The sequence below is a fragment of the Pseudonocardia sp. GCM10023141 genome, assembly GCF_042653605.1.
In genome coordinates this window covers 1-57,671 of record NZ_JBHSIR010000035.1, presented here as the reverse complement: position 1 = coordinate 57,671, position 57,671 = coordinate 1, and the positions used below count along the sequence as shown (strand labels likewise).

General features: G+C 67.7%; 52 protein-coding genes and 4 pseudogenes (1 of these 56 running past the window's edge). 34 read left to right on the top strand and 22 right to left on the bottom strand.

Annotated elements, in window-relative coordinates; all coding sequences use genetic code 11:
• The 4 genes in view from ACFPFQ_RS20500 to ACFPFQ_RS20485 are tightly spaced (at most 14 nt apart) and all read right to left on the bottom strand, a layout consistent with a single transcriptional unit that may run on beyond the window.
• Positions 1–336, bottom strand: the start of a protein-coding gene (locus ACFPFQ_RS20500) for an AMP-binding protein (RefSeq protein WP_379621163.1). The gene continues 1,416 nt to the left of window position 1, outside the view; 336 of the gene's 1,752 nt are visible here — the first part of the coding sequence; the start codon lies at positions 334–336; the stop codon falls past the left edge of the window.
• A 3-nt stretch (positions 337–339) separates the two neighbouring features.
• Positions 340–1,458 (bottom strand): acyl-CoA dehydrogenase family protein, encoded by a 1,119-nt coding sequence (locus ACFPFQ_RS20495; protein WP_379621161.1) that lies wholly within the window; start codon positions 1,456–1,458, stop codon positions 340–342.
• The gene (locus tag ACFPFQ_RS20490; RefSeq protein WP_379621159.1) at positions 1,451–2,605 is read right to left on the bottom strand and encodes an acyl-CoA dehydrogenase family protein; all 1,155 of its coding nucleotides are present in this window, start codon (positions 2,603–2,605) and stop codon (positions 1,451–1,453) included. The genes ACFPFQ_RS20495 and ACFPFQ_RS20490 overlap by 8 nt, the downstream gene beginning before the upstream one ends.
• Before the next feature lie 14 nt (positions 2,606–2,619).
• The gene (locus tag ACFPFQ_RS20485; protein WP_379621157.1) at positions 2,620–3,453 is read right to left on the bottom strand and encodes an enoyl-CoA hydratase-related protein; all 834 of its coding nucleotides are present in this window, start codon (positions 3,451–3,453) and stop codon (positions 2,620–2,622) included.
• Positions 3,454–4,729: 1,276 nt separating this feature from the next.
• Here ACFPFQ_RS20485 and ACFPFQ_RS20480 point away from each other — a divergent pair.
• From ACFPFQ_RS20480 to ACFPFQ_RS20465, 4 genes are all read left to right on the top strand, one after another.
• Positions 4,730–5,659 carry an alpha/beta hydrolase gene (locus ACFPFQ_RS20480; RefSeq protein WP_379621155.1) on the top strand — a complete coding sequence of 310 codons (930 nt, stop codon included), beginning with the start codon at positions 4,730–4,732 and terminating at the stop codon, positions 5,657–5,659.
• A gap of 439 nt (positions 5,660–6,098) precedes the next feature.
• On the top strand, positions 6,099–6,425 hold the full coding sequence (locus ACFPFQ_RS20475) for a hypothetical protein (RefSeq protein WP_379621153.1): 327 nt from the start codon (positions 6,099–6,101) through the stop codon (positions 6,423–6,425).
• A 63-nt stretch (positions 6,426–6,488) separates the two neighbouring features.
• Positions 6,489–8,132 carry a flavin-containing monooxygenase gene (locus tag ACFPFQ_RS20470; protein ID WP_379621151.1) on the top strand — a complete coding sequence of 548 codons (1,644 nt, stop codon included), beginning with the start codon at positions 6,489–6,491 and terminating at the stop codon, positions 8,130–8,132.
• Between the two features lie 204 nt (positions 8,133–8,336).
• Positions 8,337–8,738 carry a transposase gene (locus tag ACFPFQ_RS20465; RefSeq protein ID WP_379621149.1) on the top strand — a complete coding sequence of 134 codons (402 nt, stop codon included), beginning with the start codon at positions 8,337–8,339 and terminating at the stop codon, positions 8,736–8,738.
• A gap of 269 nt (positions 8,739–9,007) precedes the next feature.
• Here ACFPFQ_RS20465 and ACFPFQ_RS20460 read toward each other — a convergent pair whose 3' ends face one another.
• A complete protein-coding gene (locus ACFPFQ_RS20460) occupies positions 9,008–9,625 on the bottom strand; it encodes a TetR/AcrR family transcriptional regulator (RefSeq protein WP_379621147.1) in 618 nt (205 codons plus the stop codon).
• Positions 9,626–9,711: 86 nt separating this feature from the next.
• Here ACFPFQ_RS20460 and ACFPFQ_RS20455 point away from each other — a divergent pair, with 86 nt between their 5' ends.
• The 6 genes and pseudogenes from ACFPFQ_RS20455 (at position 9,712) to ACFPFQ_RS20430 (ending at position 16,224) form a co-directional block, all read left to right on the top strand.
• Entirely contained in the window at positions 9,712–10,578 is an 867-nt protein-coding gene (locus ACFPFQ_RS20455) for an NmrA family NAD(P)-binding protein (protein WP_379621145.1), read from the top strand.
• A gap of 345 nt (positions 10,579–10,923) precedes the next feature.
• The gene (locus ACFPFQ_RS20450; RefSeq protein ID WP_379621143.1) at positions 10,924–11,073 is read left to right on the top strand and encodes a hypothetical protein; all 150 of its coding nucleotides are present in this window, start codon (positions 10,924–10,926) and stop codon (positions 11,071–11,073) included.
• Between the two features lie 2 nt (positions 11,074–11,075).
• Positions 11,076–11,384, top strand: a pseudogene (locus ACFPFQ_RS20445) (alcohol dehydrogenase catalytic domain-containing protein); the annotation flags it as partial.
• Positions 11,348–12,811: a dihydroxy-acid dehydratase gene (locus ACFPFQ_RS20440; protein WP_379621141.1), complete on the top strand. Its 1,464-nt coding sequence runs from the start codon at positions 11,348–11,350 to the stop codon at positions 12,809–12,811. The pseudogene ACFPFQ_RS20445 and the gene ACFPFQ_RS20440, both read left to right, overlap by 37 nt.
• Before the next feature lie 1,383 nt (positions 12,812–14,194).
• On the top strand, positions 14,195–15,232 hold the full coding sequence (locus ACFPFQ_RS20435; RefSeq protein WP_379621139.1) for a tyrosine-type recombinase/integrase: 1,038 nt from the start codon (positions 14,195–14,197) through the stop codon (positions 15,230–15,232).
• Between the two features lie 182 nt (positions 15,233–15,414).
• Entirely contained in the window at positions 15,415–16,224 is an 810-nt protein-coding gene (locus ACFPFQ_RS20430; RefSeq protein WP_379621137.1) for a hypothetical protein, read from the top strand.
• On the opposite strand, the gene ACFPFQ_RS20425 is transcribed toward ACFPFQ_RS20430, so the two are convergent.
• From ACFPFQ_RS20425 to ACFPFQ_RS20405, 5 genes are all read right to left on the bottom strand, one after another.
• On the bottom strand, positions 16,184–17,263 hold the full coding sequence (locus ACFPFQ_RS20425; RefSeq protein ID WP_379621135.1) for a tyrosine-type recombinase/integrase: 1,080 nt from the start codon (positions 17,261–17,263) through the stop codon (positions 16,184–16,186). The two genes, ACFPFQ_RS20430 and ACFPFQ_RS20425, sit on opposite strands and share 41 nt — an antisense overlap.
• A gap of 463 nt (positions 17,264–17,726) precedes the next feature.
• Positions 17,727–18,557, bottom strand: a complete 831-nt coding sequence (locus ACFPFQ_RS20420; protein ID WP_379621133.1) for a DUF2786 domain-containing protein — start codon at positions 18,555–18,557, stop codon at positions 17,727–17,729.
• On the bottom strand, positions 18,496–19,113 hold the full coding sequence (locus ACFPFQ_RS20415; RefSeq protein WP_379621131.1) for a hypothetical protein: 618 nt from the start codon (positions 19,111–19,113) through the stop codon (positions 18,496–18,498). The genes ACFPFQ_RS20420 and ACFPFQ_RS20415 overlap by 62 nt, the downstream gene beginning before the upstream one ends.
• Before the next feature lie 89 nt (positions 19,114–19,202).
• The gene (locus ACFPFQ_RS20410) at positions 19,203–19,754 is read right to left on the bottom strand and encodes a hypothetical protein (RefSeq protein WP_379621129.1); all 552 of its coding nucleotides are present in this window, start codon (positions 19,752–19,754) and stop codon (positions 19,203–19,205) included.
• 6 nt (positions 19,755–19,760) lie between these two features.
• Positions 19,761–20,375, bottom strand: a complete 615-nt coding sequence (locus ACFPFQ_RS20405; protein WP_379621127.1) for a hypothetical protein — start codon at positions 20,373–20,375, stop codon at positions 19,761–19,763.
• A gap of 138 nt (positions 20,376–20,513) precedes the next feature.
• On the opposite strand from ACFPFQ_RS20405, the gene ACFPFQ_RS20400 reads away from it, so the two are divergent.
• Together ACFPFQ_RS20400 and ACFPFQ_RS20395 are read left to right on the top strand one after the other, a co-directional pair.
• Positions 20,514–21,263, top strand: a complete 750-nt coding sequence (locus ACFPFQ_RS20400) for a site-specific integrase (protein ID WP_379621125.1) — start codon at positions 20,514–20,516, stop codon at positions 21,261–21,263.
• Positions 21,264–21,314: 51 nt separating this feature from the next.
• Positions 21,315–22,556: a hypothetical protein gene (locus tag ACFPFQ_RS20395; protein WP_379621123.1), complete on the top strand. Its 1,242-nt coding sequence runs from the start codon at positions 21,315–21,317 to the stop codon at positions 22,554–22,556.
• Between the two features lie 250 nt (positions 22,557–22,806).
• Here ACFPFQ_RS20395 and ACFPFQ_RS20390 read toward each other — a convergent pair whose 3' ends face one another.
• Entirely contained in the window at positions 22,807–23,835 is a 1,029-nt protein-coding gene (locus ACFPFQ_RS20390; RefSeq protein ID WP_379621121.1) for an ArdC-like ssDNA-binding domain-containing protein, read from the bottom strand.
• Between the two features lie 234 nt (positions 23,836–24,069).
• Here ACFPFQ_RS20390 and ACFPFQ_RS20385 point away from each other — a divergent pair, with 234 nt between their 5' ends.
• The 8 genes from ACFPFQ_RS20385 (at position 24,070) to ACFPFQ_RS20350 (ending at position 31,994) form a co-directional block, all read left to right on the top strand.
• Positions 24,070–24,639: a hypothetical protein gene (locus tag ACFPFQ_RS20385; RefSeq protein ID WP_379621119.1), complete on the top strand. Its 570-nt coding sequence runs from the start codon at positions 24,070–24,072 to the stop codon at positions 24,637–24,639.
• Positions 24,627–24,905, top strand: coding sequence for a hypothetical protein (locus ACFPFQ_RS20380; RefSeq protein WP_379621117.1), 279 nt, complete (start codon positions 24,627–24,629; stop codon positions 24,903–24,905). Before ACFPFQ_RS20385 ends, ACFPFQ_RS20380 begins: the two co-directional genes overlap by 13 nt.
• 137 nt (positions 24,906–25,042) lie before the next feature.
• On the top strand, positions 25,043–25,534 hold the full coding sequence (locus tag ACFPFQ_RS20375; RefSeq protein ID WP_379621115.1) for a hypothetical protein: 492 nt from the start codon (positions 25,043–25,045) through the stop codon (positions 25,532–25,534).
• A 62-nt stretch (positions 25,535–25,596) separates the two neighbouring features.
• Positions 25,597–26,736: a hypothetical protein gene (locus ACFPFQ_RS20370; protein ID WP_379621113.1), complete on the top strand. Its 1,140-nt coding sequence runs from the start codon at positions 25,597–25,599 to the stop codon at positions 26,734–26,736.
• On the top strand, positions 26,733–28,211 hold the full coding sequence (locus ACFPFQ_RS20365) for an SCO6880 family protein (RefSeq protein ID WP_379621111.1): 1,479 nt from the start codon (positions 26,733–26,735) through the stop codon (positions 28,209–28,211). The genes ACFPFQ_RS20370 and ACFPFQ_RS20365 overlap by 4 nt, the downstream gene beginning before the upstream one ends.
• Before the next feature lie 15 nt (positions 28,212–28,226).
• On the top strand, positions 28,227–29,660 hold the full coding sequence (locus tag ACFPFQ_RS20360; RefSeq protein WP_379621109.1) for a hypothetical protein: 1,434 nt from the start codon (positions 28,227–28,229) through the stop codon (positions 29,658–29,660).
• Between the two features lie 38 nt (positions 29,661–29,698).
• The gene (locus ACFPFQ_RS20355) at positions 29,699–31,492 is read left to right on the top strand and encodes a TraM recognition domain-containing protein (protein WP_379621107.1); all 1,794 of its coding nucleotides are present in this window, start codon (positions 29,699–29,701) and stop codon (positions 31,490–31,492) included.
• Positions 31,482–31,994, top strand: a complete 513-nt coding sequence (locus tag ACFPFQ_RS20350; protein ID WP_379621105.1) for a DUF4913 domain-containing protein — start codon at positions 31,482–31,484, stop codon at positions 31,992–31,994. Before ACFPFQ_RS20355 ends, ACFPFQ_RS20350 begins: the two co-directional genes overlap by 11 nt.
• Positions 31,995–32,159: 165 nt before the next feature.
• On the opposite strand, the gene ACFPFQ_RS20345 is transcribed toward ACFPFQ_RS20350, so the two are convergent.
• Together ACFPFQ_RS20345 and ACFPFQ_RS20340 are read right to left on the bottom strand one after the other, a co-directional pair.
• Entirely contained in the window at positions 32,160–32,693 is a 534-nt protein-coding gene (locus tag ACFPFQ_RS20345; RefSeq protein ID WP_379621103.1) for a hypothetical protein, read from the bottom strand.
• Positions 32,694–32,811: 118 nt separating this feature from the next.
• Positions 32,812–33,747, bottom strand: a complete 936-nt coding sequence (locus tag ACFPFQ_RS20340) for a bifunctional DNA primase/polymerase (RefSeq protein ID WP_379621101.1) — start codon at positions 33,745–33,747, stop codon at positions 32,812–32,814.
• Positions 33,748–33,916: 169 nt separating this feature from the next.
• On the opposite strand from ACFPFQ_RS20340, the gene ACFPFQ_RS20335 reads away from it, so the two are divergent.
• From ACFPFQ_RS20335 to ACFPFQ_RS20280, 12 genes are all read left to right on the top strand, one after another.
• A complete protein-coding gene (locus tag ACFPFQ_RS20335) occupies positions 33,917–34,561 on the top strand; it encodes a hypothetical protein (RefSeq protein ID WP_379621099.1) in 645 nt (214 codons plus the stop codon).
• 865 nt (positions 34,562–35,426) lie between these two features.
• Positions 35,427–36,053, top strand: a complete 627-nt coding sequence (locus ACFPFQ_RS20330) for an SAF domain-containing protein (protein WP_379621097.1) — start codon at positions 35,427–35,429, stop codon at positions 36,051–36,053.
• 174 nt (positions 36,054–36,227) lie between these two features.
• The gene (locus tag ACFPFQ_RS20325; RefSeq protein WP_379621095.1) at positions 36,228–36,815 is read left to right on the top strand and encodes a hypothetical protein; all 588 of its coding nucleotides are present in this window, start codon (positions 36,228–36,230) and stop codon (positions 36,813–36,815) included.
• Positions 36,812–38,179: a CpaF family protein gene (locus tag ACFPFQ_RS20320; RefSeq protein WP_379621093.1), complete on the top strand. Its 1,368-nt coding sequence runs from the start codon at positions 36,812–36,814 to the stop codon at positions 38,177–38,179. Before ACFPFQ_RS20325 ends, ACFPFQ_RS20320 begins: the two co-directional genes overlap by 4 nt.
• Complete coding sequence (locus tag ACFPFQ_RS20315; protein WP_379621091.1) at positions 38,179–39,087, top strand: type II secretion system F family protein; 909 nt, start codon at positions 38,179–38,181, stop codon at positions 39,085–39,087. The genes ACFPFQ_RS20320 and ACFPFQ_RS20315 overlap by 1 nt, the downstream gene beginning before the upstream one ends.
• Positions 39,084–39,980: a hypothetical protein gene (locus ACFPFQ_RS20310; RefSeq protein WP_379621089.1), complete on the top strand. Its 897-nt coding sequence runs from the start codon at positions 39,084–39,086 to the stop codon at positions 39,978–39,980. Before ACFPFQ_RS20315 ends, ACFPFQ_RS20310 begins: the two co-directional genes overlap by 4 nt.
• A gap of 19 nt (positions 39,981–39,999) precedes the next feature.
• A complete protein-coding gene (locus tag ACFPFQ_RS20305) occupies positions 40,000–40,212 on the top strand; it encodes a hypothetical protein (RefSeq protein WP_379621087.1) in 213 nt (70 codons plus the stop codon).
• A gap of 5 nt (positions 40,213–40,217) precedes the next feature.
• A complete protein-coding gene (locus tag ACFPFQ_RS20300) occupies positions 40,218–40,604 on the top strand; it encodes a TadE/TadG family type IV pilus assembly protein (RefSeq protein ID WP_379621085.1) in 387 nt (128 codons plus the stop codon).
• Between the two features lie 38 nt (positions 40,605–40,642).
• On the top strand, positions 40,643–41,035 hold the full coding sequence (locus ACFPFQ_RS20295) for a hypothetical protein (protein ID WP_379621083.1): 393 nt from the start codon (positions 40,643–40,645) through the stop codon (positions 41,033–41,035).
• Positions 41,032–41,454, top strand: a complete 423-nt coding sequence (locus ACFPFQ_RS20290; protein WP_379621081.1) for a pilus assembly protein TadG-related protein — start codon at positions 41,032–41,034, stop codon at positions 41,452–41,454. The genes ACFPFQ_RS20295 and ACFPFQ_RS20290 overlap by 4 nt, the downstream gene beginning before the upstream one ends.
• Positions 41,451–44,717 carry a LysM peptidoglycan-binding domain-containing protein gene (locus tag ACFPFQ_RS20285; protein WP_379621079.1) on the top strand — a complete coding sequence of 1,089 codons (3,267 nt, stop codon included), beginning with the start codon at positions 41,451–41,453 and terminating at the stop codon, positions 44,715–44,717. The genes ACFPFQ_RS20290 and ACFPFQ_RS20285 overlap by 4 nt, the downstream gene beginning before the upstream one ends.
• Entirely contained in the window at positions 44,714–45,373 is a 660-nt protein-coding gene (locus ACFPFQ_RS20280; RefSeq protein ID WP_379621077.1) for a prepilin peptidase, read from the top strand. The genes ACFPFQ_RS20285 and ACFPFQ_RS20280 overlap by 4 nt, the downstream gene beginning before the upstream one ends.
• 853 nt (positions 45,374–46,226) lie before the next feature.
• Here ACFPFQ_RS20280 and ACFPFQ_RS20275 read toward each other — a convergent pair.
• The 3 genes from ACFPFQ_RS20275 to ACFPFQ_RS20265 form a co-directional block, all read right to left on the bottom strand.
• Positions 46,227–46,823, bottom strand: a complete 597-nt coding sequence (locus ACFPFQ_RS20275; RefSeq protein ID WP_379621075.1) for a hypothetical protein — start codon at positions 46,821–46,823, stop codon at positions 46,227–46,229.
• Between the two features lie 76 nt (positions 46,824–46,899).
• The gene (locus ACFPFQ_RS20270) at positions 46,900–48,312 is read right to left on the bottom strand and encodes a relaxase/mobilization nuclease domain-containing protein (protein WP_379621073.1); all 1,413 of its coding nucleotides are present in this window, start codon (positions 48,310–48,312) and stop codon (positions 46,900–46,902) included.
• The gene (locus ACFPFQ_RS20265) at positions 48,309–48,839 is read right to left on the bottom strand and encodes a hypothetical protein (protein WP_379621071.1); all 531 of its coding nucleotides are present in this window, start codon (positions 48,837–48,839) and stop codon (positions 48,309–48,311) included. The genes ACFPFQ_RS20270 and ACFPFQ_RS20265 overlap by 4 nt, the downstream gene beginning before the upstream one ends.
• Before the next feature lie 189 nt (positions 48,840–49,028).
• On the opposite strand from ACFPFQ_RS20265, the gene ACFPFQ_RS20260 reads away from it, so the two are divergent.
• Both ACFPFQ_RS20260 and ACFPFQ_RS20255 read left to right on the top strand, forming a co-directional pair.
• Complete coding sequence (locus ACFPFQ_RS20260; protein WP_379621069.1) at positions 49,029–50,336, top strand: hypothetical protein; 1,308 nt, start codon at positions 49,029–49,031, stop codon at positions 50,334–50,336.
• Between the two features lie 426 nt (positions 50,337–50,762).
• A complete protein-coding gene (locus ACFPFQ_RS20255; protein WP_379621067.1) occupies positions 50,763–50,948 on the top strand; it encodes a MerR family DNA-binding transcriptional regulator in 186 nt (61 codons plus the stop codon).
• Between the two features lie 261 nt (positions 50,949–51,209).
• Here the strand turns inward: ACFPFQ_RS20255 and ACFPFQ_RS20250 are convergent, their stop codons facing one another.
• The 6 genes and pseudogenes from ACFPFQ_RS20250 to ACFPFQ_RS20225 all read right to left on the bottom strand — a co-directional run.
• Positions 51,210–52,880 carry a GMC family oxidoreductase gene (locus ACFPFQ_RS20250; protein ID WP_379621065.1) on the bottom strand — a complete coding sequence of 557 codons (1,671 nt, stop codon included), beginning with the start codon at positions 52,878–52,880 and terminating at the stop codon, positions 51,210–51,212.
• A gap of 292 nt (positions 52,881–53,172) precedes the next feature.
• Positions 53,173–53,820 carry a hypothetical protein gene (locus ACFPFQ_RS20245; protein WP_379621063.1) on the bottom strand — a complete coding sequence of 216 codons (648 nt, stop codon included), beginning with the start codon at positions 53,818–53,820 and terminating at the stop codon, positions 53,173–53,175.
• 303 nt (positions 53,821–54,123) lie between these two features.
• Positions 54,124–54,636, bottom strand: a pseudogene (locus ACFPFQ_RS20240) (response regulator transcription factor); the annotation flags it as partial.
• A gap of 154 nt (positions 54,637–54,790) precedes the next feature.
• Positions 54,791–55,051 (bottom strand): annotated as a pseudogene (locus ACFPFQ_RS20235) (transposase); the annotation flags it as partial.
• A pseudogene (locus ACFPFQ_RS20230) lies at positions 55,005–55,844 on the bottom strand (FAD-binding protein); the annotation flags it as partial. The pseudogenes ACFPFQ_RS20230 and ACFPFQ_RS20235, both read right to left, overlap by 47 nt.
• Before the next feature lie 95 nt (positions 55,845–55,939).
• A partial coding sequence (locus ACFPFQ_RS20225; protein ID WP_379621061.1) for a phosphoenolpyruvate carboxykinase (GTP) occupies positions 55,940–57,671 on the bottom strand: 1,732 nt, incomplete at its 5' end.

The following is a 57,671-nucleotide window of genomic DNA, read 5'->3' as shown; positions in this document are numbered from 1 at the left end:
CGTCTCCGAGTGACGGTAGATCGGCATGATCGGATTGCTGATCGCGCCGATCCGGATCGCGGCAAGATGGATTGCACACGCCTCGGCCCAGTTCGGTAGCTGCCACGAGACGACGTCGCCATGTCCGACACCGTGGCGCTGTAGCGCAGCACCCAGGGCGTCGACGATGGCGTCGAACTCCGCGTAGGTCCAGGTTCGTCCACGGTCGACGACAGCGGGGCGGTCAGGGACGGCTTGAGCGGCGTCCGACAGATAGCCGTCGATAAAGTTGTCCTGCCAGGCCCCCGATGCGGTGGACTCGGCGACGAGGTCCGCGTTCAGAAGAGTGGTGCCCATTGTTCAGACCCTTTTGACCGTCCGTGCCGGAGGCTGGTCCAACACCAGGGCTCCGACCTGTTCTTCGAGTTCAGTGGCATCGCCGTACCAGGCCCGCAGCGCTAGGGCCCGCTTGTAGTACCAGTGGACGTCAGCCTCGGCCGTGAAGCCGATTCCGCCATGCACCTGGATCGCGCTCTCACACACCGAGACGGCAACCTGCGCGGCGTAGGCCTTCAACGCCATGGCGCTGCTCTCGGCCTCGATGCCGGGAAGCTCGTCCAACTCCCCGGCCACGGCCTCGCAGAAGTTGTGCAGCGAGACCGCATCAGTATGCATGTCGGCAAGAATGTGCTTGATCGCCTGGAAAGAGCCGATGACTCGTCCGAATTGCTCACGCTGCTTCGCGTACTCGACGGCCAACTCCGCGCAGCGGGTGGCGATGCCGCTCAACTCGCAGGCGACAAGGACGCGGCTCCACCGCCTGATCTGCGCCACGAGCCCCGGTGCTGTCGCCGCATCGCCCACCGGAATGCCTTCAACCCCGTCGAGCGTGACCCGGCTGAAGTTCAGCGCCGGGTCGGCGCTGCCGACGGGCTCGATCGTCACACCGGGCGTCGTCGGTTCGATCAGCTGCAGCTCAGGGCTGCCCTCCCGATCGGCGACAACCAGCAGGACCGTCGCTTCAGCCCCGAACCGCACGGCGTCGAACCTGCCCTGAAGCCTGCCGTCCGCACAGCTGACCGAGCCGAGCTGCCCCGCCCAGTGGCGAGTCACGCCCGGATCGAGGAAGGCCAGAACCGAGCCGTTCTCGACCACATCGTCCAGGAGTTTGCAGCCTTCATCGCTGATGTGCTCGTACACCACTCCGGGCAGGAGCGAGCTCTCCAACAACGGCCCGGCCAGAAGGTGGCGCCCGTATCGAACAAAGATCGGAGCAAGAGCCGCGCGCGGGAGGCCGAGGCCACCGTGTTCCTCCTCCAGGGCCACGGCGAACGTGCCCAGCTGGGCCAAGGACGGAACCAGGCTCGAACGCTCGTCGGCCGACGAGAGGATTCGCCGACGAGTGTCGGCGTCGTAGGCGGACCGCAGGAAGTCATCGACGGTGGCCGCGAGCGAGGCGATGGTGTCGTTATCAGTCACGGGGAAGTCCTAGAAGTCGCTCAGCGATGATGTTGCGCTGGACCTGCGAGGTGCCGCCGTAGATCGAGGTCGCCCGTGAGTAGAGGTGGTCGTGCACCCAGCGGTCGGCTTCAAGTCCGAGAGGACTCGATCCCGACAGCGCCCGCGACGGGCCGAGCAGTTCGGCGATCGAGGCAAACACGGTCTGCTCGATGCCGTTGAGCAGTAGCTTGTCCACCGAGTCGTGCGGCGTGGGAACCTCGCCGGCGTCCAAACGCTTGACGGTCTGCCGGGTCTGGGCGCTGAGTACCTTCAGCGCGATCTGTGCTCGGCCAAGTGCCACGCGCGCACGTCGGCCAAGAGCCGTCTCCGGGCCGGGGAGGTCCGCATCCCGCAACGCGGCGGCTGCGTCCTCGAAGGCGACCTCGTAGTCGACGCGGCGACGCACGGTGTAAGCAGCACGTTCGATGCTGAGGGTGTGGGTGGCCACCCGCCAGCCCTCGTTCAACTCGCCGACCAGGTTCCGGCGCGGCACCCGCACCTCGTCGAAAAACACCTCGCAGAACTCACGGTCTCCGGTCATCTGCTCCAGCGGGCGCGGGGTGATCCCCGGCGTGCTCATGTCCACGAGCACGTAGCTGATTCCGGCGTTCTTGTGGACGTTGGGATCGGTGCGGACCAGCAACGCGCACCACTGCGACTTGTGCGCCCAGCTCGTCCACACCTTTTGGCCCGAGATCACAAAATCGTCACCGTCGATGACTGCCCGGGTCCGCAGCGAAGCGAGGTCGGACCCCGCGTTCGGCTCGGAGAATCCCTGACACCAGATGTGCTCGCCCGATAGCAACTTCGGCAGCAACTCCGCACGCTGCCACGACTTGCCGTGGTGGTCGATGGAGGGGCCAACCACATCGAGGCCGATCAGCCCGATCGGCATCGGCGCACGGGCTCGTGCCAGCTCCTCGGCGAACACCAGTTGATGCGTTGGCGACAGGCCCTGCCCACTGGCCTCGCGGCTCCAACTGATGCCGATCCACCCGGCATCGAACAACGTGCGCTGCCACGCACGGAGCACTTCAAATCGCTCGTCGAGCTCCAGAGGCACATGTGGAACCTCGGCTGAGGACAGCCACTCACGCGCCTGCACGCGATAGGTATCCAGGTCCATCGTCGACATGATGTTCACCGACCCGTGTACACGGGCGCCCGGCGCTCCAGGAACGCGTTGAGCGCTTCCTTGGAGTCCTCGAAGCCCGACAGTTCACCAGTCAAGGACTGCTCGAACTCGTAGCCGCCCTTCAAGTCCATGTACTCGATAGTGTTCAGGCTCTTCTTGGCAAACCGCAAAGCGGCCGGGCTGTGCCGCGCCAGCGACTCGGCCAAGGACTGCGAAGTCTCATACAACTTCTCATCGGGGACGACATCCACGATCCCGCCATAGGGCAGGAGCTTGGCCGCCGGAACCATGTCTCCACTCAGGTGCATCAGCCGGACCATGCCTTGGGGCACCATCCGCGACAGGTGCTTCGCACCACCCATCACACCGACATTCACCTCCGGCAGCGCGAACCGAGCACTCTCAGCGGCGACCACCAGATCGCAGGAGGCGGCGATGGCCAGCCCGGTGCCGACCGCGGCGCCCTGCACTGCGGCGATGACGGGCTTGGTGCTGTCGTAGATGGAGAAGAAGGCTTCACGAACCTCCCTCATCCGGCCCGTCGAGTTCTCCGGGTCCAGCGTCTGGAACTCCTCCAGGTCATTGCCACCGCAGAAGTGCCTACCCCTACCAGCGAGGACCAAGACCCGCGCCTCAGGCAGGTGCACGTCGACGTTGTCAAAGAACTCCTTGATCTCGACATACATCGCCTGGTTCACCGCGTTCGCCGGAGGACGGTCGAACCACACAGTCGCAGTCGGGCCATTCTCCCGCCATTCGATGAACTCAAACTGCGCCATGTCCTGACCGTCCTGTCTGTGCAGTGCCTGGGCCGTCGAAGATGGGGCTTCAAGGTCCATTGGGACTCATTCATCCATGAGGGGAAGCCGCCGCGATTCTGCTGGAGCGTAGAACACATCCCGAACCTATGTCAATCACCACTAACATCCCCTCCGGGATCGTCAGCAGGTGGACTGACCGTGAGGCAGGCCTGGCCGGCACGGTGATGGTGGGTGGGTGTGCGGCGGCACGCGTGGCTCGAGATCTGACTGACCCCTTGGGCGTCCGTCACGACGTTTGATCACCCGCGACCGGGCTGCCGGTGTACTTCGCCCACCCGCCCTCACCGAGGCCGGCCACTCAACGCTGTAGGTCTGCGGACACGGCGGGGCGGGTCAAACCTCCCGGCCGTCCGTTCGAGGAGCCCGTCGGTCTCCGACGTCCACAACTCCGGCTCTACTCTGTGCCTCGCAGCCACCGCTTGATCTTCGGATGTCGACACAACGGACGATCATCGAGCGGTGGCCGTTCCACGTCCGGGACCGCCACGCCGGGAAGATCACGATCTAGCGCTGGAGCACTACGGCTGGAGTGCTAGGCGCAACACGCCGAGCTGTCCGGGGAGCTGTTCGCGCCCGCGATGGCAGCCGGAAGAGCGCTGCCCGGCCCGGTTGTCGACCGGGACGCGTCCATTGTGGTCTGTCGCAGAAGGTGCAGGTGGCGCCGACGTTGCTGGCTCGCCCTGCTGCTGGTCCGGATCGTCGAGACCACCACCGGCGACACCTGGAACCGCGTCCGCGCCGACCTGCAGGACCTGCACGTCCGCATCTTCGAAGGCCCCGCCGGCACCTTCCGGCAATGCACCGAACGCACCACCGCCCATCGCGACATCCTCACCCAGTTCGGTGTCGACGCACCCAAGAAGATCATCGAACTCGGGCCGGCACTCGCGACGTCCTGGCCGGCACAAACACCACCGCCTGGACACATGCCCGTCCCGGCGGCTTTCGGCGTGGCGTCCCGCAGGTCAAACCCCACATCCATGTCCAGCCTCGACACCAGCTGCGGAACGCGGGTGGATCAGCCGAGGCCCCGCACGGAGAACATCGGGGTTTATGCCGGCCACCTCGGCCCCGTGCACCATCCGACGGTGATCTGGGCGATCGCCGACCGGCTGGCACTAGACACCGTTCCGGCTGCGCGCCACTGCGCCCGACGTAGTTGCCATAGCCGCCGGGCGTTTCAGATCGGAACAACCGTGCGCACGCGCAGATCGCCACAGTCTGAGCCAGAAGTCACAGCGCGAGGCCGCACCGGCGCGGGAGTCGGCTCACGCCAGAGGTCAAGGAGGACCACATGACAGCGGCGCCATCGACCCGGCCGAGGTCCATATCACCCGAGTCCGAGGCACTGCGGGGGCTTTACGCTGACTGGTCGGACATCATCGCCACCACGCCCGACCTCACCATGCGGCTGTTTCGCAGCATCTTCGACGAGTGGCACCAGCCCACCCGCGAGCCCGAGGACGTGACCTACCGCGAGGAGACCGTCGGGGGCGTCCCGGGGATCTGGACCCTGCCGGTCGGCGCGGACGCCTCGAAGGTGCTGCTCTACACCCATGGTGGCGGCTTCGTCGTCGGGTCCGCGTCCAGCCACCGCAAGCTGGCCGCGCACGTGGCCAAGGCGCTGGGCGTCGTCGCGTTCGTCCTGGACTACCGCCGGGCGCCCGAGCACCCGCACCCCGCGCAGGTCGCGGACGGGGTCGCGGTGTTCACCGCGCTGACCGAGCGGGGCATCGCGCCGGGCGACATCACGACCATCGGCGACTCGGCCGGCGGCAACCTGGCCGTCGCCATCCCGCTGGCGCTGCGCGAGCAGGGCAGGCCGCTGCCCGGGCAGGTGATCGCGTTCTCGCCGTGGCTGGACATGGAGAACGCGGGCGCGACGCTGGTGAGCAACGCCGCGACCGACGCACTGGTCACCGTGCCGCTGCTCGAGAGCATGATCGCCGGCGTCCTCGCCGGGGGGATGATCGACCCGACGACGCCGCTGGCGAACCCGCTCTACGCCGACTTCACCGGCTTCCCCCGGCTCTACGTCAACGCGGGCGGGGCGGAGTCCCTGCTGGACAACGCTACCCGGCTCGCCGCCCAGGCCGAGGCCGCGGGCGTCGAGGTCACCCTGCGCGTCGTCGAGGGCATGCAGCATGTCTTTCCCTTTCTCGCCGGGAACGCCCCGGAGGCCGACGACGAGATGGCCGCGATCGCCGACTGGTACCGCAGCTGACACCGCTCGCACCCGCACCCCTCACGAGCAGTCCGCCATCGAGGAGACCTCAACCATGTCGTGGACCGCTACGACCTCCGCCGTGACATCCAACTTGACACCACGTGACGGGTGCGGCGGTCGACGAGGAGCGCAACGTCCGGCAGGCCCGCACGAGCACCGGCGAGGAGTTCACGAGCCGTTACCTGGTGACGGCACTGGGCCTGCTCGCGAAGCTCAACATTCCGGCCATCCCGGGGATCGACAGCTTCGTCGGCACCCACACCAACGCCTGGCCGGCCGAGCTCGAATCAGACAACGTCACGCTGGTTTCGGTCGAGGAGACCCGATCGAGGAGATCACCCCCTGCGGCGTGCGCACCCGCCGCCGGAGTCGAGCACGAGCTCGACGTCCTCGTCCTGGCGACTGGATTCGACGCGTCGACGGCAACTACCGGTCCATGGACCTGCGCGGCCGCGACGGCAAGCACGTCAACGAGCACTGGTCGGGCGGGCCCACCAGCTACCTGGGAGTGTCCACACACGGCTTCCCCAACATGTTCATGATCCTCGGACTGAACGGCCCGTTCATCAACCTGCCGCCGAGCATCGACGAGCACGTGGAATGGATCAGCGACCTCATCGGCAAGCCCGAGCAGCTAGGGGAGTTCGGTCCATGGGGGTCTTTCGCCGCTCGCGATCCGAGCAGGCGTCGCTCAAAGGCGACATCAGTGAGCGCGACACGTGAGCCAGCAGCGCGCCGCCCGCCAGCACCACCGTCGAACTGACACTCATCAACCAAGCGGCCGAACAGCGACAACGGGCTGTGGCACAGCGAAAGGAACACCAACGTGAACACCTTGCTTACCGATTCCCGCCCCGTGACCGAGGAGCTCGATGTCCTCATCGTCGGCGGCGGTTTCGCGGGGATCTACCAGCTCGATCAGCTCCGCTCCCGCGGCTTCGCGGTCAAGCTCTACGAAGCCGGCTCCGCGGCCGGCGGCGTCTGGCATTGGAACCAGTACCCGGGCGCCCGGGTCGACACTCCCTGCACCAGCTACCAGCTCTCCGACGAGCGGATCTGGAACGAGTGGGACTGGTCGGAGGCGTATCCCGGGCAGCCGGAGATCGCCGCGTACTTCCGTTTCGCCGTTGAGAAGCTGGACCTCGCCAAGGACACCCGCTACAGCTCGCGTGTCATCGCCGCGCAGTGGGACGAGGATGCGGACCGGTGGGTGGTCGAGACCCGCAACGAGGAGACCGGCGAGTCCTTCCTCACTCGGACCCGCTTCCTCCTGCCGCTGCTTGGCACCGGATCCAAACCGCTCTACCCCAACTATCCGGGCATTGTCGACTTCAAGGGCGACTGCTTCCACACGTCCCGTTGGCCCAAGGGCTATGACACGGCCGGCAAGCGCGTCGCCGTCATCGGCACCGGCGCCAGCGGCGTGCAGGTCATCCAGACCACCGCGCCCGACGTCGCGTCAATGACCGTCTTCCAGCGGACGCCCCCGACGATCCTGCCAATGAAGTCCCCCAAGCTCGACAAGGCCGCCAACGACGAGCTACGCAAGACCCACCCGGAGATGTTCGAGTACCGGAAGACGACCTTCGCCGGGCTCGACTACGACGTCATCTACACGCCAACGTCCGAGGTCTCCGACGAGGAGTTCTACGCCAAGTGCGACGAGCTCTGGGAGATGGGTGGTCTGCAAATCTGGCTCGGCGGCTACGCCGAAATGTTCTTCAACCGCGAGGTGGGCGATAAGATCTACGCATACTGGCGCAAGAAGACGCTCCCGCGGATCAAGGACCCCAAGCTGGCCGAGAAGTTGGTCCCCGAGACCCCGCCGTACCCCTTCGGCACCAAGCGCTGCCCGCTGGAGTACACGTACTTCGAAACGTTCAACCAGGACAACGTCGATCTGGTCGATGTCAACGAGAACCCCATCGAACGGTTCACCGAGAACGGCATCGTCACCGCCGACGGCACGCTGCACGAGTTCGACGTGATCGTGTTGGCGACCGGCTTCGACTCTTTCACGGGAGGCCTCACCGACATCGATGTCCGCAGCACCAAGGGGGAGTCGTATGCTGACGTGTTCAAGAACGGTGTGCGCACATTCCTCGGTCGCGCCACCGCCGGTTTCCCGAACATCTTCTACGTGTACGGCCCCCAGAGCCCGTCGGCGTTCTGCAACGGCCCGACCTGCGCCGAGGTCGAGGGTGACTGGGTCGTTAACGCGATCTGCTACATGCGCGACATGGGGCTGACGCGGATCGAGACGACGCCCGAGTCCGAGGACAAGTGGCACACTCACCTGGAGGAGCTCGCGAACGCCACCACCTTCGTGCTGGCGAACTCGTGGTACATGAACGCCAACGTGCCGGGCAAGAAGAAGGAACTGCTGGCCTACCCGGGTGGCCTGACTATGTACTTGGACAAGTGCCGCGAGTCGGCGGAGAAAAACTACATGGGCTTCGTCCTCGCGTGAGATGACCGCAGTCTCTCGGCTGCTGGGGGGGTGCCACCGTCCGATGATGGTGACACCCTCGCTCACCCCTCAGTACCTCACAAGGAGAACGCCGATGTTGATCCACTGCGTGACCGTCAGGTTCAAGGAATCCGCGACCTCGGAGCGGGTGGCCGCGTTCGACGTGGCACTCGCTGCCCCAGGGGGTCGGCAAAGTCGCGGTGAGTGGGTGCTGATCTGCGGCGACACGCGGTCGTAGTGCCGGTGCGGGCACAACAGCTGTGCGCGGCGGTGGCGCCGACCGGGCGGCGCCGGGTGTTGGCGGTGGACGGCAAGACCCTGCGGGGTTCCCGCCACACCGACCGCGGCGGGAACGTGGTCGTCGGCCGGCGTCTGCTTGCCGTGATCGACCAGCAGACCCGCGTCGTGCTCGGCCAGCTCGACGTGGCGGGCAAGACCAATGAGATCACCGCGTTCACCCCGCTGCTCGACACCCTGACCGGCATCGATCTGGCCGGGGTGGTCGTGACGGCGGACGCGTTACGCCGACATCGGCATAACGCGTCTTATGAGGATCTGCGGGTTATGCCGATGTGCAGGCCGGAGCTGCGTTTGACGGCGTCCTGACGCCACCGGGCACCTGGTGGACGTCGTCGAGCACGACGCCGCCCAGGTGCGGCAGCAACCGGGCTACAAGATCACATGTCCGGTGATCATCGAGCCTCGATCACTCCATGATCGAGTGACACGCCGAGCGGCGATCACGCAAAGTGCGCCAGAGCCAGATTCAACTGGGCCCTCGACAGGACCCCTTCCGGGCATGTCGACGGGGGTCCTACGGGAAGGCGCGCGCGGTGATCTTCGGTGCATCGGCGGAGCGCGGGTGACCACGGCGATCAGTCGTTGGTCGGGGCGTGGGTGGCCAGGCCGATCAGGGTGTCGAGTGCGGTCTCCAGGGGCCCGGCGTCGCGGTGGACCTGGGCGAGCAGCAGCCCGCCCTGCAGCGTTGCCAGGAGGGTGTCGGCGAGATTGTCGGGGTCGGTCCCGGGGCGGAGATCGCCGGCGCGGTCGAGGTCGTGCAGGGCCGTGCGCAACACCGCGGCCCAGCGGTGGAAGCCCTCGGCGAGTTCGAGCCGCGCGTTCTGGTCGGTCTCGGCGAGCTGTCCGACCAGATGGCCCAGGGGGCAGCCACCGGCACCGCTGACCGAGCGGGCGTGGGCGATCACCCCGTCGCGCCAGGCCCGCAGCCCGGCGAGCGAGCCGAGGTCGGCCTGGTCCTGGGTGGCGAGGATGAGCTCGGTCTGGCGGTGCAGGACGGCCCGGACGAGGGCGTCCTTATCGGTGAAGTAGTGGTAAAGCTGCGAGCTGGACACCCCGGCGTTCTTCTTGACCTCCTCCACGGTGGTGTCGGCCACGCCGTGCTGATGCACCAGAGCCGCGGCCGCGTCCACGATCCGCGCGCGTGTGCGTGCTCCCTTGGCCGTCAGACCCGCTGACCTCTGCACCGCCGTCACGCCTCGCAGCCTACCCGATTCTGGATTTGACAATCCATTCACGAGTCCCGACAGTGGATCGCACAATCCAGTCGAGGAGGAGCGCGATGATCCTGGTGACGGGTGGGACCGGCAAGGTGGGCTCGGCGGCCACACGTGGTTTGGCCGGGCGCGGCGTGCCTGTCCGCACGCTCGTGCGTGATCCCGATAAGGCAGCCGCGCTGGCTGCGGCGGGCGCTGACATCGCGGTCGGCGACTTCGACGTTGACGCGAGTCTCGATACGGCCATGGTGGGGGTCTCGGTGGTGGTGATGGTCAGCCCGGCTGTTCCCGATCAGGAGCTCGCGGTCATCGATGCGGCAGTCCGGGCCGGTGTCGGCCACCTGGTCAAGGCGACCAGCAAGGCCTCGGTCGACTCCCCGGTCGGCCGGCGGCGGGGCCAGGCACAGATCGAGGCCGGGTTGGCCGCCTCGGGCCTGCGGCACACGCTGCTGCGCTCCAACGCCTACATGCAGAACTTCCTCGCCCTCGCCCCGATGATCCGCACCCACAACGGGTTCGCCTCCTCCGCCGGAACCGGCCGGGTCGGCCTGATCGACGCCCGCGACGTCGGCGCGGTCGCCGCGGAGATCGCCCTCGACCCGCAGCGTCTCGGTGGGCGCACCTACTGGTTGACCGGCCCCGAGCTCCTGTCCTACTCGGACGCGGCCACCACGCTGTCCGCTGTCCTCGGTCACCCCATCACGTTCCAGGCTCGGACCGAGGACGAGGACCGGGCGGCGATGCTCGCGGCCGGGGTGCCGGAGCGGGTGGCCACCGACAACGCCCGCGCCTTCAGCTTGATCTCCGAGGGAGATGCCGCCTGGCTGACCGATGACGCCACCCTGGTCCTGGGCCGCTCGCCTCGCACGTTCCACGAGTTCGTGACCGAGCACTCTGCGGTGTTCGACCCACAACCCCGTCCGACCGGGTGATCGAGCGGCGCCGGTCGCGGCCGAGGACCTCGTCACCGATGCTGACGAGTGCCGCCGATACGCCCCGTGAGGTGATGAACCGGTGGAGGTTCGGCTCATGTGGCGGTTGGCGATCCTATGCGGGACGGCGTGATCATCGAGCTTCAGCGCCTCGGGAGCGGTCTCACCTCACCGGCAGAGGACGCGCGTTGGCAGGCCGCCCCGCCCACGTCCACGTGGCGAGGCTGTCCGCAGGCACGGGCGATAGCACTGATCCTCGCCCCTGCATGCCCCAGCGTATTCGCGGCGGCCGGGCATGCACACCACCGACAGCGTGGACTACGGAATCTGCCTGGAGGGTGAGGGGTGCTGGCCCTCGGGGACGGCTCCGAGCGGCGGATCACGCCCGGCACGTGCGTCGTACAACGCGGCACCCGCCACGCGTGGCGCAACCGCAGCGGCAGGCCGGCCACGATGGCCTACATCTACGTCGCCGCCGAGCGGAAGTCCGGCTGATCATGAGGACGCTCGCGGCGGTCGTGGACGAGGGAAGCACCGAGTTCGAACTCCGCACGCTGGAGGTGGACGAACCGGGTGTCGGCGAGGTCCATGTCAGGTTCGTCGCCTCCGGTCTGTGCCACTCGGACTTCCACATGATCGACGGCGTCGGCGAGGGCAGGGCGCCGGTCCTCGGCGGCCGCAAGCCGATTGTCGTCGGGCACGAGGGTGCGGGGATCGTCGAGTCCGTCGGGCCGCACCTGACCCGCGTCCAGCCCGGTGATCATGTCGTGTGCAGCTTCCAGCCGAGTTGCGGCGGGTGCCGATACTGCGCCACCGGGCGGGCCAGCATCTGCGACTGGGGCGCGCACGCTATGAACGGTACGTTCCCGGACGGCCGCTTCCGGTACCAAGGCGACGACGGGCGCGACGTCCCCGGCTTCGTGCACCGCACGGCCATGCGACGTTCCGGGGCCGGCAGATCGGTGTCGGCACCGACCTGTGGACGTACGTGGACGACGTCCGCGCAGGCCGGATGTCGCAGGCCGAGTACGCGGCGCTGGAGGCCGCCGCCGGTCCGTCGGTGGGGCACTGCCCCGAGATGGGGACGGCGTCGACGGTATCGGCGATCGTCGAGGCGCTCGGGATGACGCTGCCGGGAGCGAGCGCGATCCCCGCGACGGATGCCCGGCGGAGCCAGGTCGCCGAGGACTGCGGCCGGGAGGCCGTACGGATCGCCCGCGAGGGCGTCCGGCCGTCGTACGTCCTGACCGCAGACGCGTTCCACAACGCGATCACCGTGCTGGTCGCGCTCGGCGGCTCGACGAACGTGGTCCTGCACCTGCTGGCGCTGGCCGGTCGGGCCGAGGTCCCGTTGCGGCTGCAGGACTTCCACGACATCGCGGCGCGGGTCCCGCTGATCGCGAACGTCCGTCCGGCGGGGAAGCACCTCGTCGAGCAGCTCTTCGAGGTCGGGGGGCTGCCCGTGGTGCTCAAGGAGCTGGCGCCGCTGCTGAGGCGGGACGCGCTCACCGTGAACGGCCGCACGATCGGGGAGAACCTCGCCGAGGCGCCGCCCGTCGACGGCGAGGTGGTCCGCTCGCTCGCCGATCCCGTGCAGGGGCCGGGCGGGCTCGCCGTCGTGCGCGGGAACCTCGCGCCCGGTGGCGCGGTGGTCAAGTGCAGTGCCGCGAGCGAGCACCTCCTGCGGCACCGGGGCCCGGCGGTGGTCTTCGAGGACATGGACGACCTGCGGAAGCGGATCGACGATCCCGATCTCCCGGTCACGCCGGACTCGGTGCTCGTGCTGCGCAACGCCGGCCCCGTCGGCGGCCCCGGCATGCCCGAGTGGGGGGCACTGCCCATCCCCGAGAAGCTGCTGCGCCAGGGCGTCACCGACATGGTCCGCGTGTCCGACGCGCGGATGAGCGGTACCGCGTACGGCACGACCGTCCTGCACGTCAGCCCCGAGGCCGCGGTCGGCGGCCCGCTCGCGCTCGTCGAGGACGGCGACGTCATCCGGCTCGACGCACGCGCGGGAGTGCTCGAGCTGGAGGTGGACGAGGCGACCCTGACCGAACGGCGCAGGGCACCGCGCCGGCACCGGCCGGCGTACCGGCGGGGGTACGGAGCCCTGTACGCCGAACGCGTCACCCAGGCGGACTCCGGCTGCGACTTCGACTTCCTGCAGGGCCGGTCGGCCGATCCGGCCGCCGAGCCGTACGGGATCTTCGACGGCTGGATCGGCGGCTGGTGACCGTCGACGCACCGGTCTCCTCGACGACGTCGACGATGATGAGCACTGATGACTGCAACGCACGACGCCACCGTGTTCGTGCGCACACGCCGCGATCGGTGGAAACGACCTCGGCCTGGAGCTGTGGGCCGGTGAGAAGGCACTCGGCGGCGTCGAGGTGGCGGGCGCCGCCGTGTTGCAGCTCGGCCAGCAGCTCTCCAGTCAGCACCGCTCGCTGCTCCTCCTGACGAGCGGCGTCCCCGTCGGCCCCGACGAGGTGGAGCTGCAGGTATCGGACACGCAGACCGTCGAGGAGTGCGTCTCGGTCCTGCGCAGCCGCAATGTGTGCATCTGCGCGGGAGTGGGGCGGAAGGTCGCGTCGTTGAGCGACGTCGTCAACAGCCGGATGGCATGTCCAGGCAGCCCGCGCCAGTGGCGGCTACTCGACACGAACTCGCGGTTCCACTACCGCGCCGTCGTGGAGCTCTCGGAGCGCCTGACCGCGACCCGGCCAGGATCTGACCGGACTTGCAGCGCCGGGAGCTGCTCCCGGCCCGCAACCAGGTCGGCCCACTGCCGATGGGAGATCGCCTGGCGTCGTCCGCACGCCGCGACGAGCCCCGCGACCCTCGCAGCCGGTCAACGAGCCGTCGATCGGACATCCGTACGACGCTGGCCCAGGCGCCACCGGTCGCGCGCGCCCAGATATACCTACAACTGGGACTCATGCTGGTCCACCTGCACGAAGACGCGCTGGTGCGTGCAGAGACGAAGATCAACCCCAACGGTTGGGGTCTGGGTTTGTGTCCGAGGGGGGACTCGAACACATGTGCGTGGCATATCTGCCACGTCCGACGTACCTGGGTTCAAGCGCACTTGAACCCCCGACTGGTGTCCCGGCGCGAGAACTGTGTCCTCCCGAGTGGGGGTGGCCGAGATGACACCCTTGATCGTCCCGGCGGTCTCCCTGCCGCGCCGGCAATCTGATACTGATCCGCAGCCAGGTAGTTCGACGCCCTCTGCACAGTGCCTTCCGCTTCCGCCGCTTGGGGCCGCTCGTAGATGTGCGGCGTTGTACGGCCTGGCGGTCATGGACTGTCGCGGTCGTATCGGTGACATCGCCCTTGTCCGATCCCTGGGATGGAGTCCAGGACAGTCCCTCGACCTGTACCTCGGGAGTGGTTCGGTGTCGATCACTCCTCACCTCAGGGGGCAGGCGCGGGTCGGGAACGACGGGTACATCCGGCTGCCGGCAAGCGTGCGGCGGTCCTGTCACCTCGCCGCGGGGGATCGGGTGCTCCTGGTCGCAGATCCGACCCAGCAGCTGCTGATGGTTCATCCTCCTGCCGTGCTCGACGTCCTGCTCGCGGCGCACCACGGCGTCGTTCTGGGTGGTGACAGGCGATGACGAGCCCCTCACCGGCGGCGCGGCAAGCACTGCGACAGGCCGAGCTCGAGGCCGCACGCCTCATCCTCGATCGCATGGGTGTGACGGCTGCGGACCTGGTCAACGCTTCCCGACCGAGGACTGCGGTGCCGACGTTCACGGAATACATCCCCACCGTGAGGGCCGCAGTGAGTGCAGGGACGAGTCGCGTTTACGGGTCCTATTGGAATCGCATCAACGACCAGTGGGGGAGCCGCCGACTTGATGAACTGTCCCCGACCGAGATCAAGCAGTTCGTGGAGCACACGAAGCTTCACACCGTGGCCCGGCGCAATGCCCGCGGTGGGCGCAGTGCCGCCGAACATCTCGTCGCCGCGTTGCGGTGCGTGTACCGGCACGCCGAGGACGACGGTCTGATCGATTCCGCGGACAACCCTGCTCGCAAGGTGGCCAAGCCGCGCCGATTGCCGAGTACCCGTCGCGCCGTTCCGGATGCCCGCCTAGCGGAGATACATCTTGCTGCCGCGACCACCGGTAACGATCCTGCGCTCGACACGCTGTTGCTGCGATTGCATGTCGAGACCGCATGTCGCCGGGCCGGCGCACTGGCGCTGCGCCCGCAGGACCTGGATCCTGCTCAGTGTCTGATCTTCTTGCGTGAGAAGGCGGGCACGGTTCGCTGGCAACCAGTCTCACCGACTCTGATGGCTCATCTGCAGCAGCACGCCACGAAGCGGCATGCGCCGTCCCAAGGGCAGCTGCTGCGCTACGAATCAGGGCTCCCCATAACGCGGCGACGTTATGACCATCTCTGGGTCCGCATCGGAGAGCATGTGCCTTGGGTGGCAGCGCAGCAGATCTCGACGCATTGGCTGCGCCACACCACGTTGACCTGGGTTGAGCGCAACTTCGGCTATGGAGTCGCACATGCCTACGCCGGGCACACCGACGGAGGTGGCGATCCTTCAGCTACCTCGACCTACGTCCGCGCGAACGTTCAGGAAGTCGCAGCAGCGCTCGCGAGCCTGACCGGCGAACCGCATCCGCTCGCATGAGCGGCCAACGATCAGACAGCGGATCGCAGCCGTCCGCCGCGACATTGGCCGAACGCGGGTCGGTGGGGTTCGAAGGGAGCGGACGCAGACCGAGGGTCGACAGCCTGGGCGCTGAGTGCAACTCAGGCCGTGTTGCTCGACTGACGGCGGCTGCTCAGGAAGCCGCACAGATCCGTTCGCTGGTGGCGCGTCCCGACGTGATCGCGCTTCACGTTGAACGTGTTCGCCGTCAGGTCGACCTTCTCCTGTGGGCCGGGATCGTGCTGGGCTTGCTGTTCACGATGGTGAACGTCCAGAGGTTCGCGGCCGGGACCGCAGGGTCGTTCTCCTCGGTCTGGTGGGCGGCTTGGCTACTGGACCCGATGGTCTCGGTGGTTCTGCTCGCTGTTCTGCGTGCGGAGCAGGTGACGTCGCGCTATCAGGTTCCACTGACGGCGTGGGCGCGCCGGACGAAGTGGTGTGCCTGCGCGGCTACTTACGCGATGAACACATGGGAGTCCTGGGGCCTTACGGGGGCACCGCTGTCGGCGTCCGGTGTGGTCCTGCATTCAGTCCCGCCGCTGCTGGTCGTCTTGGCCGCAGAGACCGGGCCGGGTCTGCGTGACCGGCTCACCGAGGCAGCCCGCCGCACCTGCAGCAACGCTGCATCCTCACCGGCAGATGCGGCCCCCGGAGTTCACGACGCATCGTCGGGGATCGTTCATGAGGTGTTGGCAGCGCAGGTTCACGAACCCACAGGTCCGAAGCCTCGTGAATCGCGGCCGTTCTCCCGGCGCGAAGGACCATCCCGCGACAAGGTCCATGCGCCGCAGCCCAAGCGACGTCGCCTTCTCGCCGAGTACCTCGACGATGCGCGCGCCGCGCTGCAGGAAGCGGCGGAGGCCGGTCCGCTGCCCGACGTGACGCCGACGTGGTGCCGACGGGTGACGGGGTGTTCGGCTGGGACCTCGGTCAAGGTTGCCGCGTCGTTGAGGGCAGCGACACCGCCGTGAACCCGTTCGTGGGTTGGTCGGGATCGGGTTCGATGAAGGCGAGGGGATGCGGTTCGCCGACCATAGCTGCGAGCGCCGCGGCCACCTCATGAACGTCTGCACGAATGTAGGTGGTCGTGGTGCCCGCATCGCTTCGGCCGTTGTGCCCGGCGTAGGCCCGCGCCACGGCGTACCCGAAGTGGCGCTCGACCCAGGTGAGGGTGGTGTGGCGGAGCCAGTGCGTGCTGATCTGCTGTGTCGCTGCCCAGGGCAGATTTCGCCCGACTCGTTCCCACAGATAGTCGTAGCGTCTTGTCGTGATCGGCTGGCCCCCGCGATATCGCAGGAGTTGCTCGGTGGGTTGAGCGTCGCGATCGGTGCCGTGTAGTACGAGATGGCGCATCAAAGTAGGCGAGACCGGTTGCCATCGCGTGGTCTCGCCCTTCTCCCGCAGACACACCACACACTGCTGGACATCGAGATCGGCCGGGCGTAACGCCAACGCGCCCCCGCGGCGACACGCCGTTTCCGTGTGCAGGCGCAGCATCAGACTGTCCAGCTCCGGATCGTTGCCTGTGGTGGCGACGATATTGTTGATCTCTGCCAGTCGAGCATCCGGCAGCGCCCTTCGAGTACTTGCAAGCCGGCGCGGCTTGGCCACACGTCGCGCTGGATTATCTGCATCCGCGATCAGTCCGTCTGCGGCGGCATATCTGTACACGCATCGAAGGGCTGCAATGAGATGTTCGGCGGCTGACCGTCCACCACGCGCGTTGCGCCGGACGACGACTGTGGTCTTGACGTGCTCGGCGAGCTGCGTGATCTCCAGTGGGGTCGGCTCGTCCAGCCGTCGATCGCCCCACGCTTGCACAATGCGGCGCCAGTAGGTCTCGTAGACACGACGAGTGCCAGGTTGGACAGCATTGCCGACCTGTTCGACATATTCCCGGAACGTCGGCATGGATGGGGTCTCACCAGCGCAGTTTCTGATCAGCTGTTCTGGGGAGATGCCGAGGCGGGCGAGCAGCAGGCGGGCTGCTGCGACCTCCGCGTCCGTCACCCGGAGCCCCCGTCTTCGCAGGCGAACACGCTCGCGAGCGTGACATCGAGCAGTGAGGTGTGACAAACGAACACGGTGTCGTGTTCCGATGACGCCGCTAGGAGGAGGCGGTCACCGGGCCGGACGTGGCAGGCATGCCGAATGTCGGCGGGGAGTCGCAGCCAGCCTTGGGTCGTGATCGACTGACCGCCTCCCGGCGCGGCGCGTGCGATCACACCTCCGTGAACGACGGTCAGTGTGATGGGTTGCCGAGGGCGCCACCCGACGATCCGTATCAGCGATCGATCGGCGATTCGGCCCCGATCGTCGACGGTCGAAACCACGTATGACAGCCGAGCTGGGGCCCACGGGCGTCGAAGGGCCACGAGCGGCAGCAGGCCGGGGCGGTGGGCGTTCGGCAGTGGATCGGTGACACCGAGTGCTGAGGTGACGTGAGGTGAGTTCGGCATACGCTTGTTCCCAGTCACTGGCCGAGCTCGGGTCGCGATCGTTTGAGCGCGGTGTTGCCGATGTCGGCCCGGCGGCCGGCCTCGGCTCCGGCGACGTAGCCGCTGCCAGAAAGACGTCGTGGCGATCCTTTGCTGAGGTTCGTGAAGCGGTCCTCGACGGCGCGGTCAACTCGGGTACGGCGGTCGGCGAGGACCAGCGTGGCGGACGGTCCGCCGGTGGACCCGGCATCGTGGGCTTGGGTAGCGCTGCGAAACGCCGCGGCGAGGCGGGTGCTGACCATGGTGCTGAAGCCGAGGAGCCAGGTGCGCCTGAACGCGGCCACGGATTCGCCCGACCATGCCGGTGGGCGCTGCTGCACCACTGCTTTCGTGGCTTGCAGGAGCAGAGAGGTGTAGAGGAGTTCGACGCGGGGCAGATCGGATTCGAATCCGATCACGGTGACGCCGTAGGTGTGGCCACGGCCGGGACCGACGATGCTGATCGCGCGACAGCCCATCGCTCGGGAGATGCCGTGCATCAGTGAAGCCTTCTCGGCGGTGTAGGGGTCGGTCAGTGGGATGTCGCGACTGCTGATGACGTCGCGGGTCCCGTTGGGCGCGGTGGCGGCAAGCATCACGGCGTCGACGCCGTGTTTGGCCATCAACTCGGCCGCTTTCGCGTTGTAGGCACTCGCCTCGTCGGGTGTCGCGGCGCGTTCGGCCTTCGTGAGCAGCTTGCGGATGCGCTCCAGGTTCTGGTCGGCAGTGTTCATGATGAGGCTCGCTCCCTTCCTCGGGGCGTGGTCATGTCCGTTCAATTCGTGGCCGCGATGCGGCAGGTACGCGTTGGGACGCGGTCGCTTCAAGTCGCGCTTCCTGGGTGCTTTGCGCCAGGCGCCGTCGGGAAACGACGGTCGGCATCGCGCTCGTCGCCAATGCGACCGCGGTGCGGCGGAAGGTCTCGGGTGCGTTGGGAAAGGTCCTCGGGGCGAGAGAGGCTGCCGCGCGGAACGCTGCTGTAGTGGACGAGTAGGCGCCCAGGTCGTGCAGGTTGAACACGAGTCGTCCCACCTGTAGCCGCAGGACGCTGTATCGGCCGGGGCGTTCGATCAGACGGCCTGCGGCGATGGGCGATCCCGAGGCGTTGATGATCACTCCGGGCTCAGGCATGCCCAGGATTGGGGCGACGATGTTGGGGTAGATCTCCCGTGGCAGCCGTCGCGCGGAGTGGGCGAGGTCGAAGAAGGCGTTGGTGAAGGTCTCGGTGGTGGCCATGTCGTGGATGTAGACCAGTGCGGTGCCGATGCGGACGGTCACCGCGGCGCAGTCAGTGCGCGGCTGGTGATCGGCGATGGCCACGTCCTGGGTGCCGGCGAGGTCCAGCGTGATGGTCGTGGACTGCACTTGACGGTCGTGCCACATGGAGTTCCCTCCTCACGCGGTCGAGGTTCGGCAGGGGGCGCCTCGCTCGCGACGTGGACCGGCGGGTCGGGTCGACGAAAGGCAGCTGATCATCCGAGCCCGCCGAAGGGGGCCGACGGTCCGCGGAGTCGCGACCGGGGAATCTCTCGACCGCTTGGGCGCGCAGCGTGATGCTGGGATGCACGTTGACCCGAAGGGTCGGGACCAGCAGTCGCGGCGAGAGCGGCGCGCACGATCGAGCCGACCATCCGAGGGTGCGGCGGGACTGAATGGAAAGGGCTGCCCGCGGCCCGGCCGTTCACGGTGATCGACCACTCATTGTGAGTATCCCAGTAGCGGCGGAACTCCGTGTCGACCCGGACATGTTTCCCGTCGGGAAGCAAGAGTCGGGACTCGATCACAGTGGCGAGCGATACGTCGTAGAGCAGGACGTAGCTCACGAGCAGCGCGATCGGTTGTGCGTTGGTGAAGCGGCAGGCTTCCATGAGCTCGCCGCGAGCATGGTTGAGCGAGCTGGGCTCGGCCCCGACCGCCGTCGGGTAGCGGGGAATGTTCGAGATGACGCCGGTAGGGAGCAGGTAGGGGGCGCCGACTGGATCGTGGTCGCGCAGACCCGATGCGGCTCCTTCGTCGAAGTGCATGGGCCCTCACCGACCGGCTTCGGGTGTGTGTAATCCCGCCGGTGAGACCGCGGGAGGGCGAGGCGCGATCTGGCGGTGCCGGGGCCGCTCCGGCCGAAGAGATGGACCGAGGCGAGATCGAGGTGGTGAGGGAGTGTCGATGAGTGCACGGCGGACGATCTGTCCGACGATGGACGGAGCGGGTGCCTCGATCCGGTCTTCGTGGGCAATGTGCACGCCGTTGACATGGATTGACCAAAGCTGGTCGCTGCCGCCCGGGCCGATGACGCGACGCGCGGTGGCGATCGCGGTGACGTGCTCGCCCTGCGGTAGTCGCAGCGTCGTCGCGACACGCACGGTCCAGCCGCGAGGGTCGGTCGTTGGCAGGTCGATGTAGAGCAGCCCGACCGGGCGACCACCGGTAGCGCGACACGTCTCGATCAAATTCCCACGCGCGGCGTTCCACGCGGCACCTTCCCCGGGCTGGGGTCGGCGCGGGATGTTGCATTCGATGTCGTCGGGCAGCTCGTAGTGGTGCCCATTGCGCGCCGGGTCGACGGAGCGGACGCGGCGGACGATCGGCGTGGCTGGATCGAGCATCGGAACCTCTCGGATCTCAGGGAATCGCAGCCGCTCGGCCACGCTGCGGGTCGTAGGGATCGCGGGCCGGATCCCGTCGTCGGTGAGGACCGTGTTATCTGGACATCCGCGGCGACAGGCTGGATGTTCTTGCCGCTCAGATAGGGTTTCGGCCTGGTCTAGTACCGCGTCATGCGAGTGGTGAACAGAGCGGTCAGTCGGATCGGCGAGCCTGCCGTTGAGCTCGTCGACGGCAACGGCGAGCCGATAGCCGAGGTGTCGATGTTCTTGAGGCTGCTGGTAGCGAAGGCCTACTCGCCCAACACCGTCCGGGCCTACGCGTTCGACCTGGTGAAGCTGTTCCGCTTCTTCCACGAGCGCGGCCTGACCTCCGCAGAGTTCTCGCCGGCGCGGGCGGTGGAGTTCCTGACCTGGCTTCGGCGGTCGGGATCGACCAGCCCGGTGCAGCGGCGCGAGCTCGGAGTGGTGAGGGACGACGGACGACAGCTGTCGGGCCGCACCTGCAACAGAGTGCTGGCGGCAGTTACCAACCTGTCCGACCCCGTCGTCCTCGCCGACTACCAGGCCGTTCTTCAACCCGGCGCAGTCCTCGCCGGACCACAGGCCGACAGCATCCGCAACAGTGAACTCATCCAAGAAGCCGTGACCGGGTTGAAGACCAACTTCTACAAGACCGAACTCGAACTCGGCCGCTGCCTTCGCCTGCCCCAAGAAGGGCCCTGCGAGTGCGACCTCTACCAGACCTGCTCCAAGTTCGTCACCACGCCCGACTACGCTCCCCGACTGCGAGAGCGCCTGCAGGTCGAGCAGCAGCTCATCGCTGACGCCGCTGACCGAGGGTGGACTCGCGAGGTCGAACGCCATGAGCGAGTAGCAACACGGGTCCGTTGCTTGCTCGACGAGTTGGGGGAACCCGCACGACCAGCCTGACCCCAGGCCACATCGTCGAACGACTACCGCATCGCAGCGAGGGACTGCCGAATGGCTCGCACGAAGATCCTCTTCCGAGGAACAGGGCTCGAGGACTACTTGCAGGACCTGCGAGCACAGGCGGCCCGTCATTTGGAGACCCGGGACATCGACAGGTTGCTCGCAACACCCGAAGCCGAGGTGATCGAGGGCTATGAAGCCGAGCTGACGATCGAGTGCCCTCAACTGTTGATAGATCAGGGCTGGTCCGACCCGATCAAAGAGGTCGAGAGATCCTTCCCGCCACTCAACGCCGGCCTCGACCCTGCCAAGATCACGTGGATACGGATGTCCAGCATCACATTCCACGTCCCGTTCACCGGCAACTGGGAAGTCTTCGACCTGTCCCCAACAGAGTCGGACGATGAGGAGCTGCCGCGAGCCTTCATCGGCGACAACACCGTGCAGATCATCTGGCAGGGCAATGGGCACGACCACGTAGCCGTGGATGCCCACTGCCATGAGCAGCTGCGGAGGATCAACACCTGTCTGGATCTTTGCAAGCCAGCGATCGATGATCACCACCAGATCGTCGGAACCGAGATCCCTCGTCTGCTGACCATTCGTCGCGAGAAGCTGCTGGCCGACCGTCAGATGCAGGCAAGGCTGAGCTTCAAGCTGCGAAGCCGACCCGACGCCAACACTCACGCAGTCCCGATCCAACGGCGGCAACTCGCAGCCAAGCCGACGCCGCCAGTTGAACCGTTCAGACCAGAGCTCGTCCTCGAAAGCAGGGACTACGAGGCCGCCCTTGACGTCCTGCGCCACTCCCGGAACGCGCTCGAACGCAGCCCCTCGCTGGCATCGAAGCTCGGCGAAGAGCACATCCGCGACTTGCTGTTGATCAACCTGAACGCCCAGTTCGAAGGCGCGGCCGCCGGCGAAGTCTTCAACAGTCACGGAAAAACCGACATCCTGATCAGAGCCCAAGACCGCAACGTCTTCATCGGCGAGTGCAAGATCTGGCGCGGCCCTAAGACCGTCAAGGAGGCACTGGGCCAGCTGCTCAGCTACATGGTCTGGCGTGACACCAAGGCGGCGTTGATCTTGTTCATCAAAGACGGCGACGTCACAACGATCATCAAGAAGGCTGTCAACCAGATCGAGGCGCACCCCAACTTCAAGCGCAGGGGCCAGACCAACACCGACGAACGCGTCGACTTCGTCATGCTCCCCGACGAAGACCCGGCCCGCGAGATTCACCTCGCGTTCCTGCCGTTCCTGATCCGAAAGGCCAGCCAGCCCGCGCGTTAACCGCTGTGACGTGCGACACGGTCTGGTCAAGTTGTCCAGATAAACCGGGCACAGCTGTTCGCCGTCGTCGTGTGACCAGGCGGGAATGGGGCCGCCGTCGGCCATCCGCCAGTACGCCGGTTGTTGCGGGGGTGCGGCTTCCCGGCAGACCTGCTGCGCTGCTTTGGTCCAACGGTGCTCGTCGGGCTCGACGAATGAGCCGATGACCAATCGACGGATGATCACAATCTCCTCCGCGCGATCGGTGCAGTCATGACGCGCTCCCGGCCACGGGACCCGACGGCGCAGTCCCCGGCATCGTTGGTCGATGCGGGATGGCGGCGCGTCCGCCGCGGCTCGTCCGTACCGCCGCGGTGGTGCGTGCGGCTGCCGGCGGAGTGGGAAGTTCAGGGAGGGTCCCTGCGGCGGCGAGATCGGTGAGGATGACCGACGCTGTGGTGTGGACTGTGTTCGCGGCCTCGGCGAGAACCGACGGGTCGCCGCCACTCCACCCAGCGATGTAGGGGGCGGCGCTGCTGGTGGCGACATAGCCGTGGGCGGCCATCACGACGTACGAGATCGACTCGGCCTCGGTCTCGCGTTGGGCGTGGCTGATCTCGCGGTGTTCGTGATCGGCACGAACGTGCCCGAGTTCGTGGGCGAGGACCGCCTCGGCGGCGGCGCCGTCGAGGTCAGGGCGAACTGACACGATCCGTGTGGTGTGGTTGGTCCAGCCCTCCCGCATGCCGGAGTCCGGAACACGGTGCACCTCGTAGCCGGCTGCTTGCACGAGAACGGTGAGTGCGTCCCACAACCCGGGGACCGCGGCGCCGGTTAACGCGATCGGTTCGGGCAGCTGCGGGATCGGGGCGCCATCGGTCTGAGAGATGTCGAAGACGTGCACGACCCGTACCCCGCGCATCACCCGCCCACCAGAATGCGGCTGGTCCGGCTCGGCGGCTGCCGAAGTCGGCGTGCCGGTGCTGGTGACGTCGGCGCGGCGGGTCACAGGGGCGAGGATCTGGAGGCCGTGTTCGCCCTTGCGGACTGAGCGCCCGAGTTGCTTCCAGGTGGTGAACCCGGCGACAGCGGACAGCGGCATGTCGCGTTCCTCTGCCTGTTGGGCCAGCAACATCATGTTGCGGAAGCTGTAGCGGTGAAAGCGCGTGGACGCACGCAGCATCGCCACCCAGGCGTCACCCTCGGTCACCGCGCTGATCGCGGTGCTGAGCCGCTCCATCAGCGCATCGACCTTCGTCGTCCGCTGTTCGGGCGCCATCGGTGGTCGCTGTGTCGTCATCTCAGCTCCCTTCGCATCGGGTAGCCGGCATCGTCGAGGCAGAGTTCGACGATTTCGTGGTCACGGGCGATGAGGTGATGACCACGAATGAGCAACGCAGCGACCACGCATCGATCGAGGTCCTCGCCAGCTGGTGAGGACGGGAGAAGAACGCAGCGATCGATCGTGGCCACGAATCCGTCGAACTCGCCGCGCAGGGTCTGACCTCGGCATCAACCGAGGAGGTGATCGCAGATGGCCGCGATCTGGGCCGGCGCCAGTGCGCCGACAACCCCCCGGCGGACACGCCGGCCCACGATCGCCGGTGTCGCCGGTGGGGTCGGCACCACCACAGTCGCGACCGCGATCGGCGGCATCGACAACGGCGTGTTCACCGGCGGGCCCGCCGACATCCTGGTCTGCCGCGCGAGCGGCGACTCCCTCATCCGCGCAGGCAAGGCCGCACAGCTGATCGCTGCGGACCGACATCCGCGTCCATTGCTGATCGTGACCGCCACAGACAAGGCGGGCCCGTGCCGTCCGGTCGCAACACGACTGCGGTTGCTCGAACCGCACACCCGCGCCCTACTCGTCGCACCTTATGTGCGGCGCTGGACGCAACTGTCGGTCCCGCTAGACGAGGTCGCCGGCCTGCTCGACCGGCCGCTCACCGAGCTTCCACGGGTCTTACGGCGCTACGCGCTGGCTATGCGCGAGCTGTGCGCCGCACTGACACACCCCGTCGTGATCCCGACCGCGCCGCCACCGCGCGGCTCCTCGGCGACTCCGACCCGAGAGAGGAAACCACCGTCATGCGCGCTCTGACAGCACCGCTGCAGTCACCTCTTGATCCGCCACCGGCCGCCCCGCCGGGGCTGGAAAGTCTGGCCAACCAACTGCTGGGTTGGCTCAAGTGGGGCGTCCTCGTTGCCGGGGTCCTCGGGATCCTGGTCTGTGCCGTGATGATCATAATCGGTCGGCGCAACCGCTCGGCGACCGCCTATGAGGGCCTGGTCGGGTCCGCGTGGATCCTCGCCGGGCTCGCTCTCGCGTCCGTCGCAGCCGTGATCGTCGGGGCGTTCAACATATGAACCTCGAAGGCTGGCGACGCAGCGCGCTCATCGGGGTCGGTCTGAGCGCGGCACTGCTGCTCATCGGCATCGCCGGCTATCTGACCTCGGACCGCCACCCCGGCCCGCATACCGCTGGTAGGCCCGAGCAGGTCTCCATGGTGACGGTGCCGGGCGGAACGGCCGCAGTATCGATCGACCATGGACCGCTCAACATGGCAGCAGGGCGGGCGCGTGGGTTCACTCACGACGAACTCGGCGCCGCGCTGGCCGCCAGCAACATCACGCCCCGGATAACCGCGGCTGCCGGGCAAGAGATGTCGACCGCCACGCTGGCCGAGCAGTGTTGGGGTGACATCGCGGCCGCGACCCGACGCGCGGCCTCGACAGTGGCACAACTGACATCCGGTCGCAGCGACCTAACCGCGCGCGCCTTCTACTTCCGGGTGATCGCCGGTGACCCGGCCGGCGACTACGTGGTCATGTCGCTGCTCGCTGACACCGAGCAGGCTCGCGCCGCCGGCGGATTCGCTCGGATCGACGCGACACTGCGGTGGTCGGGTCAGGACTGGCAGCTGCGTGTCCCGGTCTCAGAGCCATCGATCCAACCTGACCTCGCCGACTACAGCTTGCTCGGACCCACCGCATGATCACCGCTGCAGTCGTGCCGGCCGCCCCTGCGCCACCCGTACCTCTGCCGCCTGCGCCGGGGGTGACGGCCGATGTGCAGGACTGCGGCACGTTCGACCTGACCTGCCACATCCAAGCGACCGCCACCTCGGCGCTGGACACCATGGCCGACAGGATCGCTCAGGGCGCCGCGGACCTGGTCGTGGCGGTGTCGACATGGTGGGTGCGGGCCGACAGCGTCAACCCGATGGACTCCGCCGTCCTGGCCGCACAGGGCGCCACCCACACGATCATCGTAGTGATCATTATCGCGTCAATCCTGATCCAGGCGATCCGACTGATCCTCTCCCGCAAAGCCGAACCTCTGATCATGGTCGCGACCGGGCTGATCCGCTACGCGCTCGTGTCCGGTGCGGGCCTGGTGGCGCTACAGTCCGCCCTTGTCGCCGGGGACGCGGTCGCGACACAGTTGCTCGACGGTGCCGCGAACAACTTCGCGCTGATGATGCGGGACCTGCTGATCGCCGATCACACCGAGATCAGCACGTTCGTGGTGCTCCTGATCGCGCTGATCGCCGCAATCGCCGCAGTCGTGCAGTGGATCCTGATGATGCTTCGGCAGGCCGGCTTGTTGGTCCTGGCGGCGATGCTCCCACTGGCCGCGTCAGGATCGTTGACGAAGTCCACGCGCGCCTGGCTGTCCCGGCTGCTGTCGTGGTTGGTCGCGATGGCCGCCTACAAGCCCACCGCAGCGTTCATCTATTACATCGGGTTCTCCTACCTGTCCTCCCCATTCTCCAACGATCCCGGAGGATTGGCCACGATGCTCACCGGCATCGTGGTCCTGCTTCTGGCAATCATCGCGATGCCCGTGCTGTTGAAGTTCTTCTCCTGGACCGGCACGCAAATCAGCGGCTCGGGCGGTGGCGGTTCAGGCTTCCTCGGTGCTGCGGGCGCCGTCGCGATGTCGCGTAGCTACCGCGGCTCCCAAGCAGTAGCCAGGGCGGCGGCGACCGAGCAGTCCGGCCCCGGCACCGCGGCAGGTGCTCGTCCGGCAGGTGCCGCGGTCGGAGGTGCCTCGGCCGGCGGCGGCCCGGCGGGAGCCGCAGGCGGCGCTGGGGCTGCGGCCGGACCGGCCGCAGCGACGGTCGCAGTTGCGACCGCCGCAAATGCCGCGTTGCGCGGTGTCGGAACGACGATGACCGGCGGCGGCCCGCGATGAACCGCGCCGAGACCGATCAGACAGGACCACGGCTCTACGGGAACTGGCGCGCGGAACGCGGCTGGGGCATCGGGAGCCTGACCACCTCGGCGACCATCATCGTGTTCCTCGCGGTACTTGTGCCACTGTTGGCGATCTCGACGATGCCCCGGGTCGCGATGCCCCTCGCGGGCTGCTCGGTTGTGGTGATCACCGCGGTGGTTGTGCGGGTCGGCGGAGTGACCGCCGCCGACCTGCTCGTGCGACGGTGGCGCTTTCACCACGCCGACGCCGCCGGCTGGACCGAGCTCTCGGCCGGAGTCCTGACCGATCATCCCCGAGCTGCGGACCTACCCGGCGTTCTCGCCCCACTGCTTCCCTTGGATGTCGACGACGGTCGGGGCGGACGGCATGCGCTGCTCTGGAATCGCCGCACCGGGACGTTGTCGGTGGTCCTGCGCTGTTCCCCGGTCGGGCTCGACCTCGCCGACATCGATCAAGCTGACCAATGGGTCGCGGCTTGGGGAGCGTTCCTCGCCGATCTCGGCTACCAACCCCTCGTCCAGCACCTCGCCGTCACCGTCGACACGGCTCCGTCAGGCGGGACAACCACCCGCGAACACGTTGCACGCGCACTAGATCCAACCGCGCCGGCATTGTCGCGGAAGGTTCTCGAAGAGCTGGTCGCGATCACCCCGGCCACTTCAGCCGACGTCGACACCCGCGTGACGTTGTGCCTGGATCCGAACCGGGCAACGCCACGACCGGCGGATCTGCTGGCGGCAGTGACCGAGGTCGGGCGTTGGCTGCCGGGGGTCGAGTCCGGACTCGGTGCGTGCGGAGTCGCGATCCTCGACCGCGCCAGTACCTCCTGGTTGGTCGGGCGGATCCGGGTCGCGTTCGATCCGGACGCCCGAGCGACCGCACGTACCACCGATCACCTCCTGTACTGGGATGAAGCAGGCCCGATCGCCGCCCGCGAGTGCTGGGACTCCTACCGTCACGAGGGCGGGCATTCGATCACTTGGGCGCTGCGTGAGGCACCACGGCAAGCTGTCGGCCCGAGCGTCCTGGCGCCGTTGCTGGCGCCGGGCCCGTTCCCACGCCGAACGACATTGCTCTACGAGCCCTACCCCGCTGACGAGGCGGCGGCGAAGGTCGAGGCCGAGGTCACCTCCGGTCAGATCCGTCGCGCCTGGGCAGAACGCACCCGCCGCGACGAAACCCAACGCGACCGCGACGATCGCGACCGCGCCCTGCAATCCGCCCGCGAAGAGGCCCGTGGCGCCGGAGTCGGCCGGTTCACTGTCTACGTCACCACCACCGTGCAGCTCGACGCCGACCTGCCCGCCGCGATCGCCGACGTCGAGCAACGCGCGGGGCAATCCAAACTCCGCCTCCGCCGGCTACGCGGCGCCCAGGCCGCCGGATTCGCTGCCGCGCTGGGCGTCGGCATTGATCCCGCGGACCTGCTTCGCCGTCACACCGGCCGCTGACTCGAAGGACTGATCATGACCATCGAATCCGACATCGCTCGGCCCGTACCGCGAACCTGGGGATGGCCCGTGCCGGGGGGTGGCCGAGCCGGGCACGTCGAGGCCGGTGTGCGGTTCGCCGGGACGACGAGCCAGGTGTGCGGACTCTTCCCGTTCGCCGTGTCGTCGGGAGCGGACGTGCACGGCGTCCCGATCGGACGGCACATGCACACGGCCGAGCCCATCGGCCTCGACCCCGCCCATTGGTTACGCAGTGGCCTGGTGTCCAACACCGGCATATGGGTTCAGGGCCAGCCGGGTATCGGCAAATCCTCGATCACGAAACGCCTCCTCACCGGCCTGGTCGGCTTCGGCATGCGCGCGGTCATTCCCGGCGACGTCAAAGGTGAATACACACCGCTCATCCACGCTCTCGACGGAGCGGTGTGGAAACTCGGCCGAGGCCTCCACGCCCTTAACCCGCTCGACGCCGGACCGCTGCTCCCCGCATTGACGGCGGCATCCGGTGCGGAGAGGGAGCGGCTCGCCGAGACCATCCGCGCTCGGCGGCTATCGCTACTTGAAGCCCTCATCACTATCGTGCGGCGATCGGAACCGACTGTCACCGAACGGCGCTTGCTCGGTGCCGCACTCGATACCGCGACCACTTCCATGGCCACCCAGCCGGTCATCCCCGACGTTCTCGCCGTCCTGAGCACCGGGGGCGGAATGCTGCCCGCGATCGCGGCCACCGCGACAGCGACTGAGTACCGCCGCGCCGCGCGTGAGCTGACCAACACCCTCGGACTGCTCTGCGAGGGCGCGATCCGCGGGATCTTCGATCGGCCCTCCACGATCGTCCTCGACGCCGATACCCCGGCGCTATCGCTGGACATCAGCGCTTTGGACGGGGATGAGGACGAAGTCGTCGCTGCGGCGATGCTGTGTTCCTGGGCATGGACTGCCGGGCTCGTCGACGCCGCCACCACCGGGCCGCATCCACGCAATGTCGTACAGGTCCAGGACGAGCTGTGGCGTGCGCTGCGCGTGGCACCGGGGTTGGTGGAGAAGTCTGACCGGATCACCAGGCTCGGCCGCCACCGCGGTGTCGTGTCGATCCAGATCACACACTCGCTCGACGACCTCGAAGCGCTACCCACGGAAGCCGATCGGGCCAAAGCCCGCGGCCTGGCCTCCCGCACCAGCGTCCTGCTACTGGGTGGCATGGCGGAGAAGGAACTCGACGGCCTACGCCGGATCACCTCCCTGACCGAGGGTGAGGCGGCGCTGATCACCTCGTGGGCCGCGCCGCCGACATGGCACAGCGGACGTATACACCCGGGTCGCGGCAAATATTTGATCAAGTCCGGGCAGCGCATCGGGCTACCGGTAGCGCTCACCCTGACCGCGACCGAAGCCGACCTCTACGACACTGACACCGCGTTCCGGCCCAATGAGGTTGATCGATGAACCGCGGAATCGGACGCGACGCTGTTGCACCGCTGTCGGTGCTCGCCGCCATCGCCGCGATCGCGACCGCCACCGTGGATGTATGGATCGCCGCTGGCGTCGCCGAGCTCGCTGGTAGCGGGACCTGGACCACGCGGCAACCTAGTTCGACCCTGCTGCTGGACCTGGTTCGGGGCCGTTTCGACACCGATCTTGGCCCACAGGCCAGCCGGGTGGCGTTCTTCGCCGTTCTCATCGCTGTCGTGGTCGCCGAACTCATCGCCGTCATCGTGGTGTTCGTGCTGCTCGGTCGGCACGAGCGGGTCGGGGATCGACGTCGATCGCTGCTGCGCCGACGCGACCTCGGCGACCTCGCAGGGGAGGGGTCGCTCCGCAAAGCCCGCCAACTACGTCCGAAAACCGTGATGACGCCCGGCTCGACCGAACAAGGGACGCGGCTACTGAGGATCGACGGTCACGACGTGTGGATGTCCTGGGAAGACGTCGCTCTGATCATCATGGGGCCCCGGTCGAACAAGACCAGCGCGATCGCCGTCCCTTCCGTGCTTTCCGCTCCCGGACTCGTCGTCGCCACATCGAACAAGGCCGATCTCTGGGCGCTGACCAGAGGTCTGCGAGGCAATGCCGGACCGGTGTGGACGTTCGACCCGCAGCAGATCGCCTACGCCGAGCAGACCTGGTGGTGGGACCCGCTGCGCTCCATCCGCGACGCCCCCGAGGCGAATCGGGTCGAGGCCGCCGCGCGCCTGGCTGGGCACTTCATGTCGACCATCGGTGGCACCCGTCGGGACCCATTCTTCCACGCTGCGGGCGAGCAGGTCCTCACCGCCACCTTGTTGGCTGCGGCATTGTCGAGAAGGTCGATCCGCGATGTCATCGCCTGGTTGCAACCCGGAAGGCGTGACGCGATCAAGGCTCTGGATGAGGTGGGTGCCGACATCGAAGCCGGTGACCTCGACGCCGCCCTGTCCGGCGCCGACGTGACGACCAAAGGCATCTTCCAGACCGCGCGGACCGCCACTAAATCGCTGACGTCGGAGCGGATCTTGCGCTGGATCACCCCACCTCACACCTGGCGACATCCACCACTGCACAAACCGGCCGAGCTCGACCCGTGGGAGCTCCTCGCAGCCGCCAGCGCCGGCCCGGCGACGCTGCACCTGCTGTCCAAGGAAGGAGCCGGCACAGCGGGGCCGATCGTGGCCGCGCTCGTCGACCGTGTCCTCGAGGTTGCCGAGCTCTTGGCCCAGGCGGGCGGCGGCCGCCTGGATCCGCCCGTTGTGGCCGTCCTCGACGAGGCCGCCAACATCTGCCCTATCACTCAGCTCCCGCAGCTCTACAGCCACTACGGCTCCCGCGGGATCCAGGCGATCACGATCCTGCAGAGCTACCAGCAGGGCGTCGGGGTGTGGGGGGAGCAGGGCATGGAAGCGCTCTGGTCGGCAGCCACGATCAAGCTCATCGGTGCCGGCGTGGACGACCACACGTTTCTACAGCGACTCTCGGGGCTGATCGGGGATCACGACGTCGAGAAGGTGTCAATGAGCATGGACCGTGGTCGCGGCACGACCCGCCAGTTCTCGACCGCCCGCGAACCTGTCCTCCCATCCTCGACGTTGCGCGCGTTGTCCAAGGACAACGCAGTCCTGCTCGCCACCGGGTGTCGCCCCGGCCTCGGGCGCTTGCTGCCGTGGTACCGGGAGCGGGAGAACACCGACATCCACACCTACGCCGACACGGCCCTCGACGAACTGCGCTGCGCCGCCGCCGCCGCGCTCGGCCCCGGCAACCCCGTGAACCACTCTCGGCAGGAGCCTCGTGATGAACGGTGACCCCACGATCGACCCTCGGGCGCTCGCCGAGCTGCATGCCAGGGTCCAAGCGCTCGAGGCGTGGCGGGCTCACCAGACCGACCTGCTCGACGACATTCTCAACGCCCAGTCCACGCCCATCGAGGAAGTCGACGAACTCGACGACGAGTCCGACAGCGCCGGCATCGACGGCGACAAGCTGATCGAGTGGGTGCACCGCTGCGTGACCGCCGTCATCGCTCGCCCACTCCGCGGCGACTACGCGTGGTGTCCCCGGTGGTGGGACCACCCCGAAGCGATCTTCCGTTTCGAAGCCCTCTACCGGGCCTGGACCGAGCTCGCCCCTGAGCCCGGCGCCGCGATGTCCATCTGGATTCGCGACCATCTCGACCCGTGTCTGCGGGAGCTGCTCAACCCATCGGGTCCGTTCGTCGACTGCACACACTCCGAACGTCAGCGTGCCCTCAACCCCGACCACACCCCGCTATCGACGCTACCGACCGCGGTACCGGCTGATCGCTAGCCTGACCTTGACGTTGAGTCAGTAGATCCACAAGAGGACGCTGCCCCACGGACTTTCTGGGCAAGCGCTATCTCGGATGGACTCCTCAGTAACCCGCAGGGACGACCATCGCGGGCAACCGGTCGATCCGCGACGACGTCGACGCCCGCGTAAAGCGCCTGAACCTCATTGCCTACCAGGAATTCGGATCAATACCAGGCCAGCACGCGAAGCTTGCACGCCCGCGTAGATCGGCAACAGGATGGTCCCGAGCACGAAGAACGGGAGGGCGATCCAGCCCAGCTGGCTGATCGACACCTGCGGTCCGTCGGTCTGGTCGAGGCTCGTGTCTCGCGGACCGTAGCGGGCGGTGAGGTCGCTGCGGGGGATCTCCCGCGACACCGGACGGGAAACCTCGGGTCTGTCCGCCGTGCGATAGACCGTCACGTAGATCGTGTCGAATCGCGTCGCCGGCGATGACCACGCCGTGGCTGTGATGACGTCGATGGCATGGCTCGCACCCAGCAGAGCCCCATCCGGACCGTGGCACTCATCGCTGCTCAGCGACAGGACGTTCCGGTTCGGCAACTTCTCGAAGGTGAGCAGCGGATCTCGACAACCAGCTGCCGACATAGCGTCCTGCACCGACGGCCCGCGGAGACAGCTGATCACCAACAAGATCAGCCCCGCTACGCCGACGACCACCAGGAATCTGCGCATTGCCGCAGTATCGGCACGCCGGCATGCGCCGGAAGCCCGAGCGTCGCGATGGGGACAACTTGTTGCGGTAGGAATCGAATGGTGTTCTAGATTCTGGCCGAGGGGTGCCGGACTGCGCTCATCTGAGCGGTCCCGGGTGCCGTTGGCCACGAGCGCCCATGAGGTCATGGCCGATCCGTCGCGGCATCCGCATGCCGTAGATGATCCCGTCCTCGATCGTCCGATGTACTTCGTGTGCGGTGCAGTCGTCGACGCCGACGTGTCGTGCCGCGGCGTTGAGCAGGGCATCCCTGGCATCACGGAGAGCGAGTTCGCCAGCGCCGACAAGGCGGCCGAGGGTGCGGGCGGCCTTCAGCAGGATGTGGTGGCGCGTGCCGACCTCGGCCGTGGCGACTTGGCGGGCCTCGCTGTCGAGGATCGCCTGGACGTAGGCGCGGGCCCGGGCTGGAGCCAGCGTGAGCGGGCCGGCGGGGATAGGTGGCGGCGGGGTCAGGGCGCGCCTGAGCCAATCGGGTAGCTCCGCAGGTGCGTCAGCACGGAGGACGCGGTAGAGACCGTCGCGGCGGATCGAGCCGGCTGCCACGATTGCTCCGCCGCCGGCCCGAGTGTCGATGTGCCAGCCGAGGCTGCCGACGGTGTTGCGCAACTCGAGCCCGGGAGGGGCTCGGAAGTATAGGTGATGCCCACCGCTTGGTGAGGTGACCGTGTAGGTGTCGCCGGGGTACGGCCGGCCAGCCCGTTCGGCCAGACGTGCGAGGACGTCACGACCGTGCCGCGCGTCGGCCCACTCACGGGGTGGGTCCTCTCCTCTGGAGACGTCGAGATCGACGACCACGAGGCCGGACTTCCCGGTGGCGATTCCGATGTTCCTGCGGGAAGGGCCGGACCACCATCGGTTGAGCTGGCGCCGGTCCGTCGTAGCGCGTCGTTCCCATTCGCGCAGGCGCGGCACCTTTTCACCCGGGGGGATGGGGAAGACGTGCCAACCGCGGTCGGCTGCGGCGACTGCCGCGTCGAGGAATCGGTTCTGCTGCATCACGCCTCCGGATGTCATTGCCCTGATGCTGCTGCCAGCAGGAGCAGTCGTGCACCTCCGATGGTGATCCGCCAGTTGGGTCACAGCGTTGACAGAGCGTGTGCGCCTCATGGTCACTTCGGGTTGACGCCGTCGAACTGCACCCACGCGTAGGAACCAACCTGGTAAGCCGATCAGTCGAAGATCGGTGCAGAACGCGACGCTGACCAGCGGTGACCACGAAAAGGGAACGAAAAAGGAACGGATCGATCGATGTCTCGCGGCATCCTCCGCATACATCGCCTGTCTCGGGAGCGACACCATGACCGCAAGGCACCTCCGCACGGTGTTCCTCGCGATGACCGCTGTGATCGCCGCGTCGTGTACGTCTTCACCGCCGTCGAACTCGGCTCCGACCACGCCGACATCGACTGCAGTTGCGACGCCGAGCGACGCAGCGCTGAGCGCATACAACGCGTTCTGGACGGTCGTCGACGCGGCATACGCCGCACCACAATCGAAGTCCTGGGATGCTGATCTGAAGCGCGTGGGGAGTGGTCAAGCGCTGGCCTCGGTGCTCGCCGACGTGGCAAACTACGCCAGCCTGCCCGCACACGTTCAGGGACGCATCCAACGCAGCCCGAGGGTGCAGAGCGCATCGGGCGATCGCGTGTCAATCAGCGATTGCGTCGACCTCGGGGATTCGCGTGTCGTGTCGGATACGACAGGACAGGGTCTGAACGACCTCAAGAACCGGGTACAGCGGTTCCGGTCACGATCGGACGTCGTCACTGATGCAACAGGCCGGTGGTTGGTGGATCGGACCGCCCCGGCGCTGGACGAGCCATGCTGAGGCGAACCGCAATGATCAGTGCTGCGATCGTTTCCTCGGTGGCTGTGGTCGGCGTCGCTCATGCTGATCCGATCGCATGCGCCGTCCGCGACACCGTCGGGCAATGCTTGATCGCTGCTGCAGACCCGGGCCGCCCCGGCGGGCCACGGTCTCAGCCTCAGACGTCCGCTGTGCCACGCGTCGCAACTGGTGGTGCCCGACGACCGTCAGCGTCCGTGGAGTCGAAGCCACCGGCACCCGACCCGCTACAGACGAGGCTGGCGGGCGGTCTGGGGCGCCCCATGGGCACGGTTCTCGGGCAGCCTCAACTGCCCGATCCCAATCTGCTGGCGGCCCCGGGCCGCCCGAACGTTGCACCGCCGAACTTCACAGCGGTGGCGGCGCAGCATGCGGTGGGATTGCTTCGTCTACAAGCACCCTCGATCCAAATCTCGGCCGTCGGGACGGGGTTCGTAGGTGTGCCGGTCTGGCTGTGGATCGACCGAGGACCGCAGTTCACCGGACCCGTGTCGGCGACCGCCACAGCCGGTTCGGCGCAGGTGACAGCGACAGGGCATCTGGTAGAAGTCGACTGGTTGATGGGTCCCGAAGGGGCGCAGGTGCGGTGCACAGGACCGGGGACACCCTGGACCGGGCAGCGCGGACCGTCGCCGGACTGTGGCTATGTCTATGCCGCTCGTTCGCTGCCTGAACGCACCGGGGGAACGGGCCGGTGGCCCATCACTGCGACCAGTGTGTGGCAGGTCGACTGGGCAGGAACTACAGGCGGGGTGCCGGTCGCCGGCGGGCAGGTCGTGCAGGTGGCTGCGCAGACCACCCTGGCGGTCGGTGAGGTCCAGGTCCTCATCACCGGAGGCGGAGGGTCATGACCACCACGGCGGAGCCACGTTCGACATCCTCAGGACTCGCCTCGGTACCAAAGCTGCGGGCTGCGCGGCGCCCACGTCTGCTGCTGTTCGGCCTTGTCCTCGCGGTCCTCGGCGCCTTGGCCGGAGTCCTCATAGTTCGGCAGACGAACAGCCGCGAGGAGATCATCATGGTCACCCGTGAGGTCCCGTTCGGTCAGGTCATCGCCCGAGAAGACCTGACCACGGCGTCACTCCCGCAGGGCACAGGTCTCGCGACCATCGCGTTCGCCGACGTCGACACGGTCATCGGTCGCAGCGCGGCAACGGACCTGCTGGTCGGCCAGCCGCTGTCCCCGGCCGCTGTTGCCGCAGCGGCGCCGCCGTCGGCAGGGTTCGCAGTGGTCGGGATCGCGGTCGCTAATGGCCGGGCCCCGGTAACGCCGTTGAATCCACGCGACCAGGTGCTCGTGGTCGGTACCGGAGAGGGCGCGGCTCCGATCGCGGCAACGGTGTTGCGGGCTGGAGATCCGGATGCAGCCGGCAAGCGGGTCGTCGATCTACTGGTGGCCGAGGGTGTGGCGGTGGATCTCGTTCGGGCCGCAGCCGATGATCACGCGGCGCTCGTTCTCACGGCGCGGCGGTGATGGATCGTGCTGACTAGCTTCCTGACCGGGACCGGTAGCCCGGGAGCCACGACCGCAGCGTTGGCGATCGCGGCGGAATGGCCCCGAGCAGCGATCGTGCTCGATGTCGACCCGTCTGGTGGCGACCTCTCGGCTGGGGTCGGGCGGGGGCAATGGCCACCAGGGGCCGGATTGATGGACGTCGTGGTCACCTCCCGGACCATGGCGGTCGAGGAGGCCCTGCGCCGACACGTGTATCGGGCGGCAGAGCATTGCCCGCTTGCGTTGGCCGGGTTCGGTGGCGTGGGGCAAGCCGCCGGGGTGCCGTGGGATCGCCTTGTCGGCCCGCTGGCGCGGCTCACAGGCGCTGACGTGCTGGCCGACTGCGGCCGTTACCTGTCGGCCGACGGCGTACGACCGTTGATCGAAGCCAGTGATGTGGTCGTGCTGGTGACGGGATCCTCGCTTCGTGCGGCGCGCTCCAGCGCCCGCCTGGTTCCGGTCCTGTGCGAGACCCTCGAGCTCGATCTCGGCGATCCCGGATTGTCGCTGCTTGTTGTCGGCCCCGGGCGCCCATATGCGAGTGCCGAGATCGCAGCGGGCTGTGGGGTGCCGTTACTGGGTGAGCTGCCTGATGACCACTCGGCGGCGGTGGTATGGAGCGACGGCGCCCAACCCGGCCGCACCTTCCACAGGTCGGCTCTGCAGCGTGGGGCCCGCAGAATCGCGGATCTCCTGGCGGGTACAGCTGCGGATCGCGCTGTCACCGGGTCGGTCCGATGAACGCCGACCGGCCTGGCGCCGATGCGGAGGTGGTCCAGCGGATCCGGACCGCCGTGCTTGAACGACTCGGCCAACGACATGATCGGGACCGGCTCAGCCACACCGATCAGAGGCTCCTGATCCGGGAATGGTTGGAAGCGGAACTCGATCTGGAATCCCGGCACCGCATCCAGGGCGGCTCCCCACAGCTGGACCGCGATCAGGAGCTGGCGGTGATCCGGGCCGTCGAGAACACCGTGTGGGGTCTGGGTCGGTTGCAGGCGTTGCTCGACGTTCCGAACGTCGAGGACATTCACATCACCGGGTCGGAAGCTCCCTTACTGCGCATGATCGACGGGTCGGTGCGGCGTGCCGACGCTCCGGTCGCGGACACCGACGCCGACCTGGTGACGCAGTTGCAGTACATCGCGGCACATCACGGCTCGACCGAGCGCCCGTTCTCCCCATCGCAACCCTTCCTGAACATGGAGCTGCCTGACGGGTCACGCCTGGCAGCGGTCAGGGATGTGACCGATCGCCCGGTGGTGACCATCCGGCGACACCGGCTCGTCGAGATCTCGCTCGCCGATCTTGTCCGGATGGGCACGGTCGGGTCGGACATGGCCCGATTCCTGACCGCGATGGTGGTGGCGCGGCGCAGCATCATCGTCACCGGCATGCCTGCGGTGGGGAAGACGACCTTGCTACGCGCGTTGGCGAAGGCCATCCCGGCGACCGAGCGGATCGCGACGATCGAGACGGAGTTCGAACTCAACCTGCACCGCCTGCCCGCCCGGTCGCCATTGCTGATCGCGTTCGAGGCGCGGGCCGGCTCTACCGAGGTCGATCCAGTGACGGGCCGCCGCGCCGGAGAGATGACCTTGGCGGATCTGCTGCACCAGACATTGCGGATGTCGGTGACCCGCGTGATCGTCGGGGAGGTCCGTGGCGCGGAGGCCCTGCCGATGCTGGAGGCGATGAGCGCCGGCTTGCCCGGCTCGATGTGCACTGTGCATGCCGGTTCCGCCGGGGACGCGTTCGAACGGATCGTGACCGCCGCACTGAAGGGCGCTGGTGCGGGCTGGTCGGACACCTTCTTGACGCGCCTGGCGGCCCAAGGCATCGACTACGTGGTCCACCTACGTCAGCTTGATCATCCCGCACTCGGCGGACGGCGGCGGTTCGTGTCCGAGATCGCCGAGGTCACCGACGTTGCCGAGAGCGGAGGGGTGGCGATGAACCGCATCTTCGCCCCGAACGACTCCGGCGATCCGCGGGCAGTGTTCCAGATGGCCCCGCAGATCCGGGCACCGTTCGAGGAAGCCGGTATCGACCTCGGCTTCCTGCACCGCCGCGACGCCGCTGTTGGACAGGGTGTTCGCTGATGGGCACCGAGATCCTGATGGCGCTCGCTTGCTCCACACTCATCGTGGGCATTCTGCTGATCGTCGTCGGGCTCCACCCACGAGGAGAACTCGGTCGGCGCCCCGCTGCCCCGGCACCGCGATGGCGTGGACGAACACGGCGCGCCTTGCAGGCGGCTCGCGCACCCGGAGCGTCCTCGCCCCAGCAGCGACGGCGGGTCGCCGTCTGGCTGGTGGTCGGGATCGCAATATGGGTCGGCACCGGGTGGCCGGTCGCCGCCGCAGGCGTGATCGCCGTCGGCATGTGGTTGCCGTGGCTGCTCGGAGCCGGGCGGGTCGCGCAGAACCGAATCGATCGTCTCGAAGCCCTGGAAACTTGGTGTCGGCGGATGGCCGACACGCTCACCGGGGGCGGTGCCATCGGTCTCGCCCAAGCCATCGCACTCACCGCACGGCATGTCGACGACGTGATCAGCCTCCCGATCCGTCAGCTCGCGCTGCGACTGCGCGACGGTGATGCGGACCTGTCGATGACGTTGCGCAGCTTCGCCGATGACCTCGACGACCGCGTCGGGGATACCGTTGCTGCCGCGCTGTTGCTGGCACTGGACCAGCAGAGCACCGGGGTCGCCCGGGTGTTGCGGCAACTGGCGGACGGGGTCGCACGTGATGTGCGTGGCCGCCGTGAGGTCGAAGCGGCGCGTGCGGAGTCGCGCCAGTCGATCAAAATGCTGTTGTTGATCCAGGGCGCGATACTGGTGATGATCGCTCTTACCCCAAGCTTCGCCGCCGCCTACCGGACGCCGCTGGGCCAGTCCGTCATGGCGGTGCTGCTGTTGAGCACAGTGGCTCTGTTGATGTGGATGCGCCACCTCGCGCTGGGCCGCCCATCGCCCCGATTTCTCGGCACCGCCGGGGCGACGCCGTGAACGGGTATCTGGTCCTCGCCATCTCCGCCGGGGCCGTCCTCGGCCTTGGTGTGGCCATCATGATTGCGGCGTTTATGCCGTCGCATCCGCGGCTGGGCGACGCGCTCGCTGCCCTTGACGAACGACTCCACCGCCCGCCGCTTTCGAAGAGCGCGCCGCGATCAACCTGGTTGGTGTCGCTGCTCGTGCCCTGGCTGAGGCAGTTGCCCGGTGCGGTCATGGATGCCGATCTCGAATTGCTCGGGATCGAGCGGGACAGGTTCCTGCTCCACCGGGCCGGGACGGCACTGGCCTATGCCGTCGCCGGACCCGTGCTCGGAGCCACCCTTGCGGTGCTGGACGCAGGGATCGGATTCACCGTGCCGGCTGTGTTCAGCATCGCGGGCGCTGTCGTCGGTTGGAACAGCGCCGGCGCTGCGGTCGGCACGCGAGCCGAACGGGGACGGATGGAGATGCGGTTCGCGCTTGTGTCCTATCTGCAGCAGGTCAGCTTGTTGCGTTTCGGCGGTGCTGGCGTCGCTACTGCGTTGACTGTCCCGGCTCGGCTGCTGTCCGACAGCTGGGCGATGCGCCGGCTGCACGACGAGCTCGACCTGGCCGAGCGAGCCGGGGAGATGCCCTGGGAGGGGATTCGGCGCTTCGGGCAGCGGATCGATCTCACGGAGCTCGCTGACGTCTCCTCGATCGCCGCTACCGCCGGGCAGGACGGCGGCGCCGTGGTCACCACCCTGCTGGCCCGAGCCGAGAGCCTGCGCGACGAGTTGCTGGCTGATGAACAAGCCGACGCCAACCGTGCCAGTGGCCAGCTCAGCACCCCCGGTGCGGTGCAGGTGTTCGTCACCGTCGCATGGGTCTTGTATCCGGTCGCCATGGCGCTGTTGACCAGCGCCTGAACCACCAACCACAAAGGAGATGGTCATGATCGAAACTATGCGGAACCGGGTCACGGTGTGGGTGTTTGCGCTCTCCGACGCGCTGCGACGGAGGTGTGAGCCGGTGGATGAGCGCGGCGGCGGACGCAACACCGACGAGAGCTTCCACATCTCCGGGGGTGCCATCGTCGCCGGCGCGATCGCGGCCGGGGTGGCCGCGTTCGTCGCCAAGAAACTCGGCGCCCTCGGCTGATTGCCATGCGTGCCGAGGAACGGGAACGTGGCGGCGCGGTCGGTGTGCAGATGGCTTTGCTGTGGCCGGTCCTGCTGCTGTTGATCCTCGCCGTCGTGCAGGTATCTCTGATCTTCTATGCCGGGCAGTTGGCACTGACCGCTGCCGAGGATGGCGTGAGAGCTGGACGGTCCTACGGGCAGCCGCAACCTGATCAGGCTGCGAGGCAGAGCGCCACCGCATTCCTGACCAAGGCCGCCGGCAACACCCTGACCACGACCGACATCGACACCAAGGTCGACAACACGACGGTGCGGGTCACAGTCAGCGGCGACGCACCCGCGTTGGTGCCAGGCATCCGGATCCGGGTGACCCGCGAGGCCGTGGGCGGGCTGGAACGGATCACACCATGATCACAGAACGGCTGGGTGAGCGTGGTGGGGCGCCGGCTGTGGAGGCCGCGATCCTGGCTCTCGTCATCGGGATGCTGATCGCGGTCGCCATGGCGGCCGGGCGTCTCGTCACGGCCGAAGCAGCTGCGGATCATGCAGCCCGCGCGGCCGCCCGGATTGCCTCACTGCAGCGTGACCCGGCCGCAGCCCGGACTGCGGCCTCGGAAGCCGCGAACGACAGCCTGATGGCCGACGGGTTGGTGTGTGACTCGGTCACCGTGCTGGTGGACACCAGTGAGTTCGGACGTCCTATCGGCGCGCCTGCCTCCGTGCGCACGACCGTGAGGTGCGCAGTCCGCTGGTCTGATCTCGGGCTCCCTGCCGGATCTGGGACCCACGCGGTGACAGGCGACTTCCTGAGCCCGATCGACCAGCTGCGGGAACAGCCATGACGGAGTCGGAACGAGGTGGTGGCGCGGTCAGCGTGCCGATGGCCATCGCGATGCTCGCGATGATTCTGATGATCGGTCTCGCCCTCGACGGTGTCCGCGCAGCTCAGGGTCTCGCTCGCGCCGATGCCGTCGCCGAAGAGGCCGCCCGTGCAGCCGGACAGGCGCTTGATCCGGCCGCGCTCTTCCGTGGCGTGGCCGTGGTCGACCCCGTCGCCGCGCAGACAGCAGCGCAGACCTACATCGCCGCGGCGGGCGCGAGCGGCGTCGCCACGATCACCGCATCGGGCCGGATTCACGTCGAGGTCGTCCTGACCCGCCCGACGCTGATCCTCGGCCTGATCGGACGCGATCAGCTGCAAAGCCACGGCTCGGCCGACGCCGTCCTCGTCCCGGTCCTACCCGTCGGAGGTGCCCCATGACCGTCCTACGCCGTGCCGTACGGGCCTGCGCCGCGGCAGTCGCGACCGTCGCGATCCTGCTGGGTGCCCCGACCGCACTGTGGCTCCTCGGCCGTCCGCTGTTGCCGTCCGCGCTGCCGAGCTGGGCCCAGGTCGTGGATGCGCTGAGTCGTCCCGACGATGGGCGCCTCCTCCTCGGCGCGCTAGTGCTGGTTGGTGCTGGCGCGTGGCTGATCCTCGCGATCTCCCTGGTCACCGAGATCATGTCGGTGATCACGCGGCGTCCCGCGCTGCAGATCGCCCTACCTGGCTTCGGGGTAGGACGCGCCGTCGCCGCGACATTGGTCTCCGCCCTCCTTAGCCTCGGCGCGAGCCCGGCCATCGCTGCACCCTTGCTGGTGACGACGTCATGGATCGCCGCGCCCGCACCTGTTGCATCCACATCCACCACCGCCACAGCTCAGCCACCTGTGGGAAAGGTTCATGTCGTGGTTGCACGGGATACGTTGTGGGGGATCGCTGAGCGCGAGCTCGGTGATCCGTTGCGATGGCGGGAGATTTATCACCTGAACGCCGGCACTCCACAGCAGGTCGGCGGGACCCTCGCTGAACCGTCGATACTCAACATCGGCTGGCGACTGCAGCTCCCCGCTGTCACCGACGTCACCGTCGAGCCCGGTGACACCCTCTCCTCCATTGCCGCGGATCGCGTCGGCTCCGTTGCGGATACTGAAGCACTGTTCGTTGAGAATCGCGGGCGTCTCCAACGCGACGGTGCCGCGTTGGAGAACCCTGACGTGATCCGTCCGGGCTGGTTGCTGACCCTGCCGCCACGCGGCGGCACCGCCTCGGGCTCACACCTGGAGGTTGTACCGCCGTCGCCGAGGATCACGATCCCACCATCGCCCGCGCGTGGGGCAGGGCCGGAGTCACCGACACGAAGTCCGATGCCGCTGCCATCGTCCTCGCAGACTGCGGCGCCCTCCCAGGCTCCGACATCGGGCCCTACAGCAGTGCCTGGTCAGACTGCGGCTGCACCGAGCCACACAGCGACCCCCGCACCCAGCCTCAGCGTATTGGCGCCACCCTCGATCGACACTCCGGCTCCCTCAGCGACACCGCAGACTTCGAGCGGGGAATCCGCTGCGCTGCCCGTCACACTTGCGGCGTCAACGCTGATCGTCGGGTCGATGGTCGGTGCCCTGGTGATCCGCCGACGTCGCCAGCTGCGGTATCGCCCGGCCTTTCACCGAATTGCGGTCCCGGACTCGACGGCAGGTCGGGTGGAGTGGCTCGCCACGAACGCTGAACCCGTCCGGATCGACATCGAGTTACTCGACACCGCGCTCCGATCGATTGGGATCGCGAACTGGCACGGCGTGGAGACTCCGCCGCTGTGGATCGCCCGTCTAGCACCTGAGCAGGCCATGTTCACACTCGCTCACCGCGCCTCGCTGCCGTCACCGTTCGTGGCGATTGGAGGCGATGACTCTGACGACTGGCTCCTGAGCAGCGACGCGGGTCTGCCTATGGATGCGAGCGAAGCTGGCGGATACGGGGCCCCGTTTCCCTTGCTGGTCTCCATTGCGACCGACCCGGCCGACGTGACCCTCATGCTCGACCTCGAACAACTGGGCATCGTTCACCTCGACGGAGACCGGGAGCCAGTCCTGGGCTTGCTGCGGCATATCGTCGCCGAGCTCGCGAACAGTCCATGGGCCGAGGACGTGGAGATCTTGCTCGCAGGATTCGGGGCGGAGATGTGCGTGCTCAACCCCGACCGAGTCCGCGTTGTCGATGACTTAGCCGCGGGGCTAGCCACGGTCAGAGCACACCTTCGGTCCATTCACGACACCCTCGACCAGCACCCGGTCCGATCGGTGATGGACGGGCGTCTGCGTGGGATCGCTGCCGATTCGTGGCTTCCGGTCCTGCTCGTTTGTGCCACCGAACCTACGGCCGAGGACCGGGTCTCCCTCAACGAGCTTGCCGGGGACCTCGGCGGCCGGGATCGGTGCGGAGTCGCGATCCTGACCGCCACGGCGACCAATCATGGCGCGACGCTTCGACTCCACGCCGACGGCACCCTCGCCGTCCCGGATGTGACGGACGGTCCCTGGCACTTCGCATCCCTCACCGCCGACACGAGCGGACGTCTGTCGGACCTGTTCAGCGCCGCCACCGCGCCGGCCATGCCGGTTGGCCTCGCCACGAACGACGATTCGTGGGCCGAGGGCATGTCTGACGACGGGGCACTCGTGCCCGACGCAACCCCGGCAGCACCGGCCGCCGCCATGGTGCCCGAACGGCGGCCGGACGAGGAGCAGCTGCCCGCCGGCCGGCATGTACCGGAGTCTGGTGCAGTTGTCGAGGTCCCACAGCCACGACCCGAACCCGCCACCCCGGATGCGCTTCGGCGCCTGGAGCACGTCGAACGAAAAGATCCCGATCTGGACCGGGACCTTCAGCGGTGGCGCACCGGCGGAACACCTGAGGTACCGCTGATCGCGATCCTGGGCGAGCCGATGGTGCGGGCACCCGGAACCGCACCGACCACGCGTCAAGCCTGGCTCGTCGAGCTCCTGGTCTATCTGGCACTGCATCCCGGCGGGGTCAACACCGACAAGGCCCTGACAGACCTATGGCCCGAGAGCAGCCCAGTCAAGGTCACCACCGTAAGGACGGCCTTTCATGGGGCGCGACGCTGGGCCGGGCGCGGCCTGGACGGTGATCCGCAGCGCACGTTCGTCAGTGACATGCAGCGTGACACCAGTTACCGGCTCCGCGGCCATATTTTGGACTGGGACCTGTTCCGTCGCCTACGGAAACGCGCCCAGGCCCGCCGCGGCGCACACCATCCCGGCTCGGTCGCCGACTACGAGACCGCATTGAGTCTGGTGCGAGGGCCGTTGTTCGCTGCGATCCGCCACCGCGGCTACGCCTGGCTCGACAACGACGACCAACGCCACGACCTGCACCTGCCCGGCTACGTCGTCGACACCGCCCACGAGCTCGTCGACATCGCCCTCGACTCCGGGGACACAGAGATGGCCCGCCGAGCTGCGGACATCGCCCGAATCGTCGACGTTGATGCCATTTTCGATCGTCCGCTCACGGATCTGATGCGTATCGCGCACGCGGAGAACAACCAGTCCGAACTCGAACGGTATGCCACGATCCTCGTCGAGGCCCGCAACGAGGACACAGGCGAGGATCTGACGCCCGAAACGTCCGCCATCCTCGACGCGCTTCTGCCTACCGGCACCCGCAGGAGGCACGCATGACCACCATCAGCACGGCCGCGTCGGTTGCAACCGGGTTCGTCGCAATGCTCAGCGGCGGACTACTCGGCCCGAACATCGTGAAACTGGCCCGGTGCAACCTGCTCACCCGTCAACCTCTGAGCTTCCGCACCGTCGCGGCGGCGGCCTGCGCGCCGGGACTGGTCGCGGTGATAGTGGTCGGGCATGACGGAGCAGACGGGATCATCCTGATCCCGCTCGTCCTCATTGGAGGTGCCGCGACGGTGGTCGATGTCCATGAGCGGCGTCTACCCGACGCCCTGACGATCCCGCTGGTCTGGCTGACGGCCGTCGTGGTCACGGTGGCCGCGATCCTCGGGCACGACGGCGCGGCGGCGCTGCGCTCGTTGCTGACGGCGGCGGGAATCACATCCGTCGCGTTAGTGGTGAAGCTTGTACAGACCGCAGCCGTCGGTTGGGGCGATATCAAGCTCCTCCCCACCGTCGGCGCAGTGCTGGGGTGGTGGGATGCCACCGCGCTGGGCGTCATCCTGTGGGCGCTCCTCATCGGCGCTGCCGCCCTGCTCCGCAACCGTCGACCGGCCGACGGATACAACGGTAGTGCCGGTGGTCCAGTGGTGCCTTATGGGCCGGCGCTGCTGGCCGGCACGCTTGTCGCGGTCGCTCTGGCCGGTTGAGGTCCAAGACCGCAGATGTAGCGCAAATCCGTTTCTGCTCGTGCCCGCGGCGTCCGCGGCGGCCCTGCAGTGTTATCAGCCGAAGCGGCTGGCGCGAAGGCCTGAGCTGCTTGTGCGACAGCCGCAGTTGCAGGGCGCGATACTTGAGCGGGCGCCGAGAGGGCTGGATCCGGGACGAATTCGTTGAGCGAGCCGGCGGACGAGGGTCCAGTGGCTATCGGCGCGTCCAGGTTCATCCCGGCAAACCGCCCGCGGATCGCCGCGTCGGTCCGCCGGCTCAATCCGCGTAGATGCCGCGCCACCACGACGGCGTCCGGGCTGGACGGGTCGAGGCTTTCCACGAACGCCGCGAGATCCACCGCGTCCGGAACCCGTGGAAACGGCGCGGTCTGCGGCGCGACCGCCCACATGCCCAGAGCAGCGGCGGGCTGAGTCAGGAAATGATGGCGCAGCGCGTCTGCGACCTGCTGCGTCGCGGCCCGCGCGCCGACCGGGCCGACCCCTGGAACGTGCCCGACCGCCGCCCAACCAGAGCCACCCGCGGCGGCCAGGTGGGTGATATCCGCCCACCGCGGCCCGGTGGTCAAGAGCTCGCGGGCCGCGTGGAGGGTCCTGGTGTCGATCGGCTGCGGCATGTCAGTGTCTGTTGTCGGTGTCCGTACGCCGGTCGCCGCATCGAGAGCTGCTCTGCCACCTGCGAGATCCCGCACCGCTGCCGCACGTGCCTCGTTGCCTCGGCGTCCGGGGGCGGCCTGACGGTGCCTGGCCAGCGCGTCGGCAATGTAAGACGCGATGTGCGCCAGCTGGTACAGATCCGAGCTCGACAATACCAACATCGGGTAGTCCGGAGCAGTCATTCCAACTGCCTCTCTCCTGTATTCGATCGACCAGGACTGGGCGCGGCCGGGGGCCACGCCCTCCCCGTCCGCATCGTCCGAGAACCGGACGTGCGGCGAGCTCGATGGCTTGCGAACACCCGCGACGCGGTCTCCACCGCGCTGCGCTGTGCCGGGAGCGTGATCTGCGCAAACGCTGTGTTCGCGACGATGAGGCTTTCGCGGAACACAGCCGAGACCGCACCGAATGCCTCCCGATCCCGCAGATGCAGGATCAGCCGGCCGATCCTCACCACTGCCCGGTCGCCATCTGAATGCTGCACGATACGACCAGACACCGCGGACGCTTGGACAGCACAGATCACCACCTCCGGCACGGATCCGCCGATGGTCGGGCGGGATTCGACCGGGAGGCGGGCCAGAGCCCCGCGGGTCAGCTGATCGAAGACGTCCACGATCCGCAGCGCGGTCGAGACGTCCCAAATCTTGATCGAGACACCACCCAGGCTGACATCGACAGCGGCGTCCTGTTCGCCGGGATGATGAGCCATCACTGACGTGTCCGGGCGCCCGGTGAGCGTGCCGACGGCGTCTTCGCCCTGTCCCTCGCGCATTTTGCTCGCCTCCGCCCAGAGCGCCGCGCGGCATTCCGGTCAGCCGCACCACCGACAAGGCTTGTCGGGGAGATCCTCAGAAGCGTGGCTGCTCATCGACGGCAAGGTGCTCGGGAGATCGATTCCGCGACCGTGCTGCCCCAGCGACGCCCATGGTCGACACCGAGCTCGTCCAGCGATCGATCATCTCGGCGGATTGCTGAGCGGCAGTGGCCTGATGGCTACGCCCGCTGTCACGTTGCCAGCCGGCGATCTCCCGGACCAACGCCACGACCGCGACCAGCAACGCGATCGCGGCAGTGAGGTCTCCGTCGACGACGGAGCGACGCTGCCGGATCAGCTGCCTCGCCGCTCGCCGCAATCCGAGGCTCACCGAGCTCGGGCGGCCGACAACCCGCCCGGGTGGGCGGGATGCACGATCGTAGAGATCTGCCGCGACACCGAGCTCGTCACCTGCCCAGCGACGACCGCGAATCGCGGTCAGCAGGTCTCCGGTGGCGTGCACGATCTCCTCTGGGTCATCGATCCCATCTCCGCGCCGAGCATCGGTGATGGAGAGATGCGCCCGGCGTGCCTGCCGGCGGGCGACCCGCACCGGTTCACCCATCTCCGTCCCATCGGGGATATCGGCCCAGCGGGCGAGCAGCTGCGGCATCGACAGGTCCGGGGCGAGCTTGCTGCCGCTGTAGTACACCGGTTGCCCGTTGGCCGTCACGTCCCCAGGGCGAGCGACCTTGAATCCGAGGGGGTCGCCCGATGGTGCGCGCCGCAGCTGCGCCGAGTACCCGGCCTCCCGCAATGCGTCGATGAACGACTCCGGATCGGTGCTCGCGACCGCGGCCGCTCGAACCGCACGGGCGAGTTCGACACGTGCCGGCTCCCGACCCTGGCGGGTGGCCTTCTCGATCTCACCGCGGCCCGGAGCAGGTGCCGCGGTCCCGTCCGCGTTCGCCGTGATCGTCACCCCCAATCGGTGCTCGATCCGCACGGCGGTCTCGCGCAGGCGCGGGTAGTCCCGATAGGGCCAGAACCGGCGGCCGGTGTCCTGGCGCACCAGCACGACAGCGATGTGGATGTGGTCATCGGCGTGGCGGATCGCGACCCATCGCGGCCCACCCGGATCCTGCTCCGACGCCACCCCGGCGCCCTCGAGGAGTTCTCGCGCGATGCCCGCCCATTCCTCGTCGCCCAGTACCCGATCTGAGGTGGCCAGACGCGCGGAGCAGTGCCAGACATAGCCGACCTTGCCGAGCTCGTCAGGATGTTCGGTAAGCCCGGCGGCGACCGCAGGGGCGCGAAGGGCACGGATGAGGGGGCCGAGTTCCATGTCGTACTCGCCTGGACCGGTCGACGCCGGCTGCCACTCGGCATCGCGGCCGTCCCAACTTGCGATGACTCGAGGGCGGTGGTGTTCTTGCGCGCGTCCAGGCCCCAGCAGGTAGGCGATCAGTCCGCCTGGCCGCCATCCGTGAACGACTCTCGTGATCACCGACCGGGGTCGTCGACAACGCCGTCGACCAGCTCGTCGAGGCGTTGCACCGCGGCCGAAAGCAGCTTCAGCACTTCCGCACCCTTGACCTCACGCTGCACCCGCTCGGCCAGTGCGACGTCCTGGCGAACACGCATCAGTTGACGCACCACGTCCTGCCGGTTCGATGCCAGGCTCCAGCCCGTCCGACAGCTCGACCGGGCGGCGAGGTCACCGAGCCATGCCGCGACCGCCAGCCCCGACGACGTGGCGGCCTGCCGGATCGCGTCGAACTCCGAGGCGGAGAAGCGCACCACCACCCGACAATTCCGGGTGCCTTTGAGCTTGGACCGGCGCCGCGCCGGCACATCAACCCCGAGGATCTGCACGCAGACACTGTGCTCGGCAAGTTCGACGAGAACGTTGCTTACGGTGGCGGTCCGCTGGCTGGAGATCGACCTGGTGGTCCCGACTGCGGCATGGGTCAGGCCACCGGGTCCCCAGGGCACATCGATCGTCGCGTGCAGCGGCTCGGAGTTGAGTCTCACGACGAGAACGACAGTTGCGATAGCGACGCCTGACAGCCAAGGATCGAACTCACCACGGCAGTGGTCAGGCCCCATGGTCGACTCGACCTTGTTCAGCCTCCGATTGGATCACTATCGGCCGTTCACCGCAGGTCAGTCGTTGCGCGGAGCTGTGGTGAGGAACGCCCCCGTTCCGCACCGCTCCGGACCATGGCTGCCACGCAGCATATCTCGCTGTGCTTCCATTTCGAGGCACGAGTTTCGTCGAACGGCCACGGCGTAGTGCTTCCTGTCGGACACTGTCATCTGAGAGGAAACCGACTGACTGCCGGAGTGGATGGAATGGGCAGGTCGAAGAAGTGGACGGCTGTGGGAGCTGCCCGCAGCGCCCGCGAGGCGCGGATTGAGACGGCGGCATTCCTGACGAACGCGCCGATCGCCCGGACATGGTTCGCGGGCAGGATGATGCAAGTACACGATCTGGTTGTGGCGCAGACGAGAGGGGATGAGGATCGCGCGAAGATCCTCTTCCTCGGCGGGTTGGGGCTTGCCCCGCCCTACTCATCGGACTGGAACGAAGTGGCCGACATGGTCATCGATGGCGAGGCGGAACTTCTGGCCAAGGCGCAGCTCTACGTACTGTCGCCGGCGATGTGCGACGTCGTGCTCGCCGCCTCCGAGGCCCTGACCACCGAGGATCTGGCACTGATCTCCGAGGACGATCTGCCCAGCCCGGCAGGCGTTGTGGTGCTACCGCACCCCGTCCTTGTTCGGTCGATCGATGGATACCTTCGCGATGACCGTGCTTACACCTGGTCAACCCCGGCCCGAGTCGTGCGCGAGACGACGGACGGCAGCCTGGAGGAGCTGTCCGCCGTGCAGATATCGAACTACGACTCCGCCCGCGGTCCGCTGCAGCCTGCCTCGATCATCCGCATAGCGGCCGAGGCTGCTGCGCAGGGGACACCGCTGCCTCCGTGGACACTCGACGGCATTCGATCTGAGCCCTTCCGGTACGTCCTCACGGCGGCCGAGCGACAGGTTGCCGACGACCACAACAAGCAGATGCGGCAGTACGCAGCCAATGCTCGAGCGGGGCAGGCAAAAGGCGGAGTTGATGAGCGTGGCGTGATCGGCGAGTACGCGCCCGGACAGCAGGTAGCGGATCACGACGGGCGATTTGCGCAGAGGTTCCTGTACGCGTTCTGGCGATTGTGCGAGCAGCGGATCGCCGAGGTCGAGCCCGCGGACGTCACCCACAGTGCGGCTACCCGAGCTCGCACCGCCGGGGTGTCAGCCGACGTGCGCGTAGTCAGCTTGCGGTCTGCGGCATCTGTGGGTGGTCGTGCTGCGGCGGGACGCGACTGGCAGCATCGATGGGTGGTGCGGATGCACGAGGTCCGGCAGTGGTATCCCACCCAAGAGCGACACCGCGTGCTCTACCGAGGCCCCTACGTCAAGGGCCCAGCTGACAAGCCCATCCTCGGTGGCGAGGTCGTCCGGGCTGTCGTCCGCTAACGGTTCAGCTCGGTAGCGACGTTCTGAATCCCGCTCATCGTTCGAGACGCCGGTGATGGTCCTGCTGAGGCTCTCGTGTCCAAGGCCCTCTTAGTAGAGCCCCACCTGCGCAGGCATGACCTTGTGCGGCTTGTGCCAGCGCGGTGAGGGAGCAGGGAAACCGGACGCGTGGAGTGCCTCGGCCCGGCGTGGTGCACGAACTGCACCAGCCGGTCCCGTCGTCTGCGTGCTGAGCGAGGAGTCGCCTCGTCACGTCCGGCATGGTCGACAGCTCGTGAACGAGTCGTGTCCAGGCGGAAGGCGCGGTGTCAGCCACAATCAACGAGTCTAACGCATCAATCGTTCATAATCGGACACAACGTCGTGAACGTTGATTACGTTCACAGACGGTAACATTGCCTACAGTGAGCTACTACGTTTGACGACGTGCCACTACTCACCACGGGCGAACTGGCGAAGGAGCTGGGGGTGTCCCGTGGCGCCGTGGTCAAGTGGACGAACGCAGGGATGATCAAGCCGGAGGTCACGACTCCTGGTGGTCATCACCGCTGGGACGCTGAGCGGGTGCGCGAGCAGCTCCGCGAGATACAGGACGCCAAGCGGGACGAGTAGTCACCGCCCTAGCCCACTCCCGCGTGGCGTATCAGCCTCGGTGCGGCCACGTCGATCGTTGAGGCTGTCGCCGACAACGTGTGCCGACGCTAGCCTTCCTGCTGCTGTCGCGGCGAGCTCGCTGCCGCTCAGGGTGTGTCGATCTGGACGCGGTCGGCGTCAGGCGCCCGTGTCCGACAGATCGGCGGGCGTCCTTCGCAGTACTCACCGGGGCCGGCCACGACAAGCTCGAGCAGGCAGCGGCCGTGCACGTCCACGACCTCAACTAGATCTTCGCGGGACATGGCGCCGAGGAGCGCCGGACACTGGACCGGCTCCTCGACGGCCTGCGCGGATAGCGGTGGCCGCCGTCGACGGCGGCCACCGAACGAGGCGGCCGCTGGCCGGCCAGACGCCCAGAATCTCGGCCATGCGCACTCCGATCAGCACGCACGTTGCCATCGTCGCTACGCTCGGGATGCGCGGCATGATCGAGGCGTCGGCCACGCGCAGGTTCCGGACGCCGTTGACCCGGAGCTGCGGATCCACCACCGCGGTGGAGTCTCGGCCCATACGGCACGTCCCGACCTCGTGGAAGTAGGTGGTGGCGCCGTTGCGGATGAAGTCGGTCAGGTCGGACCCCGCGAGGTTCTTGCCCGGCGCCACCTCACGCTTGGCGAACGTACGCATGCCGACGGAGTTGCCGAGGTCGCGACACAGCTCGATGCCCTTCGCCAGGGCGGTGACGTCATCGGGGTGGGTCAGGAACCTGGCGTCGAGGATCGGCCGGTCCCGGGGATCGGCCGAGTGAAGTTGCAGCCGTCCGCGGCTCTTCGGTGCGACCAGACCGGCACAGAGTGCCCAGCTGCTCGCCGGCGGGTTGTACTGCTTGGCCAGTACTTCGCTGGCGTAGGGGATCTCGATCTGGACGATGTTGAGGTCAGGAGATGCCAGCGCGCTGTTGGACTTCCAGAAGCCCGCAGCGTTGGCGGCACTGTTGCTCGGCGTCTGGGCCTCCTCGGGCTCCCACAGACAACCGCCGTGCAGGATGTGGTCCTGGAAGTTCGCGCCGACCTCGGGTGAGTTCGCGACCACGTCGATGCCCAGGGCTCGCAGGTCCGCGGCGTCACCCACACCGCTCAGCATGAGGATCTTGGCGGTGTTGATGCCGCCCGCGCTGAGGATGACCTCGCTGGTGGCCCCGATGACACGACTCCGACCGTCGATGCTCACCTCGACACCCGTGGCACGCTCGCCCTGCAGGACGACCCGGTCGACGTCCGCACCGGTCAGCACGGTGATGTTGTCCTGGGCCAGCACCGGGTAGAGGAAAGCCTTGGCCATGTTGTGCCGGCGACCGTCATGAATGATCTGGTTCATCAGGGCGAAGCCACCCGCACTCTCCTCCCGCGCTCCGTTCTGGTCCGGCAGGACCGGGTGGCCGAGGCTGCCGGCCGTCTCCAGAAGGGCGGGCGCGAGCGGGGAGAGATCGGCGGCCGGCTGACACCACACGGGGCCACCCTTGCCCCGGTAGTGTGCGTCGGGAGCGCCCTGCCAGTCCTCGATCCGACGGTAGATCTCCAGGCCGTGTTCGTAGCCCCAGGCCGCATCGCCCGTGACGTCCGCCCAGTGATCCAGGTCGGCCCTGAACGGGCGCGCCCAGATGGTCGCGTTGATGCTGGTGCCGCCACCGATGACCCGCCCCATGTGCTCGGGGATGGCGCGTCCGTTGACCCCCGAGCCCGGGATCGCGATGTCACCCCAGCCTCGGTCGCTGCCGAGATTGGTGAACCACTGCCCCGGATCAAGCTGGCCGACCCGTCCGCCGAGGTCGCCGTGTTCGAGCGCAACAAGTCCAACGACACGTTCGGCTTCGGCGTCGTGTTCTCCGCCCGCACGCTGGCCGGTATCCACGAGGCAGATCCGGTACTGCGCCAGGCGCTGACCGACCACGGCCGGGACTGGGACGACATCGAGATCCGGCTCAAGGGTGAACGGATCCGCTGCGGCGGCAACGCATGGCTGCGCTGGTCCGCAAGACGCTGCTCGCACTGACGCAGGCCCGCGCCCGTGACGTCGGGGCCGAGCCGCGCTTCTCCGCCGAGATCACTCTCGACGACCTCGCCGGCTACGACCTCGTCGTGGCCGCGGACGGAGCAGCTCGACGATCCGCGAGCAATTGGACACCGACCTCGGGGGTGGAGCTCGACACCGCGACAGCCAAGTTCATCTGGTTCGGCACGGTCTACCTGTTCGACGTGCTGACTTTCGTCCACGAGCGCAGCCCCGACGGGTGTTCGCGGTGCACGGCTATCCGATCTCCGACGACGTCTCGATGGTCGTCGTGGAGACAGTCGAGGCTTCCCGGGGCCGCGCCGGGCTCGACGAGTTCGACATCACCCAGCCGCCCGGGGCCAGCGACATGGTCACCAAAGGCAACCTGGAGAGACTCTTCGCCGGCCAGATCGACGGGAAGCGGCGGCTGCTCACGAACAACTCCCGGTGGCGCGACTTCCGCACCCGCCGGGCGCAGCGATGGCACACGCTCGACCCCCGCCCGGTCGCGCTCCTCGGCGACGCGGTGCACGTCGCAACACTTCTCCGTCGGTTCCGGCACGAAGATGTCGATGGAGGACGCGGTAGCGCTGTCCGCAGCGCTTCGGCGCACCCGGACGACGTCGCCGCCGCCCTGGCCGCCGATGAGGACGCCGCGCAGCCGTCCCCTCGGCGATCCGCAGCTCGGTCCGTGGGGTGCCGTCATCACGGCCTCGGACTCCGAGGCCGGTCTGCCGCAGGCGGTGTCGCGGCTCTCCTCGTGGGGCGCGTCGCCCGTGCTCGTCGCGGTACATTGGGGTACCGCCCTGAAGGTATGGCCGACCACGCTGGACTGCACCCGTAGGACTGAGGGTCTGGTTCGGCCCATGCTCGCCACCGCTGGTCCGGTGCGGACGTCTGCGGGGTGGGCGTTCGAGATGAAGTTCGACGCGGGGGTCTTCCGCGAGTGGTGACAGGTATGGGCGGCCTGGTCCGGAATGTTGTGATCGGAGTTCTGCCAACGGGGACGTTGACTTCGCGGGCAGGTTCACGATCTATACCGATCGACTGTCCTCTCCCGGCCGGCAAGGGTTTACCCGCCTGCGGTGTCCACGAGGCCGCGGTCGCGCAGCTCTTCGGGTTGAGCCGGCAGGACCCTCGGTCAGTCGGTCCGGGTCTCGATCCGGTAGCCGTGGCCCCGGAGCGTGACGATCTGTGGCACATCTCCGTGCTCGGCGTGCGCCGTGAGGTGTTTGCGCAGCGCTGCGACGTGGACGTCGAGGGTTTTGGTGGAGCCGAACCAGTGCTCGTCCCAGACGTCGGTCATGAGGGTGGTGCGGCTGATGGCGACGCCGGGTTCGGCGGTGAGGCGGGCGAGTAGGTCGAATTCCTTGGCGCGCAACGGAATCTCGTGGTCGTGGACGGTGGCGCGGCGCCCGGCGGTGTCGACGACGAGGTCGCCGATGGTGGCGATCGTGTCGGGTGCGGGGGAGGGGACGGCGCGGCGGAGGTGGGCGCGGATCCGGGCGTGCAGTTCGGTGAGACGGACGGGTTTGGTGAGGTAGTCGTCGGCGCCGGCCTCGAGCCCGACGACCACGTCCATCTCGTCGGTACGGGCGGTGAGGATGACGATGACGGTGGCGGGCTGGGCTGCGCGCATGCGGCGGCAGACCTCGAACCTAGCCCCGGTCATTCATGAGGTGACCGGATGGATCTTGTAGCCGCGGTCGATGCTCGGGACGGTGCGGTTCTCGATGTGGACATGACAGTGCTGCCGGCGTGCTGGTTCTGCCGGTAGCTCCTGCCGCTCGTCGTGTCGGTATGGAAGATCAACCGGCCGGGACGGGTAGTGCCGCGAGCCGGGCGAACGCGGCGGCGAGGTCGCGGGCCCAGGGCCAGGTGCGTTGGATCCGCAGCCAGACCCGGCGCTGTCCGCGGGTGAGGCGGGCGGTGACGTGTAGCAGCCGGTAGCGCAGCGTCTTCGGTTCGGCCTTGGCCAGCTCGCCGTGCAGAAGCAGGTGCTGGGTCGCGGCGATCAGATCCACCGCGAGCATGACGACGGTCAGCACCGTCGCCGCGGACCGACTCGGTGACCAGCAGGCCCTTCACCGACAACGGCCAGACCATGCAGGTGGGGTGGAACTGCAGGAACTCCATGTTGATCAACGTGGCGCCGGCGCGCAGCGCTAAAGCGAGACCGTCGCCTGTGTATTCCCAGGAGTTGCTGGTGACTTTGAAGGATTTGCCGATCCCACCGGTGGCCAGTACAACCGCTGCGGCGGTGAACGCGACGAACCTGCCGGTGCTGCGGTAGTATCCGATCGCGCCTGCGATCCGCCCGTCGGTCTTGATCAGTTCGGTGATGGTGGTCTCGTGGAAGACCCTAATATTGGCCTCGTGGTCACCGGTCGCGCGGAAGTCCTCCTGTTGCAGGGAGATGATCTTCTGCTGCAGGGTGCGGATCAGCTCCAGCCCGGTGCGGTCGCCAACGTGGGCCAGTCGCGGGTAGGTGTGTCCGCCGAAGTTGCGCTGGCTGATCGTGCCGTCGGGGGTGCGGTCGAAGAGCGCCCCGTAGGTTTCCAGCTCCCAGACGCGGTCTGGTGCCTCTTGAGCGTGCAGCTCGGCCATGCGCCAGTTGTTGAGGAATTTCCCGCCGCGCATCGTGTCGCGGTAGTGCACCTGCCAGGTGTCGTTGCTGTTGACGTTGCCCATGGCGGCGGCGATGCCGCCCTCGGCCATCACTGTGTGGGCCTTGCCGAACAGCGATTTGGAGATGATGGCGGTCCGTTTGCCGTGGGCGCGGGCCTCGAGCGCGGCACGTAACCTGGCGCCGCCGGCGCCGATGACCACGACGTCGTAGGTGTGCCGCTCGATCTCGGTCATCGCCGCTTCTCTCTCGACGCATGGGGGTGGGGGCCGGTCCGGTCGAGTTGCCGGGGGGAGTCCTCGGCCGGATCCCGCCGCTGATGGGCGACTGGTCAGCCGAGCCGGTAGCGCAGGTGATCGAGCTCGTCGCGCAGCACGCCGGGCAGCTTGTCGCCGAGGGTGGCGAACCATTGCTCGATCAGGGGTAGCTCCGCTCGCCACTGCTGGCTGTCGACGGCCAGGGCGGCGTGCAGGGCCGCCGCGGGCACGTTGAGACCCTCGAGGTCGAGTGCCTCGGCGGTGGGGATGAAGCCGATCGGTGTCTCGAGCGCGTCACCGGTACCTTCGATGCGGGCGATCGCCCAGGCCAGCACTCGGGAGTTCTCGCCGAATCCTGGCCATAGGAACCGGCCATCCTCGCCGCGGCGGAACCAGTTGACGTAGAAGATCTTCGGCAGGGCTGCGGCGTCGGCGTTCTTGCCGATGTCGATCCAGTGCTGCAGGTAGTCCCCGACGTGGTAGCCGATGAAGGGCAGCATCGCCATCGGGTCCCGGCGTACGACACCGACCTGCCCGGTAGCGGCGGCGGTGGTCTCCGAGGACAGCGTGGCGCCCAGGAACGTGCCATGTTGCCAGTCACGGGCCTCGGTGATCAGCGGCACGGTCGTGGCACGGCGGCCCCCGAAGAAGATCGCCGAGATCGGCACGCCCTGCGGGTCGTCCCATTCCGGGGCGAGGATCGGGCATTGGGCGACCGGGGTGCAGTAGCGGGAGTTGGGGTGCGCCGCGGGCTCGTCGCTGGCCGGGGACCAGTCTTGGCCTTTCCAGCTCAGCAGGTGCTGCGGTGGGGTGGCGGTGGCGCCTTCCCACCACACGTCGTGCTCGTCGGTGAGCGCGACATTGGTGAAGATCGAGTTGCCTCGATCCAGGGTGGTCATGGCGTGCGGGTTGGTGTGCTCACCAGTGCCCGGGGCGACACCGAAGAAGCCGTATTCGGGGTTGACCGCGTAGAGGCGCCCGTCGGGGCCAAACCGCATCCAGGCGATGTCGTCGCCGAGCGTTTCGACTTTCCAGCCGGGGATGGTGGGGCGCAGCATCGCCAGGTTGGTCTTGCCGCACGCCGACGGGAACGCGGCGGCGATGAAGTGGACCTTCTGTGCGGGGGAGGTGAGTTTGAGGATGAGCATGTGCTCGGCGAGCCAGCCCTCGTCGCGCGCCATCACCGAAGCGATCCGCAGCGAGTAGCACTTCTTACCCAGCAACGCGTTGCCGCCGTAGCCGGATCCGTAGCTCCAGATCTCGCGGGTCTCGGGGAAGTGGGTGATGTACTTGGCGGTGTTGCACGGCCATGCCACGTCGAGCTCGCCGGGTTGCAGCGGGGCACCGACGGAATGCAGTCCCGGCACGAACTCGGCCTCAACAGCGTCACCGCCGCCGAACAGGTCCAATGCCGCCGTGCCCATCCGAGTCATGATGTGCATCGAGACCACGACGTAGGCGGAGTCGGTGATCTGCACCCCGAGCTTGGGGTCCTCGGCGGTGAGCGGGCCCATGCAGAACGGCAGCACGTACAGGGTGCGACCGCGCATGCATCCGCGGTAGAGCCCGGTCAGCCGCTGTTTCATCGCGGCCGGGTCCATCCAGTTGTTCGTCGGCCCGGCGTCGGCCTCATCGGTTGAGCAGATGTAGGTGCTGTCCTCGACCCTGGCCACGTCGGCCGGGTCGGAGGCGCACCAGAACGAGTTGGGTTTACGGTCCTGCGCCAGGCGCACGAAGGTTGAGTGTGCCAGCCTGAGTTGGCCCCACTTGGAGCCCGAGTGATGGCTTGAGGTGGCCCCACCCTCG

Excerpts from the sequence above, each read along its gene's own strand:
- ACFPFQ_RS20490 (WP_379621159.1), bottom strand. The coding sequence starts at position 2,605 with ATGGACCTGGATACCTATCGCGTGCAGGCGCGTGAGTGGCTGTCCTCA.
- ACFPFQ_RS20485 (WP_379621157.1), bottom strand. The coding sequence starts at position 3,453 with ATGGACCTTGAAGCCCCATCTTCGACGGCCCAGGCACTGCACAGACAG.
- ACFPFQ_RS20480 (WP_379621155.1), top strand. The coding sequence starts at position 4,730 with ATGACAGCGGCGCCATCGACCCGGCCGAGGTCCATATCACCCGAGTCC.
- ACFPFQ_RS20475 (WP_379621153.1), top strand. The coding sequence starts at position 6,099 with ATGGACCTGCGCGGCCGCGACGGCAAGCACGTCAACGAGCACTGGTCG.
- ACFPFQ_RS20455 (WP_379621145.1), top strand. The coding sequence starts at position 9,712 with ATGATCCTGGTGACGGGTGGGACCGGCAAGGTGGGCTCGGCGGCCACA.
- ACFPFQ_RS20435 (WP_379621139.1), top strand. The coding sequence starts at position 14,195 with ATGACGAGCCCCTCACCGGCGGCGCGGCAAGCACTGCGACAGGCCGAG.
- ACFPFQ_RS20415 (WP_379621131.1), bottom strand. The coding sequence starts at position 19,113 with ATGTGGCACGACCGTCAAGTGCAGTCCACGACCATCACGCTGGACCTC.
- ACFPFQ_RS20410 (WP_379621129.1), bottom strand. The coding sequence starts at position 19,754 with ATGCACTTCGACGAAGGAGCCGCATCGGGTCTGCGCGACCACGATCCA.
- ACFPFQ_RS20395 (WP_379621123.1), top strand. The coding sequence starts at position 21,315 with ATGGCTCGCACGAAGATCCTCTTCCGAGGAACAGGGCTCGAGGACTAC.
- ACFPFQ_RS20390 (WP_379621121.1), bottom strand. The coding sequence starts at position 23,835 with ATGACGACACAGCGACCACCGATGGCGCCCGAACAGCGGACGACGAAG.
- ACFPFQ_RS20385 (WP_379621119.1), top strand. The coding sequence starts at position 24,070 with ATGGCCGCGATCTGGGCCGGCGCCAGTGCGCCGACAACCCCCCGGCGG.
- ACFPFQ_RS20380 (WP_379621117.1), top strand. The coding sequence starts at position 24,627 with ATGCGCGCTCTGACAGCACCGCTGCAGTCACCTCTTGATCCGCCACCG.
- ACFPFQ_RS20375 (WP_379621115.1), top strand. The coding sequence starts at position 25,043 with ATGGTGACGGTGCCGGGCGGAACGGCCGCAGTATCGATCGACCATGGA.
- ACFPFQ_RS20365 (WP_379621111.1), top strand. The coding sequence starts at position 26,733 with ATGAACCGCGCCGAGACCGATCAGACAGGACCACGGCTCTACGGGAAC.
- ACFPFQ_RS20360 (WP_379621109.1), top strand. The coding sequence starts at position 28,227 with ATGACCATCGAATCCGACATCGCTCGGCCCGTACCGCGAACCTGGGGA.
- ACFPFQ_RS20350 (WP_379621105.1), top strand. The coding sequence starts at position 31,482 with ATGAACGGTGACCCCACGATCGACCCTCGGGCGCTCGCCGAGCTGCAT.
- ACFPFQ_RS20345 (WP_379621103.1), bottom strand. The coding sequence starts at position 32,693 with ATGCGCAGATTCCTGGTGGTCGTCGGCGTAGCGGGGCTGATCTTGTTG.
- ACFPFQ_RS20340 (WP_379621101.1), bottom strand. The coding sequence starts at position 33,747 with ATGACATCCGGAGGCGTGATGCAGCAGAACCGATTCCTCGACGCGGCA.
- ACFPFQ_RS20330 (WP_379621097.1), top strand. The coding sequence starts at position 35,427 with ATGACCACCACGGCGGAGCCACGTTCGACATCCTCAGGACTCGCCTCG.
- ACFPFQ_RS20325 (WP_379621095.1), top strand. The coding sequence starts at position 36,228 with ATGGACGTCGTGGTCACCTCCCGGACCATGGCGGTCGAGGAGGCCCTG.
- ACFPFQ_RS20320 (WP_379621093.1), top strand. The coding sequence starts at position 36,812 with ATGAACGCCGACCGGCCTGGCGCCGATGCGGAGGTGGTCCAGCGGATC.
- ACFPFQ_RS20315 (WP_379621091.1), top strand. The coding sequence starts at position 38,179 with ATGGGCACCGAGATCCTGATGGCGCTCGCTTGCTCCACACTCATCGTG.
- ACFPFQ_RS20305 (WP_379621087.1), top strand. The coding sequence starts at position 40,000 with ATGGTCATGATCGAAACTATGCGGAACCGGGTCACGGTGTGGGTGTTT.
- ACFPFQ_RS20300 (WP_379621085.1), top strand. The coding sequence starts at position 40,218 with ATGCGTGCCGAGGAACGGGAACGTGGCGGCGCGGTCGGTGTGCAGATG.
- ACFPFQ_RS20290 (WP_379621081.1), top strand. The coding sequence starts at position 41,032 with ATGACGGAGTCGGAACGAGGTGGTGGCGCGGTCAGCGTGCCGATGGCC.
- ACFPFQ_RS20285 (WP_379621079.1), top strand. The coding sequence starts at position 41,451 with ATGACCGTCCTACGCCGTGCCGTACGGGCCTGCGCCGCGGCAGTCGCG.
- ACFPFQ_RS20280 (WP_379621077.1), top strand. The coding sequence starts at position 44,714 with ATGACCACCATCAGCACGGCCGCGTCGGTTGCAACCGGGTTCGTCGCA.
- ACFPFQ_RS20275 (WP_379621075.1), bottom strand. The coding sequence starts at position 46,823 with ATGCGCGAGGGACAGGGCGAAGACGCCGTCGGCACGCTCACCGGGCGC.
- ACFPFQ_RS20260 (WP_379621069.1), top strand. The coding sequence starts at position 49,029 with ATGGCTGCCACGCAGCATATCTCGCTGTGCTTCCATTTCGAGGCACGA.